Below are 56323 nucleotides of genomic sequence, written 5' to 3'. Positions count from 1 at the left end.
GCTGTGCATTTCATCAAAAATCGTATCGATCAGCTTCTGGTAGGTGTCCTCGGCAGAAATTTCTTCATCATAGTTTCCGGTCAGCTTCTGATAGGCACCGGAGGGATCTAACTGGATTTCCTGAAAAGACGGGTACTGCCGCTGAAGCCGGGTGCGTTTTCCGTCCACATCCGGAAGAATCTGACCTAAAAGGTCGAATACCTCTGTATTTGCGGAACAGGTAATGCAGCGGTAAGGAAGGTGAAGTGCGGAAGCAATGGCTTTGGCTCCTTCGGTCTTTCCGGTACCTGCCGGTCCCCGTAAAAGAAAATTCCGCATCGGCTGTGTGGTATCCGTTGTCAGTTTTGCGTGTTCGCAGATCCGTTTGATTTCCGGAGGGATGATGTACCACTCTGCCAATGTCGGAACAGATACCTCCTCTTCCGGAGACAGCCTTCGGGATGCGGTCAGGATAAATTTCCCAACAAAATCATCTCTGGAAATGGCTGCCTGTGCTTTCTTAAATCCACTTCCTGGACGTAACACCTGAAAGTCTCCATGGAGCACTTCGGTTGGTGCATAGACCCCCTTCTGGATATTTAACGGTTTGATCAGCGACAATACGCCGTTTGCCGGAAGGTCAATCTTAACACCACCGGTCGGGAGACCTGATGCATAGCGGGTTCTCCGGTAAATGTTGTCGCAGAGAACGGCTGCTGTTTCCGCAGCGGCGTCCAGATCGGGATAACCGTTGTCCCGGTGCGCTTTTAATTCCTGATACTTTTCATTACACTCTTCATCTGCCAGAAAAACCGGCATCAGTGCGAACAGCAGAGCCGCACCGGACTGTTTGGAGTCTTTAAATTCGTATTTTTCCGGTGTGCTTTCCACATCCGGCGGAGGAGTATAGCAGCCTCCGTAAAACTTTCCGTTTAGCTGGTTGTAGACAACCACCTGAAGATCACCGGTTTTGCTCGGATATTCCGCCACAACAAAATTGTTGGATTGGGTACCGACCGCCCCAAGCTTTTCCGGCGGGGTACTGCCAACCGGGTTTTCCAGCTCCAGATAAGCAAGGACTGCCCGCAGGGTAGCTGCATGAAGCGTGGATTTTTTCCGTGGCTGAGTACAGTATTTGGATGCAATGTCATCAAAGATTGCATGGTCCGTATAATCCTCAAATGGTTCCGGGAGTTTGCGTTTGAACCCCCAGGTTGCTACGATGTTATTTGCCATGATTCGTTCCTCCTTCTTATGAGATCCAGGACAGTTCCAGTGCCTGCTCGGTCTCTTCTGTGGTCAATTCATCTTCAGTAAAAATCTCCGTCAATTCGCCCCAGTAATCTTTGGGCGGGAAATGTTCCAGCTTTCCCCGGACTTCCGGTTCAGTGCCGTTCAGAATATAGACATCTCCCTGCTCGTTGATAAACAGCTTTTCATAGCCCCTTGCCTGTAAGTCACCGACCAATTCCATCAGTAGCGGTTTCCCAATCAGGGAATACCATGATTTGGGATTAACGGCTGGTCTGGAATCCGGATTTCCTTCTGACGGTTCCTTTTTATGTAAGGATTCAATGGTCATCATCTGAAGCGTCAGACTGCCACGGGCATCCATGAGAATTTCCGCAAAATTATAACTTCCGGTATTCCGTGTGCGAATCCGTAATGGTTCCCCATCCAGTATCTGGGAGAGCGGTGGTTCTTTCACAAAATCCCATGTGGCATCCGGGAAGGCTTCCTTGAGCTTTCCGGTAATCTGGAATTTGATCTGTCTCCAGAGAATGGTTTCCAGATCAGGTGTTCCTTCCAGATGACGAGTTCTTTCTGGGCGTTTTCGTAGCTTATGCTCCCTGTTTTTCAGGCGTTCCGTGAAAAGCGGGAGAAGATAACTGAACAGCGTGACTCCGATACCGATCAGGGCAATGCCTGCAATCAGAAGCCGGTTGGCATCCTGTGGTACGAAAAGTGCTGCAAGAAACAGTACAAGCACGACAAACTGTAAGAATTTTTTTCGATTTGATTTTTTCATGAGCTGATTCCTTTCTGATTCATGATTCTTAGACAAGCCCGGAAGCTGGATGGGAAATCGCCGCTTCCGGACATGAAAAAGAGGAACTGCATCATCACAAAGATGATAAATGCAATTCCTCAACATAGGGTTCCTTGAGAGTTAATAGGGCAACTGGGATGCCATCTGTTCCGGCACATTTTGAAAGCCGTCAGTTGGCTGACTGCCCGGCATACCTCCGTAATTTGGCATTCCGGTATAACTGCCCTGCGGCGGGTAGCTGCTCTGTGGCTGACCGGTTCCGTTTGGCGGAGCCTGATACTGTCCGCCATTTGCAGGAGGCGTGTAGGCACCGTTAGCAGGAGCCATTCCCTGCTGTGGATAGCCGCCAGGCATTGCCTGATTCTGGTAGCTGCCATTGGGATTTCCCTGCATTGGGTAGCTGCCATTGCCGGCTGCACCGGGCGTTGCCGCACCACCATTCGGCTGGCTGTTCTGGTTTGCACCCGGATGTCCGGTATTGCTGTCAGAACGGTTGGATGGTACAAAGTGCCAGTCCTTGACATTGATCCTCGGACCGGCATTTGCCTGCCCCGCATTCTTTCCTTTCTGATAAATGAACGGATGAAGCTCCAGATCACCATAGATCATCAGCCCGGTTCCTTTCTTTACGCCTGCTTTTGCTAAGCGTTCTGCAAGGAACTTGTTAAAATAGCACTGATAGTAAATGGTTTCTTCCTTTCCATCCTGGCCTCGCTGTGAAACTGCAATGTCCAGAGAAACATATTCCGTACCGGAATTTTTTCCTTGCTGCATCTCAGGATCTCTTGTGGCCCTCCCTAAAATTGTTAAAATTGCTGACATAAAAATTCTCCTTTCTGCCTCTTTGGGCGTTAAAATAGATTAAAATAAAAAAAGTGCCATTATAGCACCGTATAAAACGGCAGTATAATGACACGATTTTCCAAACTTAAACTGCATATGCTTCTGGATGAATGGTCCAGACTCCCATGACGGGACAGCACAAAAACTTAAATACAAGATTATATTAACACAAGATATAGCATATGTCAAAAGAATTAGAACTATATATAGCATATGTAGACGAGGTGGAAGGATAATATCAAAAGAATTTTGGACATAGTTATAAAAGTGCAATATAATATTGTTTAAATCGGAAAATGGAAGGATGAGAAAAATGGAGCAGAAAAACAGAATTCTGATTGTAGAAGACGATACGGATATCAATAATCTTTTATATACGGCATTACAGAAAGCAGGGTATGAGACGGTACAGGCTTTTTCCGGGACGGAAGCGAGGATGCTGTTCCAGATGGATAAGGCGGGCTTTTCTTTGATTCTATTGGATCTGATGCTTCCGGGAATTTCAGGAGAAGAGGTGCTTGCCCAGATTCGGAAACAGGGCAATACGCCGGTTATTGTCCTGACAGCCAAAGACGGATTGGATGAAAAAATCGGGCTTCTTACCAGTGGGGCAGATGATTACATTACAAAACCGTTTGAGATACAGGAGGTGCTTGCCCGGATTCAGGTTCAGCTCCGCCATATGCAGCAGGAGCCGGAACATAAAAGCGTGTCATATAAAAACCTGGAACTGGACCGTGAGCGCTTTGAAGTCCGGATTGCCGGAGTGCTGCTTCCCAAAATTACAAAGCAGGAATTTGCAATTCTGGAGCTTTTACTGGAGCATCCGAAACAGGTCTTCAGCAAAGAAGAGATTTTTGAATATGCGTGGGATGAACACTATATGGGAGAGACAAAGACACTGGATGTACATATCAGCAATATCCGGAAAAAGATAAAAGCAGTAACGCAGGAGGAATATATTGATACCGTATGGGGAATCGGCTACCGTCTGCATTCTTAATCTTTACTCTTTTTTTACTATTTATTTGCGTTTGATTAGGATTTATCCGATATGATAACAGCAGATAAGAAAAGGAGATGAAAGCATTGAGTGAATTGTTATTAAGTACAAATGGATTGACGAAGCAGTATGGTCATCATAAGGCAGTGGATAAAGTAAACCTTCACATAAAAAAGGGTGCTATCTATGGATTTATCGGACGGAACGGTGCGGGAAAGACGACTTGCCTGAAGATGATCAGTGGACTTGCAAGACCGACAGCCGGAGAGATTGAGATGTTCGGGTGTAAAGGAAAAGAACTGGAGAGGATTCGTTCTCGTGTGGGGTGTCTGATTGAAGCACCGGGGCTGTATGGCAACATGAATGCATATACAAACCTGAAAATAAAATGTGAATTGTTTGGTATTCGGAAAAAGGGATACATCGAAGATATCTTAGAGACGGTCGGACTGGAAGGTGTCGGAAAGAAAAAAACGAAACATTTTTCCCTTGGAATGAAGCAGCGTCTCGGAATCGGGCTGGCACTGGTCGGGGAGCCGGATCTCCTGGTCCTTGATGAACCGATCAATGGGCTTGATCCCCAGGGAATTGCAGAGGTGCGTGATACCATACAGAGACTGCGAGATGAACGGAATATGACGATTTTGATATCCAGTCATATTTTAGAGGAATTATCTAAGATTGCAACGGATTATGGAATTATCCATAATGGAAGTCTTCTGCAGGAGCTGACAAGCGAAGAACTGATGAAACGCTGCAGTGAACGGATTGAAATAGAGTTAATCCATCCGGAGCAGGCAGTCCCGATTCTGGACAGAATGGGATTTACCAACTATCAGGTTACAGATAAGAGCCATATCCATATATTTGAACGATTGAATGAAAGCGCCAATGTCAATATGGAACTGGCAAAAGCAGGAATTTTGGTCAATGGAATTTCCATTACCAGTGAAGAACTGGAAACCTATTTCTTGAATCTGACAGGAGGGAATCAAAATGCTTAATATGATAAAAATGGATCTGTACCGGATGGTCCGGACAAAAAGTATGTATGTGGTATGGATTGTGATGGCGGCAGCTATATTCTTCTCCACATCCATGTCGAAACTGGATATTGATACGATGAACAAGGAAGCGGAACAACAGCAGACAGAAAGCATTGCAGAAACAGTGAAACCAGAAACCATCAATATGGGAATGTCCGTATTCCTGCCGACACAGCCGGGAGAAAAAGTAACGGTCTTTGATCAGGTATATGCAAACCTGCAGGCGAAGTTTGTGGCGTTGTTTCTGGTGATTTTTACAGTGCTGTTTTCCAGTGCAGATATAGGAAGCGGTTATATTAAAAATATCGGCGGGCAGGTAAGGAGCCGGAGAAACCTGATCTTTTCCAAAGCTTCCGTGTTGTTTGTGTATACGACTGTTACCATGCTGCTTTATTTCATCATTCAGATTATTGCACAGCAGATGTACTTCGGATATCTGGAGTGGGGGAATGGAAGCGAGTTGCTGAGATACTTTGGTATTCAGATTTTGCTTCATTATGCACTGGTACTAATCAGTATGGCGATTGCGGTGGTTTTGAACAGCAACGTGTTCAGCATGACGATTGTTATCTGCCTGTGCATGAATACCATGATTGTCTTATACGGAGTGATCAATCATTTGATCCAGAAGGCAGGTGTGGAGAATTTCCAGATTTTGAAATATACAGTGACAGGAAAGATTGCACTTTTATCCATGTCACCGACCAATAAGGAATGCCTGACGGCAGTTGTGATTGCGGCGGCGTTCGGAATCGTGGTTACATTACTGACAGCATGGGTATTCAGAAAGAGAGATATCTAAATGATAAAACTAGGGTTCGTGCTATTGATAGCAGTGATACTGGTACAAGGAATGTTATTTTGGAAATACCAGCGGCAGGTGAAAGACATCTGCCGCCAGTTGTCGTTTCTGATGAAGCACGACAGCAACATGCTGATTACCAGAGAAATGGATTTTGGAGGCATTGGTGAGTTGGCAGATGTTTTAAACGAATGGCTGGAACTGAAGCGAAGGGAAAAGAAGGAATACTTGAAGAAAGAGGAGATGATTTCGGATACATATACAAATCTCTCACATGATATCCGTACTCCTTTGACATCCCTTGACGGATATTTTCAGTTAATGGAAACCTGTGAAGACCAGGAAGAGCAGAGACGGTATATGAAGATCATACAGGAGAGAATCGGCAGCCTGAAAGAAATGCTGGAAGAATTATTTACTTTTACAAAACTTAAAAACGATTCTTTTCATCTGGAAATGTCATCCTGCTGTATCAACAAGATTTTGAAAGATACCATATTTTCCTACTACGATGAATGGACGGGCAGAGGAATTGAACCGGAGATACAGATTACAGATAAACTGCTGTTTATGAACGGAAATGAACAGGGAATCCAGAGAATTTTTCAGAATATCATAAAAAACGGACTGGATCACGGGGAGAAGAAAATCAGTATTTCACTGGAAGAAGTTGAAAACAACATCCGGATACAGATAAAAAATCAAGTATGTCATGTGGAAAAAATAAATGTAGATCAGGTGTTTGAACGGTTTTATAAAGCGGATGAAGCACGCAGTAAGACTTCCAGCGGTCTCGGCTTATCAATTGCGAAAGAGCTGGTACTTCGTATGGATGGGAAAATCAGCGCCCGGATAGAAGGGAATGAGTTCTGTGTGGAGATTGTGTTTCCAAAATAAAAGGAAAAATTTATATTAAAGCAAGTGAAAATGGGGAATGACTTTATATAGGTTTCATGGTAGAATTACAGTAGAAAGAGAAGAGTCACTCAGTCATTTGTTGTATGAAAGGATGAGTATAATGTATAAAGTAGAACTTAAATTTGATACAAGCAAGCTCGCTCCGGAAACGGTAAATCAGATGTGTGAACAGGCAGATCAGATTTTTGAGCAGGAGGATTTAAGCTGTGCAGTCAAAGCCCTTGGAAGCAGGATTTATCTTGACCGGGGACGCAAGCAGGACTATGGAAGATTCTGGGCAGCAATCTTTCAGTTGAAAAACTCCGTAGGAATTGCAGAGAATTTGTTAGAGTGTTTCTGGTATAACGGAACAGAAAAGGAGAACCTGATTACAGACTTTATAAGGAACTAACAGATGGACAGCTTACAGAGGAAAGGCATCAATTTTGACCTGAATACACAAGCACTAAAGGAATATTATCCGAAAGGTGACTGGCATAATGCATATGCGGATGTAAGGGACTTTTTTGAAGCAAACGGATTTGAGCATATTCAGGGATCGGGATATCATTCGGTGGAAGCAATGTCAGAAGCAAAAGCCATGGCAGTTATTTATCAGATGACAAAAGAATTTCCATGGCTCAATTATTGTGTGAATGTGTGTACCATATCAGATGTACCGGAACTGTTTGATATCTCGCATGTATTTGCCAGAGAAGCGGAACGGTTGGAAAAGAAAAATGCATGATTTGACAAATTATTTCCAATATGTTATATTCATCTCAAGCAAAAAAGGGAGTAGCTGAACGCCTTGAAAGAGGTGGTTTTGTAACCGACAACCGGTATCGAGAGATACCCGTAGCAAATGAGATAGCAAGACTTTTATTGTGGCAGAGGTCATGATAGGAGTCTTTTTTTATTATGAAATATAGAAAATCTGCCGCAATAGTCTGCTAAAAAGAAAGAGAGGATAAACGATGAGTAACGAAATGATGAAACGGGAAATGCAGGAAGCAGTACAGGCAGGGGAGCGGGCGCTTCAGAGCCTTTACGCAGCAAGGGATAAGTTGGGAAGTGCGAGAAACTGGGGCATTTTTGATATGCTTGGAGGAGGCTTTATCAGTGACTTTGTGAAGCATTCTAAAATGAATGACGCAGCTGCGTTGATGGAACAGGCGAAAAGCGATATTCAGCGTTTTCAGAGAGAATTAAGAGATGTGCAGGTTTCCTTGGATCTGCGCATGGAAATCGGCAGCTTCCTTTCCTTTGCGGATTTCTTTCTGGACGGGCTGGTGGCAGATTATATGGTGCAGAGCAAGATTGCAGATGCAAGAGAACAGGTGGATGATGCCATCAACCGGATAGAAAAGATACTTGCTGATGTGAAAAATCGGATGAATGGGGAGGTGTAGCATATGGGATGCCTGGGAAATGTGTTGTGGTTTGTGTTTGGCGGCGCAGTCAGTGGGCTGAGCTGGTGTCTGGCAGGTTGTCTCTGGTGTATTACCGTTGTGGGGATTCCGGTGGGGATGCAGTGTTTTAAATTTGCGGCGCTTAGTTTTTTCCCCTTTGGAAAAGAGGTGCAGTATGGTGGCGGAGCTGGTTCGTTCCTTTTGAATATCATCTGGCTGATTGTATCCGGTCTGCCTCTTGCACTGGAGCATCTGGCGTTGGGTACAGCTTTATGTGTGACGATTATCGGAATCCCGTTTGGTTTACAGCAGTTTAAACTGGCGAAACTGGCATTGATGCCGTTTGGTGCGGAGGTGTATTAAGATGCGATTATTTGATAAAAGGACACCGCTTCAGAAGGAGTGGGAAAAGCTGGAAGTACAGGAGCAGAGATTCCTTCAGAAGCGTTCAGAGAAAAGGGAGAGCATTCTGAATCAGAAACTGGAGGAAAAGATACCGCCGAAACTTCAGAAAACATTGGATACCGCTTTTGCGAAGGCATTTGCTCTGATTTTCGAGAAAGGAACCGGGGTTATTGAAAAGACGTATCAGCGGACAAAACTGGAGCAGGATTATCAGGTGCGGCAGTATATGGCGGATGTAAAGCAGAATTCCAAATCCCTCCGCTCTTTTTCTAAAAAGGCAAGAGATACGGGAACAAAGAATTTACTGCTATCCGGTGTGTCTGGAATCGGGATGGGCGTATTGGGAATCGGTCTGCCGGATATTCCGGTATTTACAGGGATGATTTTAAAGAATATTTATGAGACTGCTCTGCAGTATGGATACAGCTATGAAAGCAGGGAAGAAAAATATTTTATCTTATTATTGATCCGGGGAGCAGTATCCTATGGGGATACACTTTGTGAGATTGACGGGAAAGTAAATGAATTTATCAGAAACGGAATACTGCCGGAAGAGTATCAGGATAAGGAGCAGATCGAACAAACGGCGGGAGCTTTGTCAAAAGAGCTTCTGTATATGAAGTTCTTACAGGGAATTCCGGTGGTTGGTGCTGTAGGCGGAGCTTATGATGCAGTCTACATGAAACGGATCACAGAGTATGCAGAGCTGAAATACCGGCACAGGTATCTGGCGGGGCGGAAAAAGGCAGAGAATGGACAATTATGTAAAAGGTGTAAAAGTTATAGAGATATATGATGCCGCAAATAAGGAATTGCTGGTAAAGTATGATGATAAGCATAATATAGACAAGGTTATTTCTGCTTTAAATATAAAATCATGGAAAGAGACAGAAAAAAGCATAGGTATGAACCCTAAATATACCATAAAATTTTATTGCGATACTACGAACCAAGATGAAGAAAAAGATATAAAAGAAATTACCCTTTATGAAAATGGGGAATATGCTACGATTTTTATTACTTCTCCTGGCGGAGTAAAACAAAACTATAAAACGAGCATTGATATTTCTGAATTGGTTATCTAATAATATTTGTGTAATGAGAATGAAAATCTAATTCTTTCAAGTTTAACTAAGACATTCCCGGAGCAAATGCTCATGTACGGTAGAGAAGCACAAAGCAAAACAAGGATAGCCAGCCCTGCCACTATTCCGAAGTCAGGGGAACGCAATAGAAAAATTCATAGCTGTATGCTATACTTAATTAGCATTTGAACATATCAAGCTGACACAGCAATCTCTTTACTTGCCGTTAATGCGCGTCTACCAATAGTCCGCACAAAGCAAGAGTAGCGTAAAGGTATAAAAATTTCAAACTTCTTTGTAACGAAATTCCGATTTCTCCGTCTAACCTATGAAGCTGAAGGAGGTGATGACAAGTATGGACTATGAAAAACTCTATAAAGCCTACTATTTACAGGTATACTCGTATACTATTTCTCTTGCCAAAAATCGTGAGATAGCAGAGGAAATCACGCAGAACACATTCTATAAGGCTGTTTCTACAACATCACAATTCAAAGGTAAGTCAGATGAATTGACATGGCTCTGCTCCATAGCAAAAAATCTTTACCATGATGAAATGCGAAGCCGTCAGCGAGTAGCTGATGTGAGTGAAATCAATGACTTGCCATCAAATGAAAATGTTGAGAACTCAGTTGCAGATTCTGACATGGCGTTCCGCATACACCTCGTTCTTCACCGTTTGGAAGAACCATACAAAGAAGTCTTTCAGCTTCGCGTATTCGGGGAACTATCTTTTTCACAAATCGCTGCAATTTTTGGAAAAACAGAATCATGGGCGAGAGTTACTTATCATCGTGCAAAGCTAAAAATTCAAGAAAGGATGGATGAAAAGCATGAGTAAACAATGCGATATTGTTCGAGATATTCTTCCGCTGTATGTTGACGATGCTTGCAGCGAAGCAAGCGCAGAGATGGTAAAAGAGCATTTGAACGCCTGTGCTGACTGTAACGCAATTTATCAGAAATTGCTTTCTCACACGAGCGAAGATGTTCTTCACGAAGAAAGCGAAAGCGTTATTATGCGCCATGAGGCAAAAGAAAAGCAGAGAGGCAGAAAAAAGATAACGATTGCTGTTCTCGTTTCCATCGCTCTTTGTATCATTGCAATTTTTACAGCTCTCTTTCTGTTACCTATAAACATTGCTTATGAGCCTGTCAAAATCGACTTCCCATTTGAGGTTGAAGATGTCGAAAACGTTGAAATGTACCACTATGACGGAGTGCCTGCATCAGCAGAAAAGAAAGTAGTTGTTGCTGAAAATGATATAAAGACCCTGTATGATAAGTTCAAGGGCTTATCCCTAAAAGACAAAACGACTGAGGAAACTGCCGGAGCAGATGTGACCAGCTTTAGATTTAACCTCTCAGATGGAACAAGCTACGATTTGATTTACGCCTGCTATGGGGTTAAAAACGGCGAATTGAAGTCAGCAGCAGGCGGTTTTAAGTATTTCACAAGTGCGGATATCGGCTCTTATTGGAACAATTTGAATACGGAACTTGAGGCAATTCCTATCAATGAGAGTGAATTGCCGTGAGCAGATAGCAAACCCAGCCGAGCCTGTCAACGGTCAAGATGAACGGCGCAAATGCGCCGCCGTTGACAGCCCCGCCCGTCTTTGCTGTTCGGTAATCAAGAGGGCGACAGCACAAGATGCTGCCGCCCTCTGCCATTATTCAGAAAGGGGGATTTTCCATGACCGAACACGAAAAGTATCAAGAACATATCCGGCATACACACGATGCCTTTTGCAAGACTGTTATTCGCCACGCTGCCATAGACGCAGCCCGGAGCATACGGAGCCGCCGCAAGCGGGAAATCTCGCTTGAATATCTGATAGAAGAAAAACACTATCCATTCAGTACCACAGATAAATACTTTGCGGAGCAATCCGGCATGACCAGCTATCCGCTTTTCGTCTGTGGTCAGATGGTGCTTTTGGAAAGTCCAGAGCTTGCCGCAGCCCTGTCCGCACTATCACAGATGGAACAGGAAATCATTTTCTTGTACTACTTCCAACGATTGACGCATAGGGAGATTGGACGGAGATATGGACGGGCTGGCAACACAACCGGGCGGCGTATTCAGATGATTTTACGGCGGCTACGGGCAGAGTTGGAGGGTTTGTCCTATGAGCCAGCTACTTCCCTATGAGACAATCGTTAAGGCAAGCGAGGGCGACCCGGAAGCTGTTGCCGCCGTCCTATCCCATTATGCGGGATATGTCCGCTCTTGTGCGAAAATGGACGGACAGATTAACACGGATATGCAGGAGCATATCGTCAGGCAACTGATAGAAAGCCTGTTGAAGTTCCGCTTTGACCGCTAAACAGAAAAGTTGTATAATTAGAGCCTGACAAATTAAACTTCAATGAGGGTAGAGCAAATGGAACAGATTATCAATTATAGAGACATACCCACAGATAAAAGGATTGACATATTAAATGCTCTTGAGCGAATAGGTTTTTTTCCGGCATACGGCGGCGTGAGAACAATGCAGCAAATTATGGAAAAGTCAGTTCCAGGTTCAGGCCCACAATTCTATTTCGTTTTCCGTGAAAATGAGTTGATAGGGTACAATTTTCTCATTGGGGACACTAAGAAATATAAAGCGTTCCCATGGCTTGCTATTAGCAATATGGATGAGCAGAAGTTGACTGTTTGTGAAGAACTGATGAAAATACAAATTGCCTTTTTTGAAGAACTCGGAATGCAAAAGATAGCAGATCATTGCGTTAGGATTATGGAAGATTACAGAAAAGGAATTGGAAAGCGGAAAGAAAGCGATTGCAGATAAATTCCATTTGAAAAACGGCTGACAATTTAATACCGCCGCCCATCACAGCGGCAGATAAGCAGTAAATCTTGAAAAGGTTTACTGCTTTTTTTGCGCCCATTTTCAAAAATCTTTGGCAAACCACACCGCCGGATTGTTGTAGGGAGCAGACAGGGAAAATAAAAAAATTTTCGCTGCGTTTGCCAAAACGCCCCCTTTTCACCGTTGTAGTGGTGAACAGCGGGCAGAACACGCCGCCGCAATCGCTATATTGGTGGAGCAAGCCAGTATATCCGCAAACCAGAGCCGCCGAGGAAAGCGGTAGTTTTTTAGAGCAAGATTCTACCACGGTGCCAAAATCCGCATATCTGCGGTTTTGCCCCTTTGGTAAATCTTGTTGGGGAGTGCCTTCCCCAAACCCTGCTCATGCGCCCTGTCGGGCGAGAAAGGAGGTCAACGCTTGAAGAAAAAATACAACACACCCCACCGCTGCCATGTGGTCAAAACCCGCATGACCGAGGAAGAATACGCCGACTTTACCGAGCGGCTGAAACACTATGACATGAGCCAAGCCGAATTTATCCGGCAAGCCATTACACGGGCGACCATTCGCCCCATCGTTACCGTTTCCCCGGTCAATGATGAACTGTTGTCCGCCGTTGGCAGGCTGACCGCCGAATACGGAAAAATCGGTGGCAACCTCAATCAGATTGCCCGCGCCCTCAACGAGTACGGCACACCATACAACGCCCTGTCCGTTGAAGTCCGCGCCGCCATTTCTGACCTTGCTGCCTTGAAGTTTGAAGTCCTGCGAAAGGTAGGTGACGCTGTTGGCAACATTCAAACATATCAGCTCTAAAAATGCGGATTATGGCGCAGCCGAGCAGTACCTCACCTTTGAACATGACGAGTTTACCATGAAGCCCACCCTTGATGAAAACGGGCGGCTCATGCTCAGGGAGGACTATCGAATAGCCACGCTGAACTGCGGCGACGAGGATTTTGCCGTTGCCTGTATGCGCTCCAATCTCCGCTATGGGAAGAACCAGAAGCGGGAAGATGTAAAAAGCCACCACTACATTATCAGCTTTGACCCACGGGACGCGGTGGACAACGGTTTGACCGTAGACCGGGCGCAGGCGTTGGGCGAGGAATTTTGCCGGAAGCAGTTTCCCGGACACCAAGCCATTGTCTGCACCCACCCGGACGGACACAACCACAGCGGCAATATCCATGTGCATATCGTTATCAATTCTCTGCGGATAGAGGAAGTTCCGTTCCTGCCTTACATGGACAGACCGGCAGACACCCGCACCGGGTGCAAACACCGCTGCACAGACGCGGCGATGGAATACTTCAAAGCCGAAGTCATGGAGCTGTGCCACCGGGAAAATCTCTATCAAATCGACCTTTTGCATGGCAGCAAAAACCGCATTACCGAGCGTGAGTATTGGGCGCAGCGGAAAGGGCAGGCAAAGCTGGACAAGGAAGCTGCTGCCTTGCCAGCCGAGGAGCAGCCAGCCAAGCCCACGAAGTTTGAAACAGACAAGGAAAAATTGCGGCAGACCATACGCACCGCGCTGTCCTCTGCCGCAAGCTATGGCGAGTTCGCCGCCGTTCTCTTGCAACAGGGCGTGACTGTCAAGGAGAGCCGAGGGCGGCTATCCTACCTCACGCCGGACAGGACAAAGCCCATTACCGCCCGCAAGCTGGGAGATGATTTTGACCGCGCTGCCGTTCTTGCCCTTTTGGAACAGAACGCCCACAGAGCCGCCGAGCAGACCGCAACCGTACCCGAATACCCCCGCAACATAAGGGAGCGTTTGCAGGGCAAAAAAGCTGTCCAAACCACCCCGGAAAAGGACGGTATTCAGCGCATGGTTGACCGGGCAGCGAAGCGAGCGGAGGGAAAGGGCGCGGGCTATGATTGCTGGGCGGCAGTCCACAATCTGAAACAAATGGCGGCTACCGTTGCCGCCTACGGGCAGTACGGCTATTCGCCGGAGGAGCTGGACGCAGCCCTTGTATCCGCCAATGCGGATTTACAGGACAGCACCGCCAAGCTGAAAGCCCTGGACGCTGCTATCCGGGAGAAAAAGGAGCTTCAGACACAGGTGCTTGCCTATGCCAAGACCAAGCCTGCCCGTGACGGTCTGAAAGCGCAGAAAACGGAAAAAGCCCGCAGCGCCTACCGGGAACGGCACGAAAGCGATTTTATCATAGCGGACGCAGCCACCCGTTATTTTCGGGCGCATGGCGTTTCCAAGCTGCCAAGCCATAAAGCCCTGCAAGCGGAAATCGAGCGGCTTACCGCCGAAAAGAACGCCCATTACAACGAATACCGGGAGAAAAGAGCCCGTGTCAAGGAGCTGCATACCGTGAAAAGCAATCTTTCTCAAATCCTGCAAGGCGAGAAAGACAGAGAGAAAAAGCACGAACATGAGCGTTAAAAACCGCCCCGAAACGATACCAAAACGGGGATATGCCCTGCACCCTATCCGCAATACTGCCCACCTTTGAAACGGGGTGCACAGCGCAGGAAATCCCCGAAAATGACACCGAGAAACTACATTTTTACCGACCTATCCGCTTATACCAGCGGAAACGGCAGAAAGGAGCGAGAAATGCCACGCATGAGCAAAAAGCGGCGGTTGGAATGGAGCTTTTTCCTCAACCACCGAAACCGTATTACCTACAATGACCTTTGCCGGGGCTGCACACACGGCTGCAAGCAGAGCTTCCGGGCGATTATCGTCCTCTGCCCCCGGTATTTCTCTAAGAGATGGAAACACAGGGAGGACACCGCCAATGGCAGATAACCGCAAATATTACTACCTCAAACTGAAAGAAAACTTCTTCGACAGCGATTCCATTGTGCTGTTGGAGGACATGAAAGACGGGATTTTGTATTCCAATATCCTCTTGAAGCTGTACTTAAAATCGCTGAAAAATGGCGGCAGATTGCAGCTTGACGAGCATATCCCCTATACCGCCCAGATGATAGCCACGCTGACCCGTCACCAAATCGGGACGGTGGAACGGGCATTAGCCATCTTCCAGCAGTTAGGGCTTGTGGAGCAGCTTGACTGCGGGCTGCTTTATATGACCGACATCGAGCTGATGATCGGTCAATCCTCTACCGAAGCGGAACGGAAACGCGCCGCAAGGCTTGAAAATAAGGCACTTTTGCCGCCGCGGACAAATGGCGGACATTTGTCCGACATTCGTCCACCAGAGATAGAGATAAAGAAAGAGATAGATATAGAGTTAGAAAAAGAGGGAGAGTTAAAGGGACAAGCCATCGCCCGCAGCTATGGCAGATATGAGAATGTATTTCTGACTGATACGGAGCTTTCCGAACTGCAAGCGGAGCTGCCCGAAAAATGGGCGTACTACATTGAGCGGCTTTCCGGCTATATCGCGTCCACGGGCAAGAAATATAAAAACCACGCCGCCACTATCCGCAGATGGGCGGCAGACGATACCGCAAAGGCTGCCCCGAAACAGGGCATACCCGAATACGCCTGCAAGGAGGGCGAGAGCTTATGAGTAATCTGTTTACAGAACGAGTTTTGAATATGGCGGCTGTTACCCCACAGCCGGAGGACTACACGGGCGAGGACGGACTGCTTTACTGCGGCAAGTGTCACACTCCGAAAGAAGCCTACTTCCCGGAAAAGCAAGCCGCCCTGTTTGGGCGTGACCGCCACCCGGCAGAATGTGACTGCCAGAAAGCCCAGCGTTTGGAGCGTGAAGCCGCCGAACAGCGCAGAAAGCACCTTGACACCGTGGAGGACTTGAAACGCCGGGGATTTACCAATCCTACCATGCAGGAATGGACTTTCGCCAACGACAACGGGAAATGCCCGCAAATGGAGATTGCACACTTCTATGTGGAGCATTGGGAAATCATGCGCGAGGAAAATATCGGCTATCTGCTATGGGGCAAGGTCGGCACAGGAAAAAGCTATTTTGCCGGGTGTATCGCTAATGCCCTCATGGAGCAGGAAGTCGCTGTCCGCATGACGAACTTCTCTGCGATTTTGAATGACCTGACCGCCAGCTTTGAGGGGCGCAACGAGTATATCGAGCGTCTTTGCCGTTTTCCTCTGCTTATCATTGATGATTTTGGAATGGAGCGCGGCACAGAGTACGGTTTAGAACAGGTCTACAATGTGATTGACAGCCGCTACCGCAGCCGCAAGCCCTTAATCGTTACCACCAATCTGACATTGGACAGCCTGCAAAATCCGCTGGACACCGCCCATGCCCGGATTTATGACCGCCTTTTGGAAATGTGCGCCCCTATCCTCTTTACGGGAGAGAACTTCCGCCGTGAAACGGCGCAAGCCAAGCTGAACAGACTAAAAGAATTGATGAAATGAAAGGAGTTGCCTATGGCAGAGAACAAGCAGAACACCACCCCGGAACGCCGCCCGGACTGCGTGACAGAGATCCGCATGGGCAACACCGTCCTTGTCGTTTCCGGCTTTTTCAAAAAAGATACCACCGACACAGCAGCCGATAAGATGATGAAAGTGCTGGAGGCGGAAGCCGCCGCAGGACACAAAGCCCAGCTTTCGCCCTAACGCTACAAGCCGCACAGAAAAATCGTCATTTTACCGGGCGGTAAAGAAGCAGAAGCCGCTATACAGACAGCCGCCCCATGTGGTATAATCGAAATACGGAATAGTGGGGCTGGCTGTCGGAAACGGAGGATTTTATGTTAAGACAGACCACCCAGAAAATCACTGCCCTTTATCCAAGACTATCCCATGAGGACGAGCTGCAAGGCGAAAGTAATTCCATTTCCAACCAGAAGCGTATCCTTGAAACCTACGCAAAGCAGAACGGCTTTTCCAATCTGCGCTGGTACACGGACGATGGCTATTCTGGTGCGAACTTTGCTGGGGTTAGATAGCGATACTTTTTACATCTACCATGTTGCGGCGGTCATGGTTGACAACTTGCGTCGGCTCCTGCTCGGTATCAACCTGTCCGACAAAGCTATAATGGATTTCGATTTTCCGGGTGTTGGTTTCCCGGTCTAATTCATGTATCAAAATACGGTCGATAAACTCATGGACGTTTTCATAGGTCAATTCCTGTATGTCGCTGTATTTCCCGACAATCTGAATAAACCTTGATATATCCCTTTTTCGCTCGGTAACGGTTGCGATCTGCTGTTGTAACTCGTCTATCCTTGCGGCAAGGGATTTCTTTTCGTCCTCATAGCCGGAAGTTAGAAACACAAACCGTTCATCTGTCAGTCTGCCTAATGCGTTGTCCTCATACAGCTTGCGGAAAAGCGTGTCAAGTTCGGTCATACGCGCCTGTGCTTTGAAAAGTTCCTTTTGCTGCTGCGCTAATGCCTTTCTCGCTTCCATGTCGCCGTACTCGGTAGCTTTACAGATAAAGTCCTGTTCGTGTTCCTTAACATACCGCAAAACCCGCCGCATATCTTCCAGCACTAAATCAAGAAGTACGTTTTTGCGGATATAATGAGAGGTACACTCGCTGCCTGTCCTTGCCCTGTTGCGCCATGCGCCGCAAGAATAGGAAAACTTGCGCGGCTCGATATTTACGCCCTGTTGGTAATACATCTTATGTCTGCAACCAGCGCAAAACAGCAAGCCGGAAAAAATATCAATCTCCGCTGCTTTTGTCGGGCGGTGGCGGGTAGCAATCCGCTTTTGCGCAAGTTCAAAGGTTTCCTCGTCAACAAGCGGCTCATGGGTGTTTGGGAAGAAATAGCGTTGTTCTTCTTCGTTCTTCCGGGTCTTTTTCGACTTGTAGGATACCTTGTGAGTTTTCGCGGTTATGGTATGCCCTAAATATTCCTGCCTTGCTAATATGTCATAGAGCGTTTTGTCCGGCCAAGTATAGGGGGCGATCATTGCCCGCTGATACCGCGCCTGTCCTGTACGCTGATAGCGCAACGCTCCAATCGTCAAGACTTTGTTTTCCGCAAGCCATTTTTGGATTTCGCACATACGCACGCCGCTAACAAACATAGCGAAAACCTGTTTGACAATCGGCGCGGTTTCCGGGTCGGGTATAAGGTGGTGGCGGTTGTTCGGGTCTGGGATATAGCCGTATGGATATTCCCCGTTGACGCGCTCGCCTTTTTGCGCCTGTGCCTGTTTAACTGCGCGGATTTTCTTGCTTGTGTCGCGGGCGTAAAACTCGTTAAACCAGTTCCGCAAGGGGGTAAACTCGTTATCCTCCCGCGCTGTGTCAACTCCGTCGTTGATCGCGATATAGCGTACTCCGTTTTCGGGAAATACAATCTCTATGAGTTCGCCCGTTTTCAGATAGTTTCTGCCAAGACGGGAAAGGTCTTTGGTAATGACCGTCGCCACTCGTCCGGCTTCCACTTCCTGCAACATCGCTTGCAGCCCCTCGCGCTCAAAACTCACGCCGGAAAATCCGTCGTCCACAAAAAACTTTGTGTTCAAAAAATGGTGTTCGTCCGCATAGCGTTGAAGTATCATTTTTTGGTGCTGTATGCTTCCGCTTTCTCCGGCTTGCATATCCTCTTGACTTAAACGGCAGTAAAGGGCGGTGATTTTATTCGACTGTAACATTAGTCCTCCTTTCCGACAGCCGAATAAACAGGTATAATGTGTTGCTATCATTATACCATATCCCGCCGCCTAATGCACTACTCGGACGCTAAAAATCCCGGATTTCCGGGCTTTTTCTGCAAATCCTTTACAATGAGTTTCTCAATCTTTTTATGGATTGTATCGGTTGCCTTTTCACTCGGCAACGCTTGAACAAGATAGGTGATTTTCCCTATTTTGCGTTCGGTTGTAATTGTCTGTTTTTTATCCATTAGAAAAACCTCCTTTTCCTGTATGGATAAACTATATTCGTCAAAAGGCAAAAACGGGCGGTTGTTAGCTGCAACCTCACGGGAGTTTCACCCCGGCCCATGCTTATGGGTGCGCCGCGCAATACTTTGAGGGTGTTCAACGCGGGAGTATCATTGTGCCGCCTTGTATGTCGTCGCCCACAAGCTGCTAAACCTGTTTTACGGCGCGGTAGTTCTCGCTCGGCTTTTCCCCTATGGGGAAAAGCTGTCATGGCGTACCCGCCGACTGGCTCGGTACAGACGGAATGTACCCGTTTGCCTGTTATGCTGCGCACCAAAGGCCGCTTTCTTTGTCAAAGAACAATAGGCTTTGTCGGCCTGCAAAAGCACATCAACAGCGGATATGCTTTTGCGGAACGACAAATAGCCCATAACGGGAAGCGTGGAAAGGGGACACGCTCCCCGCATGGGCTAAAAGATTATCCTACATGAAAAGCAAGGGTGCGGGTAATAAGGCGCACTTGCAGCCTGTTACGCATTTCCTCGTCCACATAGGAATAGGTATTGCCCGCGTCGTCTTTCAGCGTGCGGGTACAAAGTTTCGCTATGTAACCCTCGTAGTGCTTCAAGATCGCGCACATGGCGGTTGTGTCGCCGTTTGCCGCTGCGGAAATGACAGGGAACGGCAACAGATTTTCAGACTTCCTAACGGTATTCATCATCTGCTTTTCCCTCCAAATACTGTTTGATTTTCGCAAGCGCGGATTTCCTGTGCCGGAAAACCGTCGTGCGTACAACATTCAGCAGTTCGCCAATTTCCGCGTCGCTCATATCCAAGAAGTAGGACAAAAGGATAATGTCGCGTTTCCTTTCGGGCAAAGCGTTAAGGGCTTCGGCAAGCAGTTCATTTTTGACGAGTACATCAAAGCCGGACACTTGAAAACGGAAATAATCGCTTTCGTATTCGTCCGTTGTGAAAAGCTGCGCGAGTTCGCTTTCGCTCAAATCCGAAAAAGTAACTTCGCGTGCTGCGCGTTTCGCAAGAGTGCGGCGGTGGCTTTTCGCTTCGCCGACCAAAGTTTTCTTTGCTAATGCGTCGTACTGATGTTGTATTCTTTCCTTGTCGGAAGAAGATAGCTCCATAGAGTTCACCTCCTTCCCGCGTGGAGTAGAGGACGGGAGTTAAGGGCTTGTCCTCTCTGCCCCTTTCGCTCCGTACCCGTTCGGGAGATGGCTCTTGAGTGCGCTTTTCAGAAAAAAGTTGAAAAAAGCAAAATGCGCCCGTCCGCAAGACGCGGACGGGCGCAAAGGAAATGTAAGCAGTAGCTAAATGTATTGACAGTTCACATTCATAGCCGGAATATCCCGCTTGCGGAGCATAGCTTTTTTTGACCGCAAAGCATTAGGCGGGTTACAGTAAATAAAAATGGACACGGCGATACCTCCCCGATACCGCCGTATCCTTAAAAAAGGGCGACTTTAATACACTACCCGCAATCCATTCTATAATAGGGAACAGCGGCTTTTGCGCAATATTAAATAAAAAAGCCGATAACACATAGGTTTTTTGACCTAATGCGTTATCGGCTCTGCGTCTATGCGTCTGGCACTTTTAATCATTTTTTTTGAATTTATTATATGTGTTAGCTAACTGTCCACAAGCCGCGTTAATCTCTCTGCCATGAGAAACTCTCATAGTAACTTCAAGTCCTGCTTGCTCTAATTGATGTTTGAATGCAACTATTTCCCGTTTCTGTGGTGCTTTAATTCTTGAATTGCTTGTTGGGTTGTATTGTAACACGTTAATCATAACTTTTTTGCCCCGAAACCATTTTGCAAGTTGTCTTACATCTGAGGGCCGGTCATTTATACCCGGTAAAAGCAAATACGCAAAGACAATTTTGCGATTATGCCTTTCAGAATAGGATAAGGCTTGCTTAACAACATCTTCAATAGCATATATGCGCATGTGAGGAATAATACGATTTCTTGCAGATTGTGTTGCTGCGTGTAAAGATATTGTCAACTGAATTTTAAGATGTTCCTCGCGCAATTTTTTTAATTGATCGACCGGACCAACTGTTGATATGGTAATGCCGTCGGTTGGAAAGTTGAGCCCATATCTATCTCGGAGAATATGGATTGCTTTTATCAAGTTGTCATAATTGAATAAAGGCTCTCCCATACCCATAAAAACGATACGGTTTACTTTTCGACGCAACAATATAATCTGTTGTACGATTTCTGACGATGTTAGATTACGAACAAAGCCATTTCGCCCGGACTCACAAAAAATACAACCAACAGGACAACCGACTTGTGTGCTCACGCAAACAGTTCCACCATCTCGCCGCTTGATAAAAACCGTTTCAATGTATTTGTTGTCTTTCAGTTCGTAAACATACTTTTCAGTATCACTGCTTTTGCAAATATTTTTTACCAACATTGATAGATTTTTTTTGCGTGGTAATTGCTTATATAATTCTTCATATAAGGCTTTTGCTTCATTCTCGCCAATAACTTCCGACATTTCTTTGTAAGTAAATCCGTATGGATCATTCCGTACTTCCGCAGGCGTATATTTAGGTAAACGTTTCATTTTTATATCCTTTCTTCTAAATAATAAAAGTTTGTTTTTCTGTATTTTTGATTACAATCTCTAATTTTTCTACATCAATGATATGCGTCAATTTGCATTTAGGGCAGAAAAGAGGAAAATCTTTTAATACAGTATTATGAAATACTTGAACTCTCGTCTTTCCGTTACAAATCGGACATTTTATCCAATATTTTTTAAGCATTATATTTCACTCGTCCTTTTTACACAAAAAAATGCAGGTCAATCCTCAACATGAGCATTGACCTGCATTTATAATGCACAGAGCAGTACAACAAAACTAAGGCATAGCTTGCACTATGTCTATACTATATCTATACGTCGTTAGTTTTTTGTATAGCATCCGCAAAATAAGCATGACAAAAAAGCCCATGTTGAAAATGGGAAAATCCTTTTTTTCAATGCTTATCTAATACGCATGCTATGCAACATAAACGCCGCCTCCTTTTACATAAATTTTATTTTATCAGAAAATCAGTCTACTGTCAATACACAACAGGAAGTATTTAACCTAATGATATGAATTGTGTGGACATATCCAAAAAGAAAGGTGAACTGTAAAATGTAACAGGGTGAATGAAAATGGCAAAAAGACCCGTACCATTGTACGACTTTAAGGCTTTCGGGGCAGCTATAAAAGCCGCGAGAAATGAATACGGCGAGAGCCGCAAAAAGGTAAGCGACGAGTTATATATTTCCCCGCGCTACCTTGCGAATATCGAGAACAAGGGACAACAGCCGAGTTTACAGGTATTCTATGACCTTGTAACCCGGTATCATATTTCGGTAGATCAATTTTTCTTCCCGAACAGCAATGCGGAGAAATCCACCGGGCGGCGGCAGCTTGACGCGCTGCTGGACGGTATGAGCGATAAAGGCATACGGATTGTAACCGCAACAGCAAGGGAGATAACGGAAGTCGAAAAAGCAGAGGATTAACCTCACAATATGAGAAATCGGGAGATTGCAGCGCATGGCGGCTGCAATCTTTTTTTGCGTCCAAAATCAAAGGAACGCGCAACAAATACCGCCTTTCGGTGGGGGTATGGAGTAGATAGCAAGCACAGCAAACGAGTACCCGTTTGCGGAAAATGCTTGTTGGGATAATCCCAAACCCTTATACCGAAAGGCGGTGCGGAAATGGAAAACCGAAAGAGAAATATACAGATGAAGTTTTACGTTACGGAAGAAGAAAAGCGGCTGATCGACGAGAAGATGAAGCAGCTTCCCATGCTCTTTTGCGCGGACTGCGGCAGCGTCATGTATCAGCAGCGTTACCAGACCGATAAGCGGAAACAGGACTGCTATATCTGCGGGAACTACAAAAAGCGCACCCATGACTGCACCGCACATTTTATCCGCACCGACCTTTTGACTGCGGGCGTTCTCTCCAATCTACGGAAAGTGACGAGCTATGCGGCAAAGTATGAAGCCCGGTTTATGAAGCTGCTGATCGAGCAGAACGAGGACGGCGGCAAACGCCGGAACGCCGCCAAGAAAAAGGAACTGGAAGCTGCCGAAAAGCGTATCGGTGAACTTTCCGCTATTTTCAAGCGGCTGTATGAGGACAGCGTAAGCGGTCGCATTTCTGACGAGCGTTTCACGGAGCTTTCGGCAGACTATGAAGCCGAACAGCAGGAATTGAAAGAGCGTGTTGCCAGAATACAGGCGGAGCTTTCCAAAGCACAGGAAGCTACCGTAAACGCAGAAAAGTTTATGAACATTGTCCGCAAGCACATGAACTTTGAAGAACTGACCCACACCCTCTTACGTGAGTTTGTAGAGAAAATCGTTGTGCATGAGTGCAGCTACGATGAAAATGGCACACGCAGACAGGATATTGAGATTTACTATTCTTTCGTCGGCAAGGTGGACTTGCCCGAATGACCGCCTGCCCTATCCGATACCAAAGACAAGTACCGGATAGGAAAGGCAAAATTTTTTACACTTCTATTACTTCTTTATCACACATAAGCAAATGCTCATGGCATTGAAGCGGATACAAACACTATTGTTTGATAGAAATAAGAGAGGTTATTTATAATAAAATGAGCCGCCAGAACTGTAGGGGTGATGCAGTACGGGCGGCTCATTTTCTATCTAAACGGATGTATCCGGAAGTTCCGGCAGTTGATCGGTGAGTTCTTCATATCCGAGAATATCTCCGGCACATGGCATCGATTGCCCTGTTCCCTGCTGTGGTTTCCGGAAGTACAGCCGATACCGATGTCCCTCTAGGAGTTTGATATTCTTTTCCAGTGAGAAGGCGTATTCCTTTCCGTTATCACTGGCAAACCAATATTGCTGGTTTTTCCCGAAGAGTGTCTGTTCCCGTTTCGTGCAGCTTACGTCCAGTGACAGATAAGCATGTGTATGGATCAGGTGGTAGAAACTGAGTGCACGCAGGATGCTGCAGATTCCGATGAGGAGGCTCATGAGGATAAAGAGCCGGTCATGGGTGGCGATCCCGAAGATGCACCCAAAAAGTACACAGAAAAAGCCGATTGCACTGATGGCAACCAGCTTTGTGAAAAATGGTTTTGGCATAAGGTTCCTTCCTTTAACATGTATGAAATGTGATTTGTTTATTCAGGTACAAATTAGCAATAGCCTGCAGCACTGGATACTGGGTATGGTGAATCTGGACATCATCCACAAGTGTTTGGTAAGTTGTCTCCGGTTCTGTGTATAACTCATCCATAATATCCGATTCGTTGTGGATTACTTTTTCCTGCTCCATACTTGTGACAAGCTCAGCGGTCGTGAGGGATACCTTATCAGCCAGCTTCAGAATGGTATCTTCCATCGGTGAAGAGGGTTTCTTCTTTAAATATCTGCCAAACTCTTTTGCACCAATAGTTCCTTCCAGATAAAGCTGAACGCAGCCAAAGAGCCGGATGGGAAAGGTATCCTTCAAGGGAATAATGGTCAGACTGCCGAGAAGGCGATATAAGGCATCCACCCCTGTCAGTCCAATTCCGCTTACAACCAGACCGCGTAAGGAAAGTCGGTTCAGATAGTGTTGGAAGGATAAGCCTTTCGGACCTTCTTTCTGTATCTGGCGCAGGGTATAGGCATCCTGGAGTTCATGGAGCGTCAGAATCTGGAAGGCAAGACAGCTCCAGAGCAGCAGCTCGTCATCCGATAGTCCATATTCTTGTCCATCGTTGATTACAAGAGGAATGGATTTTCCGCCTGTCGTTTTTTGAAATTTTAAGGTTCCGACAGCAGTATAAAGTGTCAGCATAAAAGTTCCCTCCTTCAAGGTTAAGTCAGAAGTGCATAGAGTGCATCATCCTGCTGTAATAGTTTCCGTGCTTTGCTCTGCCATGCCCGTACACGATTGGCTGGTACTTGGTAGTGTTTTGCCAAGTCAAAGCTGGTATATCCCTGCTGTTGCAGATAGAGGGCTACAATTCCCTTCTGAATAGTTGAGGACTGTCCGGTGCCAAGCTGGGTTAAATGCTCAAGAAGCAAGGTCTGGTTTGTGTCCTTTTCCGGGTGAGTTGTTTGTGTATCCTCGTAGGAAAACAAATCACGATAATGGAGATGTTCATCTTCAGATGATGCTTCGTCCAGAGAACAGAGCATGGAGCGGTCACGGGCAATTTTCCGCCAGTAGTCAAAGATGGCATGACGGATGATAGTTTTGGCATAAGGCTGGAATGATCTTCCTTCCTCAAATCCGACAGCCGACCGGCACAAAGCCAGATATCCAATCTGACATAATTCCTGTTGTTCTTCCTCAGTTACATAGGCAGCGGTGCGGGTCATGGAACGAATCATGATCGGAACCAGATCCATGGATTTTTCCACCAGTTGTTTTTGCTTTTTATTTAGTGGTAAGGTCATCATCAATCACCGCCTTTCAGCTGGCTGCCCGGAGGCGGAAGGGAATATGGTTGTTCTTTAAAACATCTGCGGATTCCCGAATGAGCTGGTCGCACATATAGTTGCTGAACTGTCCGATGTGAGCCTGCTTATCTGTCAGACAGAACTTATCTGCCACCCAGCGATATGCTTCCGGTTTGGAAAGGATGCCCTGTTGCCAGATCTGATCGAAAATTCGATGTGCCTGAATCCGCTTTTGACGAAGCTCCCGGTTGGCGAGCGTTCCTTTTGGTATCTTGGTTCCCGGATGTACCCCGACATAGGAATTGCAGGATGGATAGTGGGAGCAGACATAAACCTGTCCGCCATGAGAATGCGTTCCATATACAAAGGATGCATCTCTTAATATTGCTGTTCCGCCGCAGTAAGGGCAGCGGATGATTTTTGGTTTCTTCATCTGTTTTCACCTCGCTTGTACATACACGATACGTAACGTGTACGTGAATAACCAGTACGTACTGTATACTTATATTGTAAGTAAGCAGGTGATGAATTCCCATAGGACGCAAGCGGATACTGATCCCAGATTCGGACTAAATGGCACGAATCCCCATTTTTCAGATGCCGGGATAGAAAATTGCTCGGATGAGCGGGAATAAGCCGCTGTCTGTGAAACGTGGATAATTAACCGGTGTAAAGATGAACTTCTCACAGAAAATCCGTAGCAGGAATAAGCTGATCAGTACCAGACAGAGCAGGTAAGTGTTCCTGCGCCTTCTGGTCCATGGCTTTTTCGGACGGAATTTCACATACAGGACAAAAATCATGGGAATAAATATCAGGTTCGTAAAGACCTGATCGATACATTGGATGATTGAAATTACGTTTAACATAGGCAGTGCCTCCTTTCTTTACATATCCTGTACGTATAAGAGCCTGAAAGTGCAACTTTTTGTTACCAGTCATATTGCTGGTTCTCCTGAAGCCGGAGCAGTGCCGGAATGGGACATGGCTTTAAAGGCAGCTTCTGAGCGGCCAGATAGGGCAGATAAAGCTCTGTAAAAGCAGCAATGCTCATGCTTCCGGTACATTCGGTTGGCTCCGGTATCCGGGGAAACAAAAGCGCTGCATCTGAAAGAGGGAGGATGCAGGGGCTTCCCGTTTCATCCGGATGGAATAAAAAGCCAGAGTTCTCACAGCTTTCCTGTGCGTTACAAGTGCGGCACCAGACGTAGATACAGGAGTGCCAGTTCCCTTCACAGAGGTTCAGAAAATGACGGATGTGCTTGGCATCTGTCTTGCAGTGGGGGTGTTTCATATTCATCACCTACTAAAGAAGCAGGCAGTTCCATGTGGGAGCTGCCTGCAGGAGTCTTCGTTATGAGTTACTGATGTTTCTTTTTGCGTTTGAAGTAAACGATGCCCAGGACACTTGCACCTGCAAGTGCAGCTATGGCGATTCCGGCATACAGGAGAAGCGGCGTCTCATCGCCGGTCTTTACAGGCGGAGCTACCGGAGGCGTCTCCGGTTCTTTCGGAAGCTCCGTCATGTGTACGGTCTGACCTTCATCCTTCAGATCCTCATGGGAAGCAATCTCATGCTCGGTTTTTCCGTCTGTATAGTAGAGCTTTTCAAAGACAACCACATCCTGTCCGGCAAGAGCAGAAGCGTCGAAGGTAAAGGTAACTTCCACAGAGCCGCCAGCTTTTTCTGCTTTAAATTCTGCCTGAGCGGTAACTGGTTTTCCGTCTTTTAACAAAGCCTCTCCGGTTTCCTTATTCATCAGGGTTCCGATGACTTTGTACTCAGATCCAGGCATCAGACCATGATAAGTGACCGTATCTACGATAGTCGCTTCCTTGGAAGCAGAGACATCCTGATCCCCGTCACTGCCGTCTTTGGCTGTGGTTTTGATTTCCGGGAAGTAGATGGTCTGGTTGGCATCTTTGATGTCCGCATGTACCGCTACTTCGTGATCTTCAAAAGTCATTGTTTCAAATGCCACGAGCGTTTTTCCGGAAAGTGCAGAGGCATCAAAGGTAAAGGAAAGCTCTACGCTGCCGTTAGCTTCTTCCGGAGTGAAACTTGTTTCTGCAGTCACAGCTTTGCCATCCACATCGAAAGGTTTTTCGGTTTCCGCATCCATGAGTGTTCCTGTCAGCTTGTACTCTTTGCCTGGGATCAGGTTTTTGTATTCCACAAGGTCTGTAAGCGTCAGTTCTTTTTCCGGTTTTGCATAGTGTGTGCCGGAAGCAGCATCTGTTGCAGTGGTTTTGATTTCCGGGAAGTAAATAGTCTGTCCTTCATCCGCAATGTCTGTGTGTACGGCAACTTCCTTGTCTTTGTAAGCCAGGGATTCAAAGACAACTACTGTTTTCCCTTTTAAGGAGCTGGCATCAAAGGTAAAGGTAACATCTACCGTACCAGCGGATTCTTTTGGCTTGAAGGATGCTTTTGCTGTCACCGGTTTTCCGTCTGCTTCGACTGGTTTCTTTGTTTCTTTATCTATCAGAGTTCCAGTCACTTCATATTTCTGGTTAGGAACCAGCCCCTTAAAGGAAACCGTATCCACCAGCGTGATTTCTTCCTTTGCACAGGAAATATTGGAGTTCGTGTCCGCATCTTTCGCAGTAGTCTTGATTTCCGGGAAATAGATGGTCTGGTCTTCATCGTTGATGTCGGTATGGACTGCAAGCTGCATCTCATCCTGATATAATTCCTCGAAGACAACGGTTGTTTTTCCCTTTAAGGAAGTTGCATCAAAGGTAAAGGTTACTTTGACGGAGCCGGAGGATTTCTTTGCAGTAAATTCAGTTTCAGAAATCACCGGTTTTTCATCCACAAGGATTGGTTCCCCGGTTTTTTTATCCATTAAGGTTCCAGTCAGTTTGTATTTCTGGCCCTTTTTCAGTCCTTCGTATTCCACAACGTCTTCAATGGTCACTTCTTTTGCCGGCTGGCTCATGTGTGTACCGGTCTCGGCATCCAGAGCAGTCGTGCCGATCTCAATGGCATCATCGGTCAGAGTTCCAACCTGTATCAGAACAGAATCCTTATAAACCTTGACTTCAAAGGTTAAAAGATCCATGCCTTTGTTGGAATCACAACGCTGTTCCGCCAGAGTGTAAGTATCGTAAATGAGAGCGCCTTTGGAATCATCCGGTTTGGAGGTGCCGAACCAGATGCCGTCTTCCGAAGACTCACCCCGGTTGGTATTTGCGGTATGTTTGTTCCATTTGGAGGAAGTGCTGGCATAACCGTTGGCATCTGTCACAATCACATGGCTTTCGCCTGTTGTTTTGGAAGTGATCTTAAATGGCACATTTGCCAGACGGTTCTGGCTGCCGTCAGCAATCTTGACAAATTCCAGATCCCCGCGGATGACCTGATTGGAGATGGAATTGTCTTTTGCAGTCAGTTCCACGATTTTTCCCTGTTCTGTGATGTCAAATTCTACAGAGATCTTTCCGCTGTTCAGATAACCGGAAGGTGCAGTTGTTTCATCCACACGGTAATGTCCGAATGGGAGAGCATCTTTTGCAGTTGCAGCAGAACCGGATTTATCGGCAGTAAGTGTAAGGACAACCTGATCTTTCGTGTAGGATGTTCCGTCTACTAATACCGGATTTTCATTTAACGTAGTGATCGCAAAGACAGTACCTTCCAAAGTGGCAGAACCCTGCGGTTTTGCTTCTCCGGTCTCGCTGTCACGTTTCTGGATCTTCACTCCGCCACGGATGACAGATTCTTCTATGGTAGAAGACTGGTATACCGAAACCATTTCCTGCTTACCGTCACCTGTAATTTTCTGTACGAAGACAGTTGGATTGAGCTGGTATCCGGCAGGGGCTTTGCTTTCCTGTACCGTTATGGTACCGAGCGGAAGACAGACGGTCTTGCCATCACTGGTATAGTAAAAGGCATCGCCGCTTACAAAGGAATCTTTGGTAAAATGCATCTTTCCGGAAACATCTGTTTTTAATACCCAGGTACGTGCCGGTTTCTTTCCAGCTTCCGCAGGATCACTGTCAGACTGCTCGGTATAGAACTTGACTGTAAATTCTGCGTTTGCAAGGGAAGCTGCTCCCTGTGGGGAGGCTTTCTTTGTTTCGGCATCCAGCTTTTCAAGCACCAGATTCATGGGATTATTCTGCGGAATATCTGTTACGTTTGCAGCAGAAGTCTGTTCTGCTTTTACGGTGACTTTGTGAGCTTTGGTGTCTACAATGTAGCCTTTGGAAGCAGAGAGCTCTTTTATGGTATAATCGCCTTCCTCCAGTTCGCCGGATCTGGCATACCCGTTTTCATCAGTGGTCAGTTTCTGGATGAGCTTCTCACCCTGATAGATCCCATACACAGCACCCTTTAAGCTGTAATTCGGATTCCCGTCCGATACGCTTCCGTTGGCAGAAGATTTTTTCAGTTCGATCCAGCCGTTTGGAACCTGATACCAGCTTCCGGCAATGGTCTGGCTGCCCTGTCCCGGAACGATGAATGCCCGGAAGCCTTCCGGCGGGTTCGGAAGTCCCTGAATGGCACTGGCTACTTCCAGTGCTTTATCAATATAGGACTGTGGGGCGCCATGGAAAGCTCCGGTGTCAGCGGAATTACCGGCATAGATGTAAGCGACAACCAGATGTCCGATGACATAGCTGTTATCATCACTCCAGCCGCTGAAATATTTATCCTTGACGACTTTATCGTAGCCGTAGCCGCCGTTTAAGTAGTAGAGCGCTTTTCTGAGCGGGGAGTTCTGGCTTAAAAGGTCATAGGAATAGGAACCGGAGGAAGGTGTTTTCTTCAGTGGTTCCACGCAGTAGGCAGTATTGCTCCCGTCAAAGCTCATGCGGGAGGTAAAATAGCTGCCGTAAGGGATATTGGCACCTGCCTTATAGCTGATGGTGCCGTCGGCTGCATGAACCGGAAAACTGCCGGAAAACAATGCGCCGACTGCGACAAGGACTGCCAGCAGCATAGCCAGCGTCCGTCTGGTATAGGATTTGTATGTCTGTAACATAAGTCTCCTCCTTCTTGAAGTTCAAATGAAAAGGGCAGCGTCAGTGCTGCCCAAAGTTACACAGCCTGTTTCTTCTGTTTTGCAAGGATTTCCAGAAGCTCCTGCCGATCTGTGGTAATCAGCTCCTTTTCCAGATTGGAAGCCTTAAATTCCACAGTGATGTTATTGTTGTTGGTTGAGATCAGACCGTTGCCCCGCTGGAAATGGGTGATGTTCATTACTTCTGTTTCCGATAAATGCAGGATAGTCTTCACCCGCTGTGCCTCTTCATCCTCCATGTTCAGGATGATCTTGGTCTTGCAGTTATTGATGATACCCTTGCCGTACTTTCCGTCATCCAGAGCAAAGAAGTCGTTCAGATCCTGTGTGGCAAAGATGCCGGCTCCGGAGTAAGCACGGATGATCTTGGCAATCTCCAGTACGAATTCCGCTGCAAGCCGGTTGCTGGATGCACCGATGAGCTGCCAGACCTCATCGACAAAGATGGCTTTCTCTTCGGTACGGTTTTCCTTCGCTTTATCCCAGACATAATCCAGGGCAACGAACATGCCGACCGTTAAAAGATCGCTGGAACCGGTCAGTTCGGAGATATCCAGTACCGTATATTTATTGGTCAGGTCCACATTGGTCTGCTGGTTAAAGGAAGAAGCAGAACCGTGAACCAGGCGGTTCAGGATATGAGCCAGACGTTTGGTATCCTCGCTTTCCAGCAGGACATTGTAGACATCCTCCAGAATGGGCATCTTTTTGTACTGCTCCGGATGCTGCGGATCTGTCAGGGATTCATTTTTATGTGTAATCCCTTTTCTGGCATAGGTTTTGATTAGGGCTTCATCCAGAAGCTGCTTCTCCTCATGGGACATATCCGGGATCAGCAGACTGAAGAAGATGTGAAGCCTTTGGATCTTGCCTGCCAGTGCGGAGGCATCCAGTGTCGGTCCGTCCAGCAGTTCATTTACAGAATTGTCTACCTTCCGGATTTCCATGATGTTGATACAGTTCTTACTGGCAGGAGAGATCTGGATAAATTCTCCGCCGACATTCCTTGCAGCCCGGTAAAATTCGTGTCCCTTTAGCGGAGCGATGATGAACACCTGGATGCCTTTTCTTCGCATCCTTAGTGCCATGGTCTGCATGGTGAAGGTCTTTCCTGCTCCCGAACAGCCTAAGATACAGATGTTGCTGTTCTTGTACTGCCTGGAATCAAAGATATCCGCAATGACCAGGGAATTGTTATGCTTGTTTACCCCAAAGAGGATTCCGTTATCATCGCAGATACTGTAGCTGACGAAGGGATAGCAGCTTGCCGCCCCGGAAGTCAGTACGTTCCGCTTGGACAGCTTAAAAAGCTTCTTGTCCAGATTTGCCAGCGGCAGAGAGGATAAAAATCCCTGCTCCTGTAAAAAGTAGCAGGAGTGTAAGTTCATATCCTGCGAGATCAGGAGCTTTTTCATTTCCTGAATCCGCCACTGCAGTTCTTCCAACGTGGAAGCAGTAATGGTGATGAGAAGATTCATGTAATAGAAATCTTCGTTGTTGGCAAGTCCCTGCTTCAGAAAATATCCGGAGCGGATGGCAGAATCCAGATCGTCATAATCAGTGTTGGTATCGGACGCATCCTTTAATTTGGAACGGTTGATACGGATCTGCTGACCGAGACGCTGCTGAATCTTGTCCTTTGGCTGTTTCTGGAGAAAGAAATCAATATCAATCCCTTCCCCGGCATTGACAAGGAGTGACAGCCATCCGGGAGTTACCCGGTTTTTGTAGCCGTCAGACGGCACAAGCAGGTAGGAATGGTAAAGCCCATTGATCTGCACATAATGGGAGTGCTTGAAATCCACACTTTCCGGTGCGAGAAACTCGTTGATCCGGATGTGATCCAGTTCCTCCATGCGATTTTCCTTTGTATAGGCGGACAGTACAGTGCTGATCCGGTTCGAAAGCGGAACCTCCGTACAAAGGGTACGGTTTAAAAGGGTGTAGAGAACATCCGTAGTAAATTCATCCTCATTGTCATGGGAGACCACTTCATTCCCGCACTGGTATAGAAAGGTTTTGGCGGTCTGGGAGGCTGTCTCAAGAGCAGCAAGGATTTCCCGTTCCTCTTCCTTTCGGTTTGCGTTGAATGGTTCATATTCAAAGATCAGAAAGAACCGTCTGGATACTGCTTCTCTGGAACTTAAGTTCTGGACAAACTGGATGTAGTCACGCTGCAGTTCCTGACAATGAGGATCGGTTTCCCGCTCCAGCTCCAGCCGGGACTGCTCCAAATGCTTATTGATGTCTGCTTTTTTGGAGATCATCTTGATCTGGAGTTTGACCGGGCTGATCTTTAAGTAGCTGATAAAGCTGTAAATGATGCCCTGCTGTTCTCTGGCACTTCGAAGCAGGAAGTTGATTGGTTCAATCTCCAGGATCTTCACGTACCGTCCGTCTGTGGTATAGACGATCCCGTTTTCGATTTTTTCCACCGGAAGATAATCCTCCAAGGTCTGGTCTTTCTTTCGCTTTTTCCGGGAAACGGGGTTTGCCGTGGCAGATGAGGCGTCCTTCTTGGAAACCACCTTTTTTTTCTGCTCTTTTTTTGCAGCCCGCTTTTCGGAAACTGCCCGTTTTTCTTCCTCCTTTCGTCTCCGGGCTTCCGTTTTTTTCTGTATTTTTATCTGTTTCGCCGCCTCTTTTTTCTGTCGGCTGGCTTCTTTCTGCTCCCACTTCAGATAACGGATATCTTCCTTTGCCTGTTTTTTGATGCCCCGCTTGGTGGAGGTATCAAACTGCCGGTGTTCTTTTTTTTTACTTTTTGGCGGAGCTGGTGCGTCCGGTTCAGACTGTGGGGGAGCCGATGCCATTACTTTGGAAGGCTCTGCCATTTTTTCTGCTTTCCGGTGTTTCTTTGTCTTTGGCTCTTTGAAACGTGGTTTCCTGCGTGGCTTTCCTTCCGGAAGACTGTCGGACCTCCAGATTACCCTGCGGTTCACTACAAAACGCAGGGCATTCATCAAAAAGGCAGTGATGCTCTCCCCGCCGATTCCAATCAGGGCTACCATTGCCGCTGGAAGTGCGGTCATGCAGAGAATGATGATGCGGGCAGTCAGGGACAGCGGCAGGTGGAAAACAGGGATACCGATTGCCAGGGAAAGAACAATGCTTTCTATGGCATTGCGGATGTCAAAAGTTCCGTTTAGGATCTTGCCTTTCTCAATGAAGTTGGAAGGGATAAAGGAAACCGGTGTTTCTTCTGGCTGTGTCATGGCTGCACCTCCTTTTTCGTATCTTTCGCATCTTCGGAAGGCACAGAGGCACTGCCGGATTCTGTGTCCGGAGCTTCCGGGCTGTCAGAAGTATCCGGATACCCGCCTTCCTGCAGGTGTTCAATGTCCTGCGAAGTCAGGGACGGCAGGGAATCATCGGTTTGCTTTTCGTAAACAGTCGTATCTGCAGAGACCTGTACCCCGTCTTCTCCAAATAAAAACACACCCGTCGGGGTGTGGTAGGTAACCGGAAGCGTATCCTGATCGGAAAGTGAAAACATCAGGCAGACGGTTGTTTCGGTAGGGTAGCTGGTTTTTTCCGGCAGGAAGGTGATGCTTGTCTGTTCTTTTTTGACATACTCTTTTAGGTAGACAGGAAACTGCCCTTTGAGAGAAGCAATCTGGCTGTCGGAGAAAAATGCTTTTAAAGCATCAAAATCCAGATATTCCGGCATGGGGGTATCAGAATTTGTTTCTGTTGTTTCCTTTGCCGGTTCCCTGCCTTTGTTTCCGGAAGCTTCTTTTTTCTGGCTTTTCCAGAAACTGGGGAGAACCAGTCCGGCAAGCAGCAGAAACAGCATCAGAAAAATGGAAAGAATCACTTTTGTTCTGTTCATAATGGCTCCTTTATTTTTTGTCGAAGATCCAGTAGGCATTTGCCGTAGCATGGATTTCCGACATCATATCAAATTCACGGTTAATATAGTTCTTTGCGTCACTGTCATTGGGATCATTGACCAGTACCTTGCCGTTTGCCGTAACACCTCGGAGTACGATGAAGTGTCCGCCGCTGGTGAAAAGTCCTGCCCGCTGAGAGGAGATGACCGGACAGCCTTCGGAGAGTGCCTGAAGTACCGTATTGGCATTGCTGGTCTGTGTGACGCTGCCACAGCCGAAATGACTGGCTGCAGCCTGAAAGTAGCTCCAGTAGGTTCCAACTCCCGGCTTGTAATAGGAATTCCCGCACCATGCCACCGCATCCGGAGGGGTAATGGTATTCCCGGTCAGGTAGCTGGCGATCATGGCAAAGCTGGTAGGCCCGCAGCCGGAAGATGCGATGGAGCCGCCGCCATAAGGAATGTTCCCGTAATCGGTCTGGAGATAGTGCGGAATCTGCATTCCGTTTGCCGGATAGCTTCCGCCGGTATTGGTAATCTGATAATACCGGAGAACATGCTCCACATATTCCTTGTCCCCATACCGGTCATAATGCCAGTTCGGACGGGCACACATCATATCCGAATAAGCAATGGCGTTTTCTTTGGTATAACCGCCGTCACGTTCCATTGCCCAGTCGATATAGCCGGAGCCGTAATTGTAACCCTGAAGCGCCAGCTTGATGCGGTCCAGGTCGGTAGGTCCGGTACATCCTGCTTTATCCAGTGCATACTTTAATTCCTGAATCCCACATTCGATGGAATAAGCAGGATCGGTGATGCCGTTGGGGACATGGGGGTATTTCTTATTAAAGCCGCCTTCTGCCGCCTGCATGGGATCGCTTCCACGCCCGCCGCTTTCCTGCATCATGACTGCCATGAGGAGTTCCACATAAGCTTCCATGCCGTATTTCTGTGCGACCTGCTGGATGGTAGCCCGGTAAGCCAGCACCTCATCGCTGACACCTACCGCCATGGCAAGACCGGAAGCGGAGCCGCCAAAGAACATGGTCAGGTTTTCCACATAACTGTCTGCCGTTTTTTTCTGCTTATCGGTCAGATGAAAGACGTGATCTGCAAAGTAGGCATCTCCGGCATAGCTGACCGTGTAGGTATGGCGGGTAAAAGTAACCTTTCTGGGTGGTGCATTTTCCTCTTCCGCCGGAACTTCCACCGTGGCCGTTTCTGAAGTAACGTCATAAGAAAAAAGCCCGTCCTCGTTTTCCCGGATCAGGCTTTTGAGTTTGCTGATATTTATATTTTTATAGTCATCCTGGCTGGCACAAAACTGTGCGATGAGCTGGTTCGCATTTACGATGATACTGGAAGCGTAAGGATCGCTGATAGAGGCAGTATCTCCTTCCGGGAGTCTGGCAATTTCCGCATTGATCTTAGCAAGCAGTGCATCATGGCTTTCCTGAAGCACCTCCACGATTGCCTGATTGGAAGCCCGGATATTTTCACTGATTACCGTGTTGCTGGTCAGTGCTCCGGTATTTTCAGAGAGGTCTCCGAAGACGAGTCCCGGAAGCATGACAAGGAACAGAATGGGAAGCATCAGTACACCGCCGACGGCTGCTCCAGTTTTCGCAAGGGTGCGCCTGTGCCGGAATACTGTACCGATGACAGCAAGAGGACTGCCCATCAAGGCTGTTTTTGGCATGTTACATACGCTCCTTTCGCTGTGGGGCTGGCGGCAGTTTCTGGACAATGGATTCATTGTAGGCTACTTTGCCGCTGCCGGAAGTATATGGTGTTTTTTCGACCGTATCCTGTGCATACTGCTTGTACCAGGTGGAACCATCCACGGACTGTACCGTAGAGTAGGAGCCCTGAGTAGGAGCTGCATACTGGTCGGCATGGTACAGGGCAAAATCCCGGTTTCCGGAGCTTCCGGTTTCGGTACCGGTGATCCTTCCGCCACCGATTTCTACATTATCATAGGAAGAACCGCCGCCCGGATTGATGCCCATATAGGAAGTAAAGGCTTTCTGTGCGTCTGCTCCCTTGATGGAACCTACCTGACCGTAATTTCCCTGTGCAATGTTGCTGATGACCTGATTGGCAAAGTCTCCGCCTTTGTTCAGGGATGACTGGTAGAGCATGTTTCCGATACTGCTGTGTTCGGTATAACCGGTTGCGGAATTGACCGCTTCCCTTTGTACCTGTCTTCCCACTGCTCCGGCAAGCCCGCCGGATAGGAAGCTTCCTGCGACAGCCGCACTTCCGGGAGAAGAGGCTTTGCGGTAGCCGCCACCACCATGGGAACGCATGGAACCGGTCAGGCTCCGTCCTGCAATCAGAAGTTCAGCCATCATGTTTCCTCCGGTATTGCCGACATTGATGCCAAGCGATGCCAGAAAAGAATCAATTTTCTGGGATACCTTTAAAAAGGCAATGGCACACAGGAACCAGACGAAGACATTTCCGGTTACCGCCTCCTTTCCCTGACTGGCAACTGCCGCTTCCACGTCTGCTTCCGTAAGCTCCGCTGCAAAGACCGGCATGGAGCAAAACAGTACCAGACAGGCAGTTAATACCAGGAATGGTATGAGTTTCTTTCTAAGTTTCATTTTGGTCCTCCTTTCTTATAGGGATAACGGATTGGCAAGGAAGGTGCCGACCATAGAAGTAAACAGCCGCAGGCACCACGCATTCATCAGCAGCAAAAAGAACTGGCCGCCAAGCATCCGGCACCAGCTTTTGAAGATATTTCCAGTTGACTGGCTGGCACCCATGGAAAAAGCTGCCGGGGCTGTGTAGACCAGTACCCCCAGAAGAATATAACGTTCTGCCGCTTCAAAGAGCAGCTTGATGTAGTTCCACGCCAGAATCAGTACCAGAATCAGTGCAATGATGGCTACCGCCCCATTTGCACAGACTCCTAGGATGACTGTGACTACGGAGTTAAAATCCGCAAATTTTAAAGGCGGCAGGTCTTCCGTCAAAATCCAGTTGTACGGTGTTCCTGAAATATTCAGGAGCAGATCCACAATATCTTTCGCATAGAAGGTGAGAAAGATAAAGAGGAAGGAACGGATGGACAGCTTAATGGGATCTTCCGCTTCGATACCGGCTCCCATAAAGTAATTTTTAAAGAGCTGCCATACCCAGTTTAAGAGGATCAGCCCGATGCCCAGTGCCAGAAAGACCTGATACATGGTCTCGGCTGCAGGAAAGTAGCGAAGAAACGTATCCATGGAACAGCCCAGAGCACCGAGGACTGAAGTGGTGATCAGATCCAGAATGTTCATGACCTGTTCGGCAATCCATTCCACGATTCCGTCAAGTATTCCCATAGTGGCATCTCCTTTCGTCTATCCGTTCCATTTTCCGCCTGCAAAGAACGGGGTGATGTAAGCCATGATAAAGCCAAGCCCGTTTAAGATCGCCCAGGTAATGACGATACGCTTGAGCCATGCACGTGATTCGTCCACGGTTTTTCCGCTTTTGGAAAAATTCATCATCAGAAGGGCAACCGATGCCGTTACGACTGCAGCAATGGTGGAAATGAGGATAATCTGGTTATAGACATCCTTCATGATCTCATTGGCTTTGGTCCAGATGGTAGCGGCAAAAACCGGCTGTGTATATCCGCAGAGGACTGTGACAGCCAGAAATGCAGCATACAGGCATCTGCCATAATTGACATGCCGTTTTGTGTCCGGCGGAGCGTTTTTCAGTTTGTGTTTCACGTAAAAGTACCTCCTTTTTATAAGAGCGGCAGGAGAATTACCTCCCCTGCCTTTGCTTATGGTTTTCCTGCCTCAAGAAAGGACGCAGCCCGGTCAATGCAGGCTGCGTCCTAAATCAAAGTATGAAATTGTAAAGATCCTCCTATCTTACAGAAAAAACGCAGCTTATTTGCCGCAGGAGAGGCTTCCCATACGGCAGTGCTGCGTTTCGTTCTGCATATAATTTTGACAATATCAATTTTAACATGGGTAAATTACCGCTACAATCGCAGGACTGTGCCAGTTACAGACGATGGAGTGCCAAAAATGTGACCAACGCTAAAAGCGTTATAAATGCAATCCTTATGGATACTGTAAGCGTGATTTGCAACCAATTATACTGGATTTACATGACTAATGCTTTAAGCGTTAGTGAATACTGGAAGGAGGAGGTGTGCGTGTGAAAGGAATGGGAAAGGCAATCCGCAGGTACAGGGAAGAGGCAGGAATTACGCAGGAGAGACTGGCTGAACTGGTGGATATCAGTACCAACCATCTGGGTGCGATTGAGCGGGAAGTGAAAACACCTACGATGGAAACATTTGTAAAGCTGTTGAATGTATTAGGTGCGGAACCGAATGAAGTGCTGAAGGAAGTGATTCCTCTTACCAGAATGGAACATACTTCTGTAGTGGAAGGAAAGCTGGAAAGGCTCACACCGAAGAAGCAGGAAAGCGTGCTTCGGATGCTGGATGTGATAATTGAAGAGATGATGAAATAGAAGCTGTCTGCGAAATTGCCGCAGGCAGTTTTTTTGAAAGCTGTATATGCAATAAAACACATAAAAATATGCGATTTATGATGAAAGTGATTGCAAGATTTGATATAGTAATCCTAAAAGCATTATAAAACTAATTCTTAAAGGATGACTATAATATGAAAAAGGGATATGTGGGATTATTGGCATGTGCGTCAGGAATTCTGATCGGACTGGGAATCAGCCGGCTGGATCTGACAGGTTATCTTGAAAAAACACAGGAGCAGGAATATCACCCGGTAGAAAGAAAGGTGCCTGAATCAGTAGAAAGCAAGCTGAAAGATCCAAAACAGTGCTGGCTGTGTGGAAGCGATGAACGGAGTATGATGGATTATTTCCGGAAGTTTGACGATCTGGGAGTGATCTGTACCAATCACTGGTATGTGATGGATATGCATATCCGGAATCATGATGAGGACGGGAATCTTACCGGCCCGCAGGGAAACGGGCATATGGGTTATACCGGGACAGGAGAAGGCGGCTGCTTTTTCCATACGGAGCAGATGTCGGATTACGGGATTTCCGAAGTATCGGTGGATTACGGGGAAGATAGTATCTTCGATGTGAAAAAAGTACAGAACCATCTGTGTCAGGAATGCCTGGATAAGCTGGTGGAAAGCATGGAGGTATTCTGTGAGGAAACGCAAAAACCCAAGCCCCGTGATCTGGTACTGGTGGATTTTCAGACATTGGAGCTGTACGCCATTCAGGAGCATAATGCGGGATACTTTATCCGGGATTATTATGTGGAAATTGAGTCGGAGGAAGATGGGGTGGAAGTAAAGGCATTTTACTGCCCGAAGCTTAATAACGGGAAAAAGGATGGAGAATAAATTGAGGTTTGCATTGGTGAGGAGTATAATGTAAGTACGTGTTATGTATTGGAAAAACTTGAATTTAGCAGAAAGAAGGATTGTTATGAAATTTATCAATACTAGAAAATTCACATGGATAATTTGTATAATAGGATTTTTGCTTGCTCTTGTAAGTATATTTTTCTTACCGAGTATTATTCCAGTACATTTTGCAAATGGGATTGCGGATGATTATGGAAGAAAAATACAAATATTTTTATTTCCTATATTACAAGTGCTTATCACTTTTTTGACTGGACGAGAAAAAGTAAAATATTGCCTGACACATTCAAAAACTTTCTTAACGGACATTCAGTTTAATTGGATGATAGATGGTGTACTTTTATTGGTAATGTTTGCAGAAATATGGGTTATCTATGCTTCATTTGCATAGAAATACTTGCATAACAATTTACATTTGATTGAGCAGATAAAAATGATTTGAGATGGTAGCAATGAAAAAGCGATTGGGAATCATAGCCGGAATTTTAGGAATTGTATTGGCAGTCATTGGCATTGTACTGAAGCAGAAAGAAAACACAGCCGTTTCTGTTATTGGTGGTGCGGATGGCCCGACTTCTATTTTCATAGCAGGGAAGTTAAATGGTGATAATTTTATTTTTATGATTGTAGTTGGAATTATTTTATTGATTTTGGCAGGAGTTATTTTTTACAAACGTAAGCATTAAGTTACAGTTTTTTAGACTGTGTATGGCGGAAGAACCGGGAAAGTGTAGATATATCATGGGGATTTTGGAAAAAAATAAAAAAAGTAAGGGTACAGCGTTTGTCTATGATGAGAATAATGATTACTATAAGATGGAAATAAACGGGATTGAATTTGTCTGTGACAGTATACATTCCGATTATGAGAAGCATGCAGTTGAACTGGCACAGGCGTATGAGAAAAGGCTGCCGGATATCGTGGATTATCTTATGCCGGATATAAAGGAGATGTTTGGAATTACAAATCCAGATGTAATAGCAAACTCACTAGGAAAGCCGAGTATAGATTTGGATAGAGGAACACTGACTTATCTGGAGCACACAATGGACAGCCTACATATTATTGAAATGGAATTTGACGGTATCTTCACGGCATTCTATAACTCCTGTATTGATGGATAGGACTTTAGTAACATAGAGCTGCAGTTGTCTACAGCTTTTATCCAGACTTCGGATGTTACAGAGAAGCAATCAGAAATGGATTGATCGATTTCTGAAGCAGTATCCGGTGAAATCCTTGAACATATGAAGGAAAAGTATGTATGTTAATTTTATTTTTATTGTAGACAAAAGATAGGACTGATATGATAAAAGAACAGGTTATTACAAATAGAGGTGGAGTATTTGATGCAGAAAATATTATTACTGGAGGATGACTTGAATCTAAATCGGGGAATTGCCCTGTTACTTTCACGGGAAGGGTATGAGGTTCGTCAGGTTTATACAATAAAGGAAGCAAAAGAAGCATTTCAAAAAGGAGATTATGCTCTTGTTATCAGCGATATTACATTGCCGGATGGTACAGGACTGGATTTTGGAAGGATGGTACGTGCAGGTGGAGATACATATCTTATCTATCTTACGGCTTTGGATCAGGAAATAGATATTGTAAATGGTTATGATACAGGGGCAGATGATTATATTACCAAACCATTTTCACTGATGGCTTTGGTGTCGAAGGTGAACGCATTGATGAGACGGCTTTCTAAGGTACAGGCACAGATTATGTCTTCCGGAGAGATTACGGTGCATATGAAAACGATGCAGGTGTATAAAGGGGATGAACCAGTTACTTTAAGTAAGAAAGAATTCTCTCTGTTGCTGTATCTCTGGGAGAATGCAGGACAGATTGTTTCAAAAGAAAGTATCCTGGAGCATGTATGGGATATAGACGGTCAATTTGTCGATGATAATACGGTTACTGTCAATATAAGCAGACTGAAGAATAAACTTGGAACAGAAGAGATAGCGAATGTGAGAGGACTGGGATATATATGGACCGGAAAGGTAAACAAAAATTAAAACGGTATTTTATCGTATATGTAATCTTTGCAGTATTTTTTACAGTAGGAATGTATCTGATAACAAAGTATGAGGAAAATGCGAAAGCAACGCAGATAGCACTGCTCCTTGCAGAACATCCTGAACTGGAAGGGGAAATAGTTGCAATCTGGGAAAAGTCAGGAACAGTAGATTTTATAAGAGACCGGGACGATCAGAAGATAGAAAGAGTCGTACAGATGCTGGAAGAAACTTATGGTTATCACTCAGGGAGTGGATCTTCAGATGTGGTTATAAGGATTATCTGGGGAATTGGATTACTAGTGGGAGTCATAGTATGTAGCCTGTTCTTGTACCTGGACCGAAGAAAAAACTGGAGCAGATACGGTGATGAGGAACAATTACAGCAATTATATGAATGTCTGCAGGAATTCAGAAAAGGAAAATTCCAAACATATCCTGAAGAAACATCAGAATCGGAACAATGGTTAAAGGTGTGGGAATCTGTAAAGGAGCTGGGGCAATATTTCGAAGATTTGAAGGAACGTCTGGAGCAGGAAGAAAATGGTACGAAGAGTCTGATTACAGATATTTCCCATCAGTTGAAGACTCCGCTTGCATCACTCCGGATGAGTCATGAGCTGGTGGCAGAAAATCGGGTTACAGGAGAAGAACAGAGGGAGTTTCTGGAGCAGGAATCACAGGAACTTACCAAACTGGAACAGCTCTTGAATGAACTGGTAAATCTTTCAAGGCTGGAAACACATATGATCCAGATACATTCGCTTCATGAAAGCCTGAAGAAAACGCTAACAGAGGCTGTCAGTCAGATTTATATGAAGGCAAGAGGAAAAGATATTTCCATTCAGGTGGAGATGGATGATGATATAGTTGTGAACCATGATTCAAAATGGACGGTAGAAGCATTAACGAATATCCTTGAGAATGCAGTCAAATATTCACCGGAACATACAACGATTACAGTGAGGACGCAGGAGCTAGCAAGCAATGTGCTTATTGAAGTAGAAGATGAAGGAATGGGCATTCCTGCGGAGGAACTGCATAAGATCTATCAGAGATTTTACCGGGGAAGGAAAGCAAAGGAACAGGTAAAAGACGGAGCGGGTGTCGGTCTGTATCTTGCCAGAAAGATCATAGAAGAACAGGGGGGGGACAATAGCAGCCAAAAGAAAGGCTGAGAAAGGTATGATATTTAAAGTGACACTGCCGCTCATAATAGGAGAATAGTCGGAACCCTTACAAAACTGTTATGGTTGTTGTAAGGGTTTTGTAATGCAGGAATGTTATAGTAGGGGTATGAAATGGAAAGGGGACTTGAAGATATGAGTAGTATTTTAAAAGTAGAAGATCTAGTAAAGTATTATGGAGAAGGCGAGAATCAGGTGAGAGCCGTGGATCATACAAGTTTACAGATAGAGAGAGGCAAGTTTACAGCTATCGTAGGACGTTCCGGCTCCGGAAAATCTACACTTCTGCATCTGATTGGAGGGCTTGACAGACCGGATTCCGGCAAAGTATGGATTGATGGAACCGATATCTATTCTCGAAAAGATGATAAACTGGCACAGTTTCGAAGAAAGAAGATAGGATTTATCTTTCAGGATTTTAATCTGATTCCATCGCTGAATGTGTGGGAGAATATCGTTCTTCCGCTGGGACTTGATAATCGCAAGGTAAAGCCGCGGGAAGTGGAAGATATTCTCAAAAAAATCGGACTGCAGGATAAGAAAGATGCGATGCCGTCTGCTTTGTCTGGTGGACAGAAACAGAGAACTGCGATAGCCAGGGCATTGGTGACAAGACCGGCGATAATTTTGGCGGATGAGCCGACTGGAAACCTTGATTCCCAGACTGAGCTAGAGGTTATGAGCCTATTGAAAAGCTGCGTGTCGGATTTCGGGCAGACGCTTATCATGATTACCCATGATGAAACGATTGCCCAGATGGCGGATGAAATGATTATCATTGAAGATGGCAAGGCGGTGAGAAGATAATGAAGATGACGACCAGAGTTGCATATTGCAATATGCGGCATTATAAGAGCAAAAACATACTGATTGGAATTGCCATTATCCTGACAACATTACTGCTGTTCGTAATCCCATCAATCGGAAAAGATATGGTGGAAGTGAACTTTGCGGTAATCAATAAGATTTATCCAACATGGCATGCCCTTTATCGGAACGTGGACGAGAGTACAGTTATGAAACTGGCGGCACATCATGATGTGAAAACTTACGGACTCCGCAGCGATGCGGGGTACATGAATCTGGAAGATGCGACGGTTTCCATGATGTATATGGACAGAACAGGGATGGAACTTTATAAAGTGAAGCTGAAAGAGGGGCAACTTCCGCAGAAAGAAAATGATATTGTGGTTTCAAAAGGAATACTGGAAGCATTAGGACAGAATGGGAAAATCGGTGACACTATCACAGTACCTTATCAGATTCTGAAAGATGACGGACTGGATTATACGAAGGAGAAAGACTTTCGAATCTGTGGTTTTTTAGCAGATAATGAGAGCAGCAAAGAACAAAAACAATATACATCATTGGTTTCAGAGGCCTTTCTGAAAGCGGAGATACCGGTAGAACAGGTGAAATATCGGTTTTTACTTCAGGTGAATGGACAGAAAGGAAATACGACTGCAGATTATACAGAGACGATACAGAATATTGCCAGACAGTTCGGGATTTCCGAGGATGACATGAATATTAATAAAGAGTATCTTGCAGCAAATTATGTGGATCCGGCTACAATTCCGGTGATTGTAGGAATCATGCTTATTGTTGTATTGGCGGGCATTATCACAATTTATAGTGTTTATTATGTATCTATGAACCAGAGGGTTCGGGAATTTGGAAAGTTAAAGGCAATCGGGGCTACGAAACGGCAGCTTAGACAAATCGTACTAAGAGAGGGAATGGGAGTGGCGTTGTTTGCCATTCCGATAGGACTTTTGATCGGAACAGTTGCTGTGAAAGTTGTACTTCTCCAGTTTGTAGAACATGCAAAGGATTCAAACGTACTTATAACAGAGGCATACAAGGTTGTAGCTAAAGGAGAAGTCCAACTTTATTATTGGTGGATTTATCTGTTGGCAATTGCAGTGACTCTGTGTACAGTGTATCTGTCACTGATGAAGCCTATGCGTATGGCGGCGAAGGTATCAGAAATAGAAGCTATGCGTTACCAGGGAGGCAGTAAGCGACAGAAAAGCAGCAGGAAGGGATATCAATTTCTGAATATCGGACGACTGACCAAGAGAAATCTTGCAGAGAATAAAAAGAAGAGTACTATCACGATTGTATCTATGGCCGTTACCGGAATATTTGTCATGATGGTAGCAACGGTGCTGTCTTGTGCAAATCCGATGGAAAGTGCAAAGAGTTCGATTGTGGGGCAATATGAGATTTCTCCAATTGTGGAATCCGGGAATAAAGAGCATCCTGAATATGAATGGGCGGAGGTTCAAAAGAATAATCCATTAAATGAAGGACTAAAGCAGCAGATAGAGGAGCTTGACGGTGTTGAGCGGGTAGATGTGTTTACCGCGTTGAAGGTATCAGGAGGACCTTTTGAAGAAAAAATTGGAACCGAATTTATCAATGGAGTGCCGGAAGAATACGCAGAAGAGCTGAAAAAAGGAATCACTGAAGGCAATGTCACATACGAGGAATTGAAATCCGGGGATAAAGTGATTCTGGACCGCGCGCTACTTCACTGGTATCCAGATATTAAAGTGGGAGATAAGCTGAAACTCAATATTCATGATGGAGATAATACCTTTCAAAAAGAGATTGAAGTGGCAGCAATTGGTGAATATGGAACAGGTCTGACAAACTATAACTGTCTTATCATGGCAAAAGAAGGGGCAGAGAAACTTACCATAAATAATTCTTCCAGCTATTTTCAGGTGATTGCAGATAAGGATTATGATGAGGCACTGGAAGCATCTCTACAGGCTATTGTGGATGGATCAGGCAGACTGCAGATGCGTACCTGGAAGAATGAGTACGATACATGGGAAAATGCCATACAGATGACTAGAGGTGCATGTTATGCATTTATCATCATTCTGGCAGCAATCAGCATTATGAACTTGATTAACACAATGATCAATAGTGTCCATGTGCGAAAAAAGGAGCTTGGCATGATGCAGGCAATCGGAATGTCGGACCGTCAGTTGATGAAGATGCTCCAGTTGGAAGGTATATTCTATACAGTAGGCACTCTTATTATCAGTATCGGAGTGGGAAGTCTTGCAGGATATCCGTTGTTTTTATATGCAAAGCGTACAGGAATGTTTGATATCAGCACATACCATTATCCGGTAACAGCAGCTATTATTATAATTTTAACATTGTTTGTGATACAGATGTTATTGGCAATATTCATTGCAAAGTCAGTAAGGAAAGATTCATTGATAGAGAGAATTCGTTTCAGTGAGTAAGAATATAAATTTCTGATGTTTAATGCAGATACTAATCAATGTCATAATAAAAAGGGGGACTTGATTTCTCAAATCCCCCAGTGTATAATGAACTCAAGAAAGGTATTCAGATGCAAAATCTGATGCCCTCAGTTAAATTTTATATTCTATGTATAAGTCATAGCATCCAAAACTTTCCTAGGGTCGTGGATGCTATTTCTTATTATGTCGATCTATATAAGTCAAAGCCGCAAAAATTACCAATAGTAAAGTCAATACTTCCATTGTATTCATGGGCATCACCCTCCTTGGATACTAGAGGGCAAAATCGAAATGCATCCGTCTTTCCGGTTCAGTAATACCGAATCAGTATAACACGTTACCGTTTTCAGTACAATAAGGTAATGGTCTGAAAAATACTTTATTCTGTCACCTTATGTAGCTGTATCGTGAGTATTTGCTGGACTAATTGGTGCTGTATATGAAAAAAAGCTATTTAAAAATAAGGTGGAAGCCTTATATGGTCTGCTTGATGATGCGGGTGATGATGCCGAGGGCAACATTACGCTCTTCATCAATATGCGTCACCACAAAGGATACCTGATCCTTTTTCCCGACTGTCCGGCTGTCATAGCAGGAGTGGGCAATGGCATTGACACCGATGGAGAGCCGGACAAAGACGGTGCCTTTATGGATGTCTTCCACAGTTCCGGCGTATTTTCCCTGAATCTTACATTTTTTCATGTTTTCCTTGCTGGTGTTGCCTTCCACACTTTTGACATCTGCGTGGACAATGACCTGCTCCGGTGAGTCTGCCCGCACATCCAGGATGCGTACCAGGATGTGATCGCCTACCTGGAAGCGTTCTCTGGCATCACCCATCCAGTCGAAGGACAGGTCTCTGGCAAGAATGGAGGTTTCCACACCGAAAATTTCTGCCCGGACTACCTTTTCCGCAACAGCAATGACTCTTGCCTGCACGATACGGTCTTCATAAACTTTCGGCATTCCGGAAGCATCTTTATCCAGATAGAAGATCTGGCGTTTCTTCAGCATCGCTTCTTTCCGGCTGGCGACAATGCTGCGTGTCTTCGGATCTAATCCCTTAATCAGAAAATCAATCTCACATCCAAGCATATTGTTGAGGATTTTGTTCTGCCGCAGAGCAAGCTCCCCATAATCGTGTGCTTCATCCTGCATGAGATGGATCATCATCTCAGTTACTGGGATGACAGTACGGAAATCCTTGTAGTAAACCACGGCAATGAGGCTGCCGTTTTCTGTTTTCTCGATACCGCCAAGCATTCCGGTTAAGATTCGGCGGGTACGGTAGGCATTCTGGATCTCATGCCAGGTAAGGTCTGAAATGGACTGGGCTGTTTCCAGCTTCGCATCGGAATCCAGAGTTAAAATAGGTGTGTTGGTTGTTTCGTTTGGCATCATAGTGTCTCCTTTCAAATTATGACATGATAGAATCTTTATCTAAAGGAACCATGTCTGTGTGATCCGAATAGTTATCTGCTGAGAAGTCATCCGGGAAATCGTGATAGCCAGGTTCCTGATAAACGCTTTGCTGGTCAAAGTGCGGTTCAGCTTTTTTCTTTTTCTGCTTTCCATAAGAAGCGGTTTTTTTCGGGTGGGAAGCAGGAATAGTTGGAGTGTACGTATATTCTTCACTACATGCTCCTTTTCTCCATTCCGGAATATGTTCGGAAGCCTTCCGGGGAATGAGTTTTTGGGCATCCGGGTGCAGGGTGTAATCGTATTTTTCTACCTGCAGTACCTTCTGACCACGCAGGATAATCAGTGCAGTATCCAGCGGGAGCCGCAGGATCTCATCCGGAGTTAAGAGCTTTCGTTTCCCGATGGATCTGGTCTGGCGGTATTCCGGTGTATAATCGGATACCCTCCAGCTATTTAATTGTTTGGCTTCGCTGCTGACACCAACGGTCACATCACCGGAGCGGTTAGAGATAAATGTAGCAGTTACCTCATCCGTACAGCCTAAAAATAGCTGAGTGTCGCAGTTCCCGATGATTTCCTGCCATTGGTTTAAGGGATACCGGTTCTGCATCTGAGGCAGGTTTTGGAAAATGCAGGAAATACTGAGGTTTCGACTTCGGATCACGGAAATCTTTTTGTTGAGCGATAGGATTGCTCCCGTATTCGCCAGCTCATCAGCCAGGATATGTACCGGAACCGGCAGTTTTCCATCTTCCCCATAGGTGTCTGCATAACGGACCAGTTTGATAAATACGAAGGTCATAAACAGGGAAGAAAGAAAATCAAAAGTGCTGTCTTGATCCGAAGTGATGCAGAAGTATGCACATTTTTCTTTTCCCGGCAGCGTCAGGTTGATCTCATCATAGGAAGTGATCTGGCGGATCAGCTTGTTCTGGAATACCTGAAGTCTGGAACCGAGTCCGATGATGACGCCGGAACGTACCGTGTCACTTGCCTGCTTATAGATGCAGTAGGGGACTTTTGCCGGATGGGAGACCGGAAGCAGGTCAAAGAGGCTGTTCAGTTCTTTTTCCGAACTCATGGTCAGGAGTTTGTATACCTGTCCGATATTCTTTGCCTCCGGTGGGAATCCCTGATCCACATAGAGAATCAGAGCTTTTAATAAGTTCATCTCGGCATTGTCCCAGAAGTGATCGCCTTTGGCAGAACCGGTATTCTGGATGATGACATCAGCAAATACCTGTGCCATGGTTTCCTGTCCGCCAATTTCACCCAGACAATTCCAACTATCCGAGTTTTCCGGGTTTACAAGATTAAAGGATTTCACGATATATCCGGCATTCTCAAGGTAAGTGGCTGTACTTTCGTACAATTCCGATTTTGGATCGGTGATGATGAGGCTTTCCCCGCGGGCAACACACTGGAAGATCATGTTGCGTGCAAAGGCCCGGCTTTTCATGGAACCGCTGGCACCGTAAACGGCAATATTCCGGTTCATGCGGGTATCCTTCGGGAGACAAACGGCTTTTCCGTTCAGTTTTCCAAGAATGGTTCCCTTGTGTTTCTTGACATCATTCGTAAGCTCCAGTACCTGATGCATTTCCTCCAAAGTCATAAAACCGGAAGTCCCATAGGTTCCCTTTGTGGAATAATTCAGGTTCCGGCCCCGGTCTGTTATTTCCCCGTTTCGGTCAAATCCCATACGCATGAGAAGGAAGGTCAGGAGTCCAAAAGCTGCCAGACATAGAAAAATCCCATACAGATTGTACGGGAAAGCAGTCAGGGCATCCAGACAGGCGAGCGGGTGCGGGGAGGGGATCTGCGGGGCAGTTCCGTTTCCGGCAAAATTGCCGGCAGATTCCCAGGTCTGATAGTTGCGGATAAATTGAGCAACATAGCCTCCTGCATAGAGGGTGCAGAAGGTGATCGGAAGCATATAAATGAGCTTCCACCATTTACGGTTCATGTAAAAACCCCCTTTTGAATTTGCAAAGGTCAATACTGGAGAAATGGATTGTGGCAGTTAAGTATTTTTTCAGGACCGGAATCTGAAAATCGAAACAGATCAGGTTCCCGGATCTGCCGTATACATTTAAGCCGGTATTGAACCGGTTGATTCGCTGCATGTCAAAATCATAAGCAAGAAGGATGGGGTTCCCGGAAGCATCCGTGGCATCATGTTCCAGTGGAATTGAATCGCTGCGGCAGCCCAGATCGGACAGCAGGAGGTTGTCCAGCTTTTCCATGATCTCAGGGTGAACCAGCAGTTTTAAAAGCACTTCCCCTTCCGGAGTATTGGGAAGGTAATGGAAATGCTCGAAGGAGGTGTCCAGCATAAACAGGCTCTTTTTGTAGCCTCCGGTACTGGTAAACAGCCGGAAAGCCATTTCCATGTCGGTTCCGGTCATGATTGCCCGGATCTGTGGATGTCCGTTGTAAGGGTAGCCTTGCAGGTAATGCTGCAGGAAGGCGTTTAAGCGGACTTCCGTTCGATATTCCCATTTCAGGACTCCGTTTCCCGTGTTATAAAGGATATAGACACATTGCGGTGCCATCAGGATGCCCATGCTGCGGGAGTTCCTAATCTTCGTGGTCTCCGGGCCCAATTCCTTAATTTCTCTGGAAGCGTAAAAAAGAGGAAGGCTTCGCATACCGATGGAACCAGCTTCGCGGTGATTACAGAAGATGTCAGGTTTTACATCCGGATAAAAGGGAATCCCGGCATGAAGGAGTGTCAGATACGTTTCGGCTTTCTGATGTAAGCGGATACGTCGGGATACTTCACTTCGGATGAGGTTCGTCTCGGTATTGCCGGTCAGATAGCACTGGAAGCGTAGCGGCGAGACAGATAACAGCATCTCTTTCGCAGCTTTTGTAAGACGGTAGCCTCTGAGAGCATCCCGGTAGTGGGTACGGATGAGGTGTTCCGCCTTCAAATCCGTAATGAGTTTTTCCGCATAGGAGGCACTTGGGATGAGTCTGTTTAGCTGGTCTGCGGGAAATTCCCCGCACATCCCTATCATTTCCAGTAAGCGGTATTTCGTAGTGTCAGGTCTTATCAAATAAGCATCACCTCAATTCAGTTCTTACCCATGCAAGCCTATACTTGGGTAAATCTCCGGTGGTTTGGAGATAAAAAAAGCAAGAAAACAAAGTTCCCTGCGGTGGTTCTTACCGATGTCGGATTTCTGCCTGAGAAGTCAGGAGATTTTCCGACATGCTTTCGTGATGATTTTTCTGGTTCTGCAGCCATTTCGGAAAGTCAGCTTTTTCCATAACCGATACCAGTGTACAGTCCTTTAAGCCAAGCTGTGTCGTGTAGTAGGAATCACAGAAAAAGCCGCTGTCATCTGTCAGAACATAAGTACAAAGTGTATCCAGAATCTGTTTAAACTCCAGATTGTCATAATCCCGGATACGTCTTTGAGGAAGTTCCCTGTCATATATTTGACTGAAACATATCACGCAGTCACGATAGAGGGGCAGGGCATTTTGTTTTACATACTCCCGAAGCATATAATTAAGCGGTTCATGGAGAAATGCAGTGTTTGTGTGGACTCTTCGTTTCGGAAGCAGTCCGGGAAGCGTAATGGTGAGAATCCCCTGCTGTTCTGCAATCCGCATTCCCTGTGCATCTGCCGCTTTGGGAAGATAAGCTGCTTGATTTGGGGAGAGAGCCGGACAGACAAGGTTACGCATCTGGCAGGCAATCCGCTCCGCCCGAAGAGCAGCACTGACGCTCAGTTCCTCAAAATTTTTATCATAATTCTGGATATCAGTGACCTTCAGAGCGTAAACGGTATTCGTCAGTTTTTGCAGCTCCCCTTCCAGTTTTTCAAGCCGCTGGTAAATGGTTGGTGTATTTTGCGTCATAATAACCTACTTTCTCATGTAGTAACTGACAGCACCGGATTCATTTACAAGGCAGTAAGCGGCTACATCATCAATGGTGATTTTGGCAGCCTGGCTTTCGGATTCTAAGACAATCAGGCGTTTGGAACCATGTGATGGGATACTTTCCATCACATGATTGATCAGAGCCTCCTGTTCTTCACCGATATAGATGATTTCGTATTGTTCATCTTGCGAAAAGAAATTGAGCTTGATTGGAAATTCGCCACTGGTGTGGTATACAACACCTTTCTTAAAATCCAGCAGTACCCAGAAGCATGTAATTATAGCATAGTCAGGATTCTCAGCAGACTGCTGGCTGTCACAAAGAAGGTCATGCTCTTTATCGTAAATGATGCGCCCTTGTTTGATGAGGCTGGTAATCAATGACTTGATAGACTGCTCATGTCGGGAGAAAAGTTGTAAAACCTGGTCATACCTCAGAGTATGGTAAGTGGTAATGAACCGTAAGAGCTTGGCTCCCTCTCCTTGATAGATTTCGTTCCTTGTTTTCATGATTGACTCCCTTCTATATATAATAGGAAACTTTATACATATGGCTGTACGTACAGGATACGTTTGGTATTGTAAGTATAGTGTACGTACAAAGTACATAGAACCTGCTGTCAGCGATTGAATTTACAGGTACAAAAAAAGCACCATCTATGGGTGCTGGAAATAAGGAAAACTATAAGCAATACCTATTGTAGCATGGGTAATTTTACGCTTCAATCGCAGAAGCAGGTCATTTCTGTGCCATTTTCACTGGTTGGCATAAAAAAAGCAGGAAACCATTTTGATTCCCTGCATGGTGTATTGTTGTGCTTTTGTGTAGTTCTAATGATTACTTGTCTTTATAAAATGCTTCGAAAGCTTGTGCGAAGAATTCGGCTGTACCATTGCCGTATTTTTCATCTATCATAGGTTTGATTTTTTCATTACGGTAATATTGAGCCTGTGCAACCATCAGACCGTGTTCTTTCTTTATCTGTGAAAGTTGTTTCATAAGAAAACCGTATTCGGAAACAAGTTCTCTTACTTCAGAAGAATCTGGTGAACATACTTTTTTAGCTGCTAATTTGTATAAAAGATTGTCAAATTGTTGGTTGTAACTTTCTGCAGCCTCTTTGCTAATAGGATTGTTGGCAACAGACAGGAATTGCTCTTTTCCTCCATACCACTCAACAACTTTAGCATAGCCTTTCTGCATTTCTTCTGATGAAACTGTCTTAATATAATGCTTTTTCCATTCTTCAATGCTTCCAAACTCTTTTACAGCAAGTTCTTTCATATTGTCAGGCATATGTTCAAACATAGTTTGGAACATTTCTTCAACTTCCGTTTTACTAAAAATCGCAAAATCCATTTTATTCTCTCCTTTCAGGATATCATCAATGCTGGCAATCAGATGTTCCATACGTTCTTTCTTTGCTACCAACATTTTTCTCTGCATTTGCAAGATCTGGTTCCTTTCAAGAGCAGGATTCTCCAGAACAGCTTTGATTTCTTTCAAAGGAATGTCAAACTCACGGAAAAACAGAATCTGCTGTAATATTTCCAATGCCCTATCGTCATAAAGCCGGTATCCCGCATCACTTTTTTGTGTTGGTTTTAAAAGCCCGATTTCATCGTAATAGTGAAGCGTGCGAACGCTGATACCTGTAAGTTCTGATATTTCTTTGACTGTCCTCATAGTTGCTGACCTCCTGTTCCTGATAAGATAACTGTACGCTATGACGTTCCGTGAGAGTCAATATATATTTTGCATTTTTTAGTATAACATTTTTATGATATTACGAAAAGCCGAGGAGATAGGCGATATGTATTACTCTGGAAAGAACTTGTTGAGCGTATCCAATGTCTCTTTTGCAGTAAATCCCCAAAGGATGGTACTGAGTGCTTCAATCGCAGCCCTGCGTTTCCGGTAATAGGTGCGGTAGGAAATATTGGTGATGTGGTGAGCCAGCTTATCCAATATCTCATCTGTATTTTTCATTTCCTGTGGAGAGAGAAAAGCGTAGTAGAGAATCCAGTAATACTGTTCCCCATGCTTGTGATTGTTCCGGAGGAGATCGATGGATGATTCCAAAAGCTTCAGCATCTGGTTGCTTCTGGCAATACTTTTTGCCCGTTGTTCGATGTCGCTTCCGGTAAGATCAGCCCCGGCAGCATAGATGGAGTCCAGAAATTTGTCGATGTCATTGTCGTATTGGAGCTTAAACTGGTGCTCCATCTGGTGTACGACTACCTTCAGGCTGTAGGTTGCATCCCGGTATCTGCGTAAAAACTGATAGGTGTCGTGAAAACGTGGATCTTCTTCGGGTGAAGGAAATCCCTGTGTATTGCGGTTTGCCATGTCTATTCCCCCCCTTTCAGTGCAGAAGGCTCTGCCACGGCAGGCATCTTTTGGGCAGACTCATCCCCCGGACTTACGGACAACTCAAACCGATAAGCGGCATTTCCGTAGGGACAGATAATATTTAGAGTAAATGTATTAAATATATCTTTGCAGGCTGATAATGGAGATAATATATAGCGGGTTTTGGAGCAGTGGCAACATGGAATCCCTTGTGAATCCAATAGTTCTGCGACTTTTTGCACGATAAATTTCATGTGTGAATCTGGAACGCAGGAATCATTTTTTGTAACGGTGATTTGTGAGTCTGTGACAGTTTCTGAAACGCTAACAGAAGCAGAATCCTCAATAGTGATTTCTTCAGGTACATGGATTGGTAATTGCATCTTCATAGCGATCTCCTCCTTGTCAATCATAACGTCGCTGATATTAAACATCACGGACAGGTAATTGTTGAGATAAATTACGCTTCCGTGTTTTCCTGTAAATGAGATAAGTGTAATGTATTCTTTTTCCTCCAGTTTCTTCAAGAGTCGTGATACCGATGCCTTTGACAGACTCCACCTTTCACCCAGTTCATTAAAGCTGGTAAGGGGATTTCCGGTATTATCCCGGTAATAGACAATGGGACCGGAATCAGATCCCTGGACAGAGGAATCGTTGTAAACTCCATGAATCCACAGATCCAGAAGAACATCCATTTCCGAGCATTTTCCAATGCCAATTAGTTCGTGAACTTTGGCAATCGGGAAAAAGAAAAACCCTGTATCTTTTTTACAGGGATAGTTGTATTCCAATACAGTATTGTCTTTGGGCCAGTCTGATATTTTGAATTTGACCAGGCGGTTTTTGCCGAGAAGAGAGTAGGTAATGTAATTCTGCTCTTCAAAAAATCGAAGGATGGACAACACTTGATGTTGGAAACGGCAGCGAAACCATTCCTGAAGATCTGTGACTGTGCAGATCCACTCTCCCGGACCAATGGTATAGGTAATGTGTTCCATCCTGCGGTAGGATGTGCGGTAATTTGCATAGGAGCATAATACCAGATAATAAAAAAGAAAAGAGCCCCCGGTAGTTCGGATGCTCTTGGTAGTGATTAAAGTTTGTATGAAGTCACGGTAAATGCGACAGCGTGGAAAATCCACGATTTGTTTGAGTTCTAATTTGTAATTCATGGTGATCTTCCTTTCAAAGTATATTTAATTGTAATCGGACTTTTCATAGTGTTGGTATCAAGAAGAAGCCGATGGAAGTATAGCAAGTAGTCGTTTCACTCATTGCATTTTTATTGCATTTTTAAAATTTAGATTATGTGGCTATGTTGCTCTTAACTGGTTAAAAAGCCTTTAAAATCGTCTATATGCGTTAATACTCCGTACTGTCTGTCTGGAGTTTGAATAAATCGAGTTGCTTAAAAAAGCCAGTGTTTATGCGGGTTTCAGCGATTTCGATTAGTCTTTTGATAACAAATTGATAACAGTCATAGCAAGTGCCATTATTCTTGTTATCCAGTGGTTTATGGGTAACGGAACAATTAACAGGTGGCTTGCAGACTAAAGTTCGGAGCTTGGCTCTGAACAAATTCCATATTATAAACTAAGCCCTTAGCTGTGGTTAATAACCATAGTTAAGGGCTTTTTTGTCGTTGCCAAAGCATCTGTAGGGAGCTGCCAGTGGCAGGTCCTGTAGGTGCTTATTTATCTTTCAAGTGGTCTTTGAATGCTTCCACGAGAGCGTCACTTAATTCCTGTGATGGAACTTTTGCCCAACGCTGTGTGGTGTCGAACTCTGGATAATGGTAACGCCAGTTATCGTATTCTTCTCTGTTGATTTCTTCGGAAGATAGCTTGTCTGCCTGTTCTTTCCAAGCATACAGCATTTTGAGGAGTTCATATGCTTCTCTGCCTTTGTCCTTGTTGACCTTTAAGCATACCTCTCCGTCTGCTTCACTGACAGTAAGACCGTAAATATCTTCAAGGGTAAACAGAGTGTGCATAAGACCGATATAGCTGTCTATGTCAGGAACATCAAGAGCCTGTGGAGAAACATCAAGCACCTGTGCCAATGCATTTGTAAGGTCTGCTTTCGGTTTGCGTGTACCAGTTTCGTACTGTGCCAAACGCACATCAGCACTCTTTTCTGGAAAACCGATTGCTGTACCGAGATACTTTTGTGTCATACCACGCATTAGTCTGAAAAAATGTATTCTTTCGCTGATAGCCATAATGATACGCTCCTTTTATATTTAGTGAAATTAGGCGTTTGCGAAACGCCAAAAGCCGCATAAATACGGCATTTTTTTGTTGTTA

The 56323-nt window shown here is 45.5% G+C and carries 62 protein-coding genes and 2 pseudogenes (1 of these 64 cut by a window edge); 33 read left to right on the top strand and 31 right to left on the bottom strand.

The window, feature by feature from the left end:
* The 3 genes from LJE12_RS07075 to LJE12_RS07065 all read right to left on the bottom strand — a co-directional run.
* A protein-coding gene (locus tag LJE12_RS07075) for an AAA family ATPase (RefSeq protein WP_005333473.1) crosses the window boundary here: on the bottom strand, positions 1 to 1215 show its 5' portion. Its footprint begins 597 nt before the window's first position; 1215 of the gene's 1812 nt are visible here — the first part of the coding sequence; it begins with the start codon at positions 1213 to 1215; the stop codon falls past the left edge of the window.
* Positions 1216 to 1231: 16 nt separating this feature from the next.
* Complete coding sequence (locus LJE12_RS07070) at positions 1232 to 2008, bottom strand: hypothetical protein (protein ID WP_022415111.1); 777 nt, start codon at positions 2006 to 2008, stop codon at positions 1232 to 1234.
* Between the two features lie 141 nt (positions 2009 to 2149).
* Positions 2150 to 2851, bottom strand: a complete 702-nt coding sequence (locus tag LJE12_RS07065) for a single-stranded DNA-binding protein (protein ID WP_005333477.1) — start codon at positions 2849 to 2851, stop codon at positions 2150 to 2152.
* Positions 2852 to 3176: 325 nt separating this feature from the next.
* Between LJE12_RS07065 and LJE12_RS07060 the strand changes: the two genes are divergently transcribed.
* The 22 genes and pseudogenes from LJE12_RS07060 to LJE12_RS06955 all read left to right on the top strand — a co-directional run.
* Positions 3177 to 3875 (top strand): response regulator transcription factor, encoded by a 699-nt coding sequence (locus tag LJE12_RS07060; protein WP_005333481.1) that lies wholly within the window; start codon positions 3177 to 3179, stop codon positions 3873 to 3875.
* A gap of 77 nt (positions 3876 to 3952) precedes the next feature.
* Complete coding sequence (locus tag LJE12_RS07055) at positions 3953 to 4879, top strand: ABC transporter ATP-binding protein (protein WP_008373911.1); 927 nt, start codon at positions 3953 to 3955, stop codon at positions 4877 to 4879.
* On the top strand, positions 4872 to 5723 hold the full coding sequence (locus tag LJE12_RS07050) for an ABC transporter permease (protein ID WP_008373910.1): 852 nt from the start codon (positions 4872 to 4874) through the stop codon (positions 5721 to 5723). The genes LJE12_RS07055 and LJE12_RS07050 overlap by 8 nt, the downstream gene beginning before the upstream one ends.
* On the top strand, positions 5724 to 6620 hold the full coding sequence (locus tag LJE12_RS07045; protein WP_005333486.1) for a sensor histidine kinase: 897 nt from the start codon (positions 5724 to 5726) through the stop codon (positions 6618 to 6620).
* 121 nt (positions 6621 to 6741) lie between these two features.
* Positions 6742 to 7032: a hypothetical protein gene (locus tag LJE12_RS07040; RefSeq protein WP_022415108.1), complete on the top strand. Its 291-nt coding sequence runs from the start codon at positions 6742 to 6744 to the stop codon at positions 7030 to 7032.
* A 3-nt stretch (positions 7033 to 7035) separates the two neighbouring features.
* A complete protein-coding gene (locus LJE12_RS07035) occupies positions 7036 to 7368 on the top strand; it encodes a hypothetical protein (RefSeq protein WP_005333489.1) in 333 nt (110 codons plus the stop codon).
* 229 nt (positions 7369 to 7597) lie between these two features.
* Complete coding sequence (locus tag LJE12_RS07030; RefSeq protein ID WP_005333491.1) at positions 7598 to 8032, top strand: hypothetical protein; 435 nt, start codon at positions 7598 to 7600, stop codon at positions 8030 to 8032.
* Between the two features lie 3 nt (positions 8033 to 8035).
* A complete protein-coding gene (locus LJE12_RS07025; protein WP_005333494.1) occupies positions 8036 to 8395 on the top strand; it encodes a YccF domain-containing protein in 360 nt (119 codons plus the stop codon).
* Position 8396: 1 nt separating this feature from the next.
* A complete protein-coding gene (locus LJE12_RS07020) occupies positions 8397 to 9233 on the top strand; it encodes an EcsC family protein (protein WP_005333496.1) in 837 nt (278 codons plus the stop codon).
* A complete protein-coding gene (locus LJE12_RS07015) occupies positions 9190 to 9522 on the top strand; it encodes a DUF5301 domain-containing protein (RefSeq protein ID WP_005333498.1) in 333 nt (110 codons plus the stop codon). The genes LJE12_RS07020 and LJE12_RS07015 overlap by 44 nt, the downstream gene beginning before the upstream one ends.
* 355 nt (positions 9523 to 9877) lie before the next feature.
* The gene (locus LJE12_RS07010) at positions 9878 to 10363 is read left to right on the top strand and encodes an RNA polymerase sigma factor (protein WP_008818014.1); all 486 of its coding nucleotides are present in this window, start codon (positions 9878 to 9880) and stop codon (positions 10361 to 10363) included.
* Positions 10347 to 11060, top strand: coding sequence for a zf-HC2 domain-containing protein (locus LJE12_RS07005; RefSeq protein ID WP_008402227.1), 714 nt, complete (start codon positions 10347 to 10349; stop codon positions 11058 to 11060). The genes LJE12_RS07010 and LJE12_RS07005 overlap by 17 nt, the downstream gene beginning before the upstream one ends.
* A gap of 158 nt (positions 11061 to 11218) precedes the next feature.
* Positions 11219 to 11677, top strand: a complete 459-nt coding sequence (locus tag LJE12_RS07000; protein ID WP_023921375.1) for an RNA polymerase sigma factor — start codon at positions 11219 to 11221, stop codon at positions 11675 to 11677.
* A complete protein-coding gene (locus LJE12_RS06995) occupies positions 11655 to 11852 on the top strand; it encodes a helix-turn-helix domain-containing protein (protein WP_005921293.1) in 198 nt (65 codons plus the stop codon). Before LJE12_RS07000 ends, LJE12_RS06995 begins: the two co-directional genes overlap by 23 nt.
* 57 nt (positions 11853 to 11909) lie before the next feature.
* Entirely contained in the window at positions 11910 to 12320 is a 411-nt protein-coding gene (locus tag LJE12_RS06990) for a hypothetical protein (RefSeq protein WP_015527903.1), read from the top strand.
* A gap of 439 nt (positions 12321 to 12759) precedes the next feature.
* Positions 12760 to 13158 (top strand): plasmid mobilization protein, encoded by a 399-nt coding sequence (locus LJE12_RS06985; RefSeq protein WP_040647222.1) that lies wholly within the window; start codon positions 12760 to 12762, stop codon positions 13156 to 13158.
* Positions 13130 to 14749 carry a relaxase/mobilization nuclease domain-containing protein gene (locus LJE12_RS06980; protein ID WP_044945864.1) on the top strand — a complete coding sequence of 540 codons (1620 nt, stop codon included), beginning with the start codon at positions 13130 to 13132 and terminating at the stop codon, positions 14747 to 14749. Before LJE12_RS06985 ends, LJE12_RS06980 begins: the two co-directional genes overlap by 29 nt.
* A 174-nt stretch (positions 14750 to 14923) precedes the next feature.
* A complete protein-coding gene (locus LJE12_RS06975; RefSeq protein ID WP_006573562.1) occupies positions 14924 to 15118 on the top strand; it encodes a hypothetical protein in 195 nt (64 codons plus the stop codon).
* Positions 15108 to 15848, top strand: coding sequence for a phage replisome organizer N-terminal domain-containing protein (locus LJE12_RS06970; protein WP_044945867.1), 741 nt, complete (start codon positions 15108 to 15110; stop codon positions 15846 to 15848). Before LJE12_RS06975 ends, LJE12_RS06970 begins: the two co-directional genes overlap by 11 nt.
* Complete coding sequence (locus LJE12_RS06965) at positions 15845 to 16684, top strand: ATP-binding protein (RefSeq protein ID WP_008402238.1); 840 nt, start codon at positions 15845 to 15847, stop codon at positions 16682 to 16684. Before LJE12_RS06970 ends, LJE12_RS06965 begins: the two co-directional genes overlap by 4 nt.
* Before the next feature lie 12 nt (positions 16685 to 16696).
* Positions 16697 to 16888 carry a transposon-encoded TnpW family protein gene (locus LJE12_RS06960; RefSeq protein WP_005946147.1) on the top strand — a complete coding sequence of 64 codons (192 nt, stop codon included), beginning with the start codon at positions 16697 to 16699 and terminating at the stop codon, positions 16886 to 16888.
* Positions 16889 to 17022: 134 nt separating this feature from the next.
* A pseudogene (locus LJE12_RS06955) lies at positions 17023 to 17205 on the top strand (recombinase family protein); the annotation flags it as partial.
* 7 nt (positions 17206 to 17212) lie between these two features.
* Here the strand turns inward: LJE12_RS06955 and LJE12_RS06950 are convergent.
* From LJE12_RS06950 to LJE12_RS06925, 6 genes are all read right to left on the bottom strand, one after another.
* Positions 17213 to 18886, bottom strand: coding sequence for a recombinase family protein (locus LJE12_RS06950; RefSeq protein ID WP_002604471.1), 1674 nt, complete (start codon positions 18884 to 18886; stop codon positions 17213 to 17215).
* A gap of 77 nt (positions 18887 to 18963) precedes the next feature.
* Positions 18964 to 19137, bottom strand: coding sequence for a transposon-encoded TnpW family protein (locus tag LJE12_RS06945; protein ID WP_002604472.1), 174 nt, complete (start codon positions 19135 to 19137; stop codon positions 18964 to 18966).
* A gap of 458 nt (positions 19138 to 19595) precedes the next feature.
* Positions 19596 to 19838 carry a helix-turn-helix domain-containing protein gene (locus LJE12_RS06940; protein WP_002604473.1) on the bottom strand — a complete coding sequence of 81 codons (243 nt, stop codon included), beginning with the start codon at positions 19836 to 19838 and terminating at the stop codon, positions 19596 to 19598.
* Positions 19822 to 20259: a sigma-70 family RNA polymerase sigma factor gene (locus tag LJE12_RS06935; protein WP_002604474.1), complete on the bottom strand. Its 438-nt coding sequence runs from the start codon at positions 20257 to 20259 to the stop codon at positions 19822 to 19824. Before LJE12_RS06935 ends, LJE12_RS06940 begins: the two co-directional genes overlap by 17 nt.
* A 469-nt stretch (positions 20260 to 20728) precedes the next feature.
* The gene (gene rlmN, locus LJE12_RS06930) at positions 20729 to 21715 is read right to left on the bottom strand and encodes a 23S rRNA (adenine(2503)-C(2))-methyltransferase RlmN (RefSeq protein WP_006774449.1); all 987 of its coding nucleotides are present in this window, start codon (positions 21713 to 21715) and stop codon (positions 20729 to 20731) included.
* A gap of 16 nt (positions 21716 to 21731) precedes the next feature.
* Positions 21732 to 21917: a cysteine-rich KTR domain-containing protein gene (locus LJE12_RS06925; RefSeq protein WP_003431289.1), complete on the bottom strand. Its 186-nt coding sequence runs from the start codon at positions 21915 to 21917 to the stop codon at positions 21732 to 21734.
* Between the two features lie 398 nt (positions 21918 to 22315).
* Here LJE12_RS06925 and LJE12_RS06920 point away from each other — a divergent pair, with 398 nt between their 5' ends.
* Positions 22316 to 22672, top strand: a complete 357-nt coding sequence (locus LJE12_RS06920; RefSeq protein WP_002584957.1) for a helix-turn-helix transcriptional regulator — start codon at positions 22316 to 22318, stop codon at positions 22670 to 22672.
* A 291-nt stretch (positions 22673 to 22963) separates the two neighbouring features.
* Positions 22964 to 23620, top strand: a pseudogene (locus LJE12_RS06915) (DUF4368 domain-containing protein); the annotation flags it as partial.
* Between the two features lie 213 nt (positions 23621 to 23833).
* Here the strand turns inward: LJE12_RS06915 and LJE12_RS06910 are convergent.
* From LJE12_RS06910 to LJE12_RS06850, 13 genes are all read right to left on the bottom strand, one after another.
* Positions 23834 to 24280 (bottom strand): hypothetical protein, encoded by a 447-nt coding sequence (locus tag LJE12_RS06910; RefSeq protein WP_005333500.1) that lies wholly within the window; start codon positions 24278 to 24280, stop codon positions 23834 to 23836.
* A 13-nt stretch (positions 24281 to 24293) separates the two neighbouring features.
* Positions 24294 to 24980, bottom strand: coding sequence for a hypothetical protein (locus LJE12_RS06905; protein WP_005333502.1), 687 nt, complete (start codon positions 24978 to 24980; stop codon positions 24294 to 24296).
* Between the two features lie 20 nt (positions 24981 to 25000).
* On the bottom strand, positions 25001 to 25588 hold the full coding sequence (locus tag LJE12_RS06900) for a sigma-70 family RNA polymerase sigma factor (protein WP_005333504.1): 588 nt from the start codon (positions 25586 to 25588) through the stop codon (positions 25001 to 25003).
* 13 nt (positions 25589 to 25601) lie between these two features.
* Positions 25602 to 26021 carry a DUF3268 family zinc-finger domain-containing protein gene (locus LJE12_RS06895; protein WP_005333505.1) on the bottom strand — a complete coding sequence of 140 codons (420 nt, stop codon included), beginning with the start codon at positions 26019 to 26021 and terminating at the stop codon, positions 25602 to 25604.
* 160 nt (positions 26022 to 26181) lie between these two features.
* The gene (locus LJE12_RS06890) at positions 26182 to 26457 is read right to left on the bottom strand and encodes a hypothetical protein (RefSeq protein WP_008373818.1); all 276 of its coding nucleotides are present in this window, start codon (positions 26455 to 26457) and stop codon (positions 26182 to 26184) included.
* A gap of 62 nt (positions 26458 to 26519) precedes the next feature.
* Positions 26520 to 26882, bottom strand: a complete 363-nt coding sequence (locus LJE12_RS06885) for a hypothetical protein (protein ID WP_040015509.1) — start codon at positions 26880 to 26882, stop codon at positions 26520 to 26522.
* Between the two features lie 67 nt (positions 26883 to 26949).
* A complete protein-coding gene (locus tag LJE12_RS06880; RefSeq protein WP_023921579.1) occupies positions 26950 to 30582 on the bottom strand; it encodes a VaFE repeat-containing surface-anchored protein in 3633 nt (1210 codons plus the stop codon).
* A gap of 56 nt (positions 30583 to 30638) precedes the next feature.
* Positions 30639 to 33836, bottom strand: a complete 3198-nt coding sequence (locus tag LJE12_RS06875; protein ID WP_227226831.1) for a TraG/VirB4 family ATPase — start codon at positions 33834 to 33836, stop codon at positions 30639 to 30641.
* Positions 33833 to 34453: a DUF5038 domain-containing protein gene (locus LJE12_RS06870; protein ID WP_023921583.1), complete on the bottom strand. Its 621-nt coding sequence runs from the start codon at positions 34451 to 34453 to the stop codon at positions 33833 to 33835. Before LJE12_RS06870 ends, LJE12_RS06875 begins: the two co-directional genes overlap by 4 nt.
* A gap of 10 nt (positions 34454 to 34463) precedes the next feature.
* Entirely contained in the window at positions 34464 to 36155 is a 1692-nt protein-coding gene (locus LJE12_RS06865; RefSeq protein WP_005333517.1) for a lysozyme family protein, read from the bottom strand.
* 1 nt (position 36156) lies between these two features.
* On the bottom strand, positions 36157 to 37065 hold the full coding sequence (locus LJE12_RS06860; protein WP_227226830.1) for a hypothetical protein: 909 nt from the start codon (positions 37063 to 37065) through the stop codon (positions 36157 to 36159).
* A gap of 15 nt (positions 37066 to 37080) precedes the next feature.
* On the bottom strand, positions 37081 to 37791 hold the full coding sequence (locus tag LJE12_RS06855) for a hypothetical protein (RefSeq protein WP_227226829.1): 711 nt from the start codon (positions 37789 to 37791) through the stop codon (positions 37081 to 37083).
* 18 nt (positions 37792 to 37809) lie between these two features.
* Positions 37810 to 38187, bottom strand: a complete 378-nt coding sequence (locus LJE12_RS06850; protein ID WP_005333524.1) for a hypothetical protein — start codon at positions 38185 to 38187, stop codon at positions 37810 to 37812.
* Positions 38188 to 38635: 448 nt separating this feature from the next.
* On the opposite strand from LJE12_RS06850, the gene LJE12_RS06845 reads away from it, so the two are divergent.
* The 9 genes from LJE12_RS06845 to LJE12_RS06805 all read left to right on the top strand — a co-directional run bounded on the left by LJE12_RS06845 (position 38636) and on the right by LJE12_RS06805 (position 46321).
* Complete coding sequence (locus LJE12_RS06845; protein ID WP_179960461.1) at positions 38636 to 38947, top strand: helix-turn-helix domain-containing protein; 312 nt, start codon at positions 38636 to 38638, stop codon at positions 38945 to 38947.
* Between the two features lie 155 nt (positions 38948 to 39102).
* The gene (locus LJE12_RS06840; protein WP_005333529.1) at positions 39103 to 39816 is read left to right on the top strand and encodes a hypothetical protein; all 714 of its coding nucleotides are present in this window, start codon (positions 39103 to 39105) and stop codon (positions 39814 to 39816) included.
* Positions 39817 to 39901: 85 nt separating this feature from the next.
* Positions 39902 to 40231, top strand: coding sequence for a DUF1648 domain-containing protein (locus LJE12_RS06835; protein ID WP_022415592.1), 330 nt, complete (start codon positions 39902 to 39904; stop codon positions 40229 to 40231).
* Positions 40232 to 40292: 61 nt separating this feature from the next.
* Positions 40293 to 40526, top strand: a complete 234-nt coding sequence (locus LJE12_RS06830; protein WP_005333531.1) for an LPXTG cell wall anchor domain-containing protein — start codon at positions 40293 to 40295, stop codon at positions 40524 to 40526.
* Between the two features lie 55 nt (positions 40527 to 40581).
* Entirely contained in the window at positions 40582 to 40965 is a 384-nt protein-coding gene (locus LJE12_RS06825) for a hypothetical protein (protein ID WP_226850873.1), read from the top strand.
* Between the two features lie 225 nt (positions 40966 to 41190).
* On the top strand, positions 41191 to 41865 hold the full coding sequence (locus LJE12_RS06820) for a response regulator transcription factor (protein WP_005333533.1): 675 nt from the start codon (positions 41191 to 41193) through the stop codon (positions 41863 to 41865).
* Positions 41838 to 43043, top strand: a complete 1206-nt coding sequence (locus tag LJE12_RS06815) for a sensor histidine kinase (protein WP_227226828.1) — start codon at positions 41838 to 41840, stop codon at positions 43041 to 43043. Before LJE12_RS06820 ends, LJE12_RS06815 begins: the two co-directional genes overlap by 28 nt.
* Positions 43044 to 43187: 144 nt before the next feature.
* Positions 43188 to 43859 (top strand): ABC transporter ATP-binding protein, encoded by a 672-nt coding sequence (locus LJE12_RS06810; RefSeq protein WP_172676439.1) that lies wholly within the window; start codon positions 43188 to 43190, stop codon positions 43857 to 43859.
* On the top strand, positions 43859 to 46321 hold the full coding sequence (locus LJE12_RS06805) for an ABC transporter permease (RefSeq protein WP_005333537.1): 2463 nt from the start codon (positions 43859 to 43861) through the stop codon (positions 46319 to 46321). The genes LJE12_RS06810 and LJE12_RS06805 overlap by 1 nt, the downstream gene beginning before the upstream one ends.
* A gap of 495 nt (positions 46322 to 46816) precedes the next feature.
* Here LJE12_RS06805 and LJE12_RS06800 read toward each other — a convergent pair whose 3' ends face one another.
* The 9 genes from LJE12_RS06800 to LJE12_RS06760 form a co-directional block, all read right to left on the bottom strand.
* Positions 46817 to 47743 carry a S1 RNA-binding domain-containing protein gene (locus LJE12_RS06800; protein ID WP_005333538.1) on the bottom strand — a complete coding sequence of 309 codons (927 nt, stop codon included), beginning with the start codon at positions 47741 to 47743 and terminating at the stop codon, positions 46817 to 46819.
* A 16-nt stretch (positions 47744 to 47759) separates the two neighbouring features.
* On the bottom strand, positions 47760 to 49730 hold the full coding sequence (locus LJE12_RS06795) for a VirD4-like conjugal transfer protein, CD1115 family (protein ID WP_022415647.1): 1971 nt from the start codon (positions 49728 to 49730) through the stop codon (positions 47760 to 47762).
* Positions 49720 to 50826 (bottom strand): hypothetical protein, encoded by a 1107-nt coding sequence (locus LJE12_RS06790; RefSeq protein ID WP_227226826.1) that lies wholly within the window; start codon positions 50824 to 50826, stop codon positions 49720 to 49722. The genes LJE12_RS06795 and LJE12_RS06790 overlap by 11 nt, the downstream gene beginning before the upstream one ends.
* A gap of 109 nt (positions 50827 to 50935) precedes the next feature.
* Positions 50936 to 51637 (bottom strand): DUF6100 family protein, encoded by a 702-nt coding sequence (locus LJE12_RS06785; protein ID WP_005333541.1) that lies wholly within the window; start codon positions 51635 to 51637, stop codon positions 50936 to 50938.
* Positions 51638 to 51643: 6 nt separating this feature from the next.
* Entirely contained in the window at positions 51644 to 52171 is a 528-nt protein-coding gene (locus LJE12_RS06780; RefSeq protein WP_005333543.1) for a DUF5697 family protein, read from the bottom strand.
* 328 nt (positions 52172 to 52499) lie between these two features.
* The gene (locus tag LJE12_RS06775; protein ID WP_005333545.1) at positions 52500 to 53348 is read right to left on the bottom strand and encodes a MerR family transcriptional regulator; all 849 of its coding nucleotides are present in this window, start codon (positions 53346 to 53348) and stop codon (positions 52500 to 52502) included.
* 132 nt (positions 53349 to 53480) lie between these two features.
* A complete protein-coding gene (locus LJE12_RS06770; protein WP_005333547.1) occupies positions 53481 to 54011 on the bottom strand; it encodes a hypothetical protein in 531 nt (176 codons plus the stop codon).
* 2 nt (positions 54012 to 54013) lie between these two features.
* On the bottom strand, positions 54014 to 55189 hold the full coding sequence (locus tag LJE12_RS06765) for a MarR family transcriptional regulator (protein WP_227226825.1): 1176 nt from the start codon (positions 55187 to 55189) through the stop codon (positions 54014 to 54016).
* A gap of 518 nt (positions 55190 to 55707) precedes the next feature.
* On the bottom strand, positions 55708 to 56238 hold the full coding sequence (locus tag LJE12_RS06760) for a helix-turn-helix domain-containing protein (RefSeq protein ID WP_009247529.1): 531 nt from the start codon (positions 56236 to 56238) through the stop codon (positions 55708 to 55710).
* Positions 56239 to 56323: the final 85 nt, after the last annotated feature.

The organism is Blautia sp. DFI.6.71, assembly GCF_020593585.1.
GTDB lineage: Bacteria > Bacillota > Clostridia > Lachnospirales > Lachnospiraceae > Blautia_A > Blautia_A wexlerae.
The sequence above is the reverse complement of the archived record's forward strand: the minus strand, read 5'-3'. Positions and strand labels throughout refer to the sequence as shown.

Coding starts and splice junctions, on each gene's coding strand:
- LJE12_RS06910 (WP_005333500.1), bottom strand. CDS start 24,280: ATGCCAAAACCATTTTTCACAAAGCTGGTTGCCATCAGTGCAATCGGC.
- LJE12_RS06770 (WP_005333547.1), bottom strand. CDS start 54,011: ATGGCAAACCGCAATACACAGGGATTTCCTTCACCCGAAGAAGATCCA.
- LJE12_RS06825 (WP_226850873.1), top strand. CDS start 40,582: ATGGGGATTTTGGAAAAAAATAAAAAAAGTAAGGGTACAGCGTTTGTC.
- LJE12_RS06775 (WP_005333545.1), bottom strand. CDS start 53,348: ATGAGGACAGTCAAAGAAATATCAGAACTTACAGGTATCAGCGTTCGC.
- LJE12_RS06950 (WP_002604471.1), bottom strand. CDS start 18,886: ATGTTACAGTCGAATAAAATCACCGCCCTTTACTGCCGTTTAAGTCAA.
- LJE12_RS06785 (WP_005333541.1), bottom strand. CDS start 51,637: ATGACGCAAAATACACCAACCATTTACCAGCGGCTTGAAAAACTGGAA.
- LJE12_RS06960 (WP_005946147.1), top strand. CDS start 16,697: ATGGCAGAGAACAAGCAGAACACCACCCCGGAACGCCGCCCGGACTGC.
- LJE12_RS06895 (WP_005333505.1), bottom strand. CDS start 26,021: ATGAAGAAACCAAAAATCATCCGCTGCCCTTACTGCGGCGGAACAGCA.
- LJE12_RS06905 (WP_005333502.1), bottom strand. CDS start 24,980: ATGCTGACACTTTATACTGCTGTCGGAACCTTAAAATTTCAAAAAACG.
- LJE12_RS06795 (WP_022415647.1), bottom strand. CDS start 49,730: ATGAACCGTAAATGGTGGAAGCTCATTTATATGCTTCCGATCACCTTC.
- LJE12_RS06890 (WP_008373818.1), bottom strand. CDS start 26,457: ATGTTAAACGTAATTTCAATCATCCAATGTATCGATCAGGTCTTTACG.
- LJE12_RS06840 (WP_005333529.1), top strand. CDS start 39,103: ATGAAAAAGGGATATGTGGGATTATTGGCATGTGCGTCAGGAATTCTG.
- LJE12_RS06800 (WP_005333538.1), bottom strand. CDS start 47,743: ATGATGCCAAACGAAACAACCAACACACCTATTTTAACTCTGGATTCC.
- LJE12_RS07070 (WP_022415111.1), bottom strand. CDS start 2,008: ATGAAAAAATCAAATCGAAAAAAATTCTTACAGTTTGTCGTGCTTGTA.
- LJE12_RS07025 (WP_005333494.1), top strand. CDS start 8,036: ATGGGATGCCTGGGAAATGTGTTGTGGTTTGTGTTTGGCGGCGCAGTC.
- LJE12_RS06815 (WP_227226828.1), top strand. CDS start 41,838: ATGGACCGGAAAGGTAAACAAAAATTAAAACGGTATTTTATCGTATAT.
- LJE12_RS06885 (WP_040015509.1), bottom strand. CDS start 26,882: ATGAAACACCCCCACTGCAAGACAGATGCCAAGCACATCCGTCATTTT.
- LJE12_RS07060 (WP_005333481.1), top strand. CDS start 3,177: ATGAGAAAAATGGAGCAGAAAAACAGAATTCTGATTGTAGAAGACGAT.
- LJE12_RS06990 (WP_015527903.1), top strand. CDS start 11,910: ATGGAACAGATTATCAATTATAGAGACATACCCACAGATAAAAGGATT.
- LJE12_RS07010 (WP_008818014.1), top strand. CDS start 9,878: ATGGACTATGAAAAACTCTATAAAGCCTACTATTTACAGGTATACTCG.
- LJE12_RS06875 (WP_227226831.1), bottom strand. CDS start 33,836: ATGACACAGCCAGAAGAAACACCGGTTTCCTTTATCCCTTCCAACTTC.
- LJE12_RS06830 (WP_005333531.1), top strand. CDS start 40,293: ATGAAAAAGCGATTGGGAATCATAGCCGGAATTTTAGGAATTGTATTG.
- LJE12_RS06760 (WP_009247529.1), bottom strand. CDS start 56,238: ATGGCTATCAGCGAAAGAATACATTTTTTCAGACTAATGCGTGGTATG.
- LJE12_RS06780 (WP_005333543.1), bottom strand. CDS start 52,171: ATGAAAACAAGGAACGAAATCTATCAAGGAGAGGGAGCCAAGCTCTTA.
- LJE12_RS07015 (WP_005333498.1), top strand. CDS start 9,190: ATGGACAATTATGTAAAAGGTGTAAAAGTTATAGAGATATATGATGCC.
- rlmN (WP_006774449.1), bottom strand. CDS start 21,715: ATGAAACGTTTACCTAAATATACGCCTGCGGAAGTACGGAATGATCCA.
- LJE12_RS07000 (WP_023921375.1), top strand. CDS start 11,219: ATGACCGAACACGAAAAGTATCAAGAACATATCCGGCATACACACGAT.
- LJE12_RS06935 (WP_002604474.1), bottom strand. CDS start 20,259: ATGGAGCTATCTTCTTCCGACAAGGAAAGAATACAACATCAGTACGAC.
- LJE12_RS07040 (WP_022415108.1), top strand. CDS start 6,742: ATGTATAAAGTAGAACTTAAATTTGATACAAGCAAGCTCGCTCCGGAA.
- LJE12_RS06870 (WP_023921583.1), bottom strand. CDS start 34,453: ATGAACAGAACAAAAGTGATTCTTTCCATTTTTCTGATGCTGTTTCTG.
- LJE12_RS06880 (WP_023921579.1), bottom strand. CDS start 30,582: ATGTTACAGACATACAAATCCTATACCAGACGGACGCTGGCTATGCTG.
- LJE12_RS06940 (WP_002604473.1), bottom strand. CDS start 19,838: ATGATGAATACCGTTAGGAAGTCTGAAAATCTGTTGCCGTTCCCTGTC.
- LJE12_RS07045 (WP_005333486.1), top strand. CDS start 5,724: ATGATAAAACTAGGGTTCGTGCTATTGATAGCAGTGATACTGGTACAA.
- LJE12_RS07055 (WP_008373911.1), top strand. CDS start 3,953: ATGAAAGCATTGAGTGAATTGTTATTAAGTACAAATGGATTGACGAAG.
- LJE12_RS06925 (WP_003431289.1), bottom strand. CDS start 21,917: ATGCTTAAAAAATATTGGATAAAATGTCCGATTTGTAACGGAAAGACG.
- LJE12_RS06810 (WP_172676439.1), top strand. CDS start 43,188: ATGAGTAGTATTTTAAAAGTAGAAGATCTAGTAAAGTATTATGGAGAA.
- LJE12_RS06945 (WP_002604472.1), bottom strand. CDS start 19,137: ATGGATAAAAAACAGACAATTACAACCGAACGCAAAATAGGGAAAATC.
- LJE12_RS07030 (WP_005333491.1), top strand. CDS start 7,598: ATGAGTAACGAAATGATGAAACGGGAAATGCAGGAAGCAGTACAGGCA.
- LJE12_RS06865 (WP_005333517.1), bottom strand. CDS start 36,155: ATGCCAAAAACAGCCTTGATGGGCAGTCCTCTTGCTGTCATCGGTACA.
- LJE12_RS07050 (WP_008373910.1), top strand. CDS start 4,872: ATGCTTAATATGATAAAAATGGATCTGTACCGGATGGTCCGGACAAAA.
- LJE12_RS06845 (WP_179960461.1), top strand. CDS start 38,636: ATGGGAAAGGCAATCCGCAGGTACAGGGAAGAGGCAGGAATTACGCAG.
- LJE12_RS07035 (WP_005333489.1), top strand. CDS start 7,036: ATGGACAGCTTACAGAGGAAAGGCATCAATTTTGACCTGAATACACAA.
- LJE12_RS06975 (WP_006573562.1), top strand. CDS start 14,924: ATGCCACGCATGAGCAAAAAGCGGCGGTTGGAATGGAGCTTTTTCCTC.
- LJE12_RS06835 (WP_022415592.1), top strand. CDS start 39,902: ATGAAATTTATCAATACTAGAAAATTCACATGGATAATTTGTATAATA.
- LJE12_RS06805 (WP_005333537.1), top strand. CDS start 43,859: ATGAAGATGACGACCAGAGTTGCATATTGCAATATGCGGCATTATAAG.
- LJE12_RS06820 (WP_005333533.1), top strand. CDS start 41,191: ATGCAGAAAATATTATTACTGGAGGATGACTTGAATCTAAATCGGGGA.
- LJE12_RS06765 (WP_227226825.1), bottom strand. CDS start 55,189: ATGAATTACAAATTAGAACTCAAACAAATCGTGGATTTTCCACGCTGT.
- LJE12_RS06860 (WP_227226830.1), bottom strand. CDS start 37,065: ATGAAACTTAGAAAGAAACTCATACCATTCCTGGTATTAACTGCCTGT.
- LJE12_RS06855 (WP_227226829.1), bottom strand. CDS start 37,791: ATGGGAATACTTGACGGAATCGTGGAATGGATTGCCGAACAGGTCATG.
- LJE12_RS06900 (WP_005333504.1), bottom strand. CDS start 25,588: ATGATGACCTTACCACTAAATAAAAAGCAAAAACAACTGGTGGAAAAA.
- LJE12_RS06920 (WP_002584957.1), top strand. CDS start 22,316: ATGGCAAAAAGACCCGTACCATTGTACGACTTTAAGGCTTTCGGGGCA.
- LJE12_RS06970 (WP_044945867.1), top strand. CDS start 15,108: ATGGCAGATAACCGCAAATATTACTACCTCAAACTGAAAGAAAACTTC.
- LJE12_RS07005 (WP_008402227.1), top strand. CDS start 10,347: ATGAAAAGCATGAGTAAACAATGCGATATTGTTCGAGATATTCTTCCG.
- LJE12_RS06965 (WP_008402238.1), top strand. CDS start 15,845: ATGAGTAATCTGTTTACAGAACGAGTTTTGAATATGGCGGCTGTTACC.
- LJE12_RS07065 (WP_005333477.1), bottom strand. CDS start 2,851: ATGTCAGCAATTTTAACAATTTTAGGGAGGGCCACAAGAGATCCTGAG.
- LJE12_RS07020 (WP_005333496.1), top strand. CDS start 8,397: ATGCGATTATTTGATAAAAGGACACCGCTTCAGAAGGAGTGGGAAAAG.
- LJE12_RS06995 (WP_005921293.1), top strand. CDS start 11,655: ATGAGCCAGCTACTTCCCTATGAGACAATCGTTAAGGCAAGCGAGGGC.